This is a genomic window from Runella salmonicolor (assembly GCF_024158025.1).
Classification (GTDB): Bacteria; Bacteroidota; Bacteroidia; order Cytophagales; family Spirosomataceae; genus Runella; species Runella salmonicolor.
On record NZ_JAMZEL010000007.1, the window covers coordinates 1 to 57,671 of the forward strand.

Consider the following 57,671-nt stretch of genomic DNA (forward strand, 5'->3'; position numbering starts at 1 on the left):
TCGCAAGGAAAGAGTTTGGCGCTTTTTTACACGTTCCACTAAATTCATCAATACTTTTGTCAGACGTTTATCGGGTAAGTTCATTCCCCTAAGATAATCAATACTTGTGTATATACTTTAGGTACTATACACATCTGACTTTAGCTCCCAATTGTTAAAGTTCGTATTGTTGATAAGCACCAACCCTGTATTATTAGCAGCCTGTTTTATTTCTAACGTATATTGGGGGTTACCTGAATTTATACCGAATTTTCCGTTTCCAGCCCCCATAACAACATTGCCCCCAGGGATGTCATTCAGCACGACCCGACTGTTGTTTTTGCCCGCCCGTATGTAGGTATCTTCAGCTACATCAAAATGAAAATGTGAATTGTGGGTAGTGCCCGATACCACCAATGAGCCAGTTGTGTTGGCAGCACCGCGTGTTATCCACATACCAGTGGTGGAACTACCCCCGTTTCGCACTCCGATATTGCCATTGCTGAGTAATGTAAAAACCCCAGTAGGAATACTAAAAGAAGACGTGGAGTTGGATGAACCATAATTAAATGTATTGATAAACATCGCTCCGGTGGTGGGGTCAAAAAACTGCGTAGCGGCATAGCCTTCTCCAATACGTCGTTGTATATTGCTGCCATCACGGTATTGATTGAAGCCAATCGTGGGCCAATTGCGTTGCAAAGAGAGCCCTGTCCCGTCGGAGCCAAATACGGCCGACGTAGGGCCGTTGCCCAATGCACCAAACACCTCAAATTTTCCGCGCGTAGGTACTGAAATGCCCACGCCCACGTTGCCAGTGTTGGTGGTACTCAAATCATTTCCTATCAATTGCCAGCCCGTTCCCGAAGCGGCGGTGCTGCCAAAGTTAGCCCAAAGCGTACCCGTCCAGTAGCTGAATTGCTTCAAGTCTGAATCATACACCATCATGCCTTCCGTTTTGTTGGGCAAAGCATTTTTAGTAACGGTGCTCATTTTGGGTATCGTCACTCGATCAGGGAAAATACCCTGCGCAAAAGTGGAAGTATATACCAATACCACCAGCCATAAACTTGCAAAATTTTTCATAAGACAGAGTGCGTTTTTATCAAATTTAGTGTAAACCCATCAATAAAAATCCCACGACTCCCTAAACTTAGTATTCGGCAACGCCACAACCAGTAAAGCACTGATTATCTGAATCCTGAAGCACTTTTCTCTCCAATAAAACTCGAAAATATAAATGATAAAAGACCCAAGCGACTGTATTAAAAAAGGGCAGACTCTTTTTCGTCTGCCCTTCCGATTTTTTATTTCGTTCGGCTATAGATTGCACGGAAGTTTTTTACACTTTCGGCAATTTCGGGGCCGTTGTTTTCCCAGTGATATTCGTATTCAACCGAGATAGGGCCTTTGAAGTTTTGGCGTTTCATTTCAGCAATCACGGCTTCTACTTTACAGTCGCCCATGCCCCACACTACGTCGTGATAACGACCTTCGGGTGTGTCTTTTTTCACGTCTTTAAAGTGCATTCCCAATACGTGCCCGTTCAGTTTTTTAAGACATTCGACTGGGTCAAGACCTGAGCGCACCCAGTGGCCAATGTCGGAGCAGGAGCCTACATATTTACTGCCGCCAATCGCCGCCAAGACGGTATCAGGATGCCAATAACGTGAAGGCTTGGGGTGGTTGTGCAAGGCCACATTTATCTTGTATTGGTCGGCCAATTTCCGCACCAACGGCATTTGGGCAGGCGAAGGCTCGGTGTTGATGTTCAAAACACCCATGTCTTTGGCAAATTCAAACAAAGTAGTCCATTCGGCATCGGTTTTGGGGTTGACCACCCCGTACGCTACAATCGTCAGGCCTTTGTCTTTTACCAGTTTCTTCACCGCCGTACGCGTAGCAGCATCCATGCTGAAATCCATTTTTCCTTCCAGCCCACCGCCGATGGTTTGCCCTGGGAATGCTTCTACGTATTTGAGACCGCAGCTGTCTATTTTGCGGATGGCTTCGGCAAACGTAAACAACCGAAACGAGTAGGCCTGAGAACCGAGTTTCCAACCTGCCTTGTCTTCGGGCGTTTTCTGAGCCTGTACAGATAAAGCCCCCATAGAAAGCAGCAATCCGCATAGGAGGTATTGTGTGATTTGTTTCATAGAATCAATGATTTGTTTTTTTAAAAAGGGTTTGGTTATCTGCCTTTACCTATACGTCGAATTTTTTAACCACAAAGAACACTAAGAATTCATAAAGCGCACAAAGTCTCTTTGTCCCAAAGCGTACAAAGTTGTCCGATTATGGACAATCAGTACAATCGTTTCTTTTTTGTAAGACTCTAATAATCAATTATTTAATAACTAAATTTTTCAATGGCAAACTATTTGCTCAGCAAAAGTAGAAATAATACAAACCGATGAAACGGACGTATCTAGGAGAATTTGAAGAAATCGTTTTACTGACCGTTGCCGTGCTAGATGGCCAAGCCTACGGCGTAGTGCTCATGCACGAAATCATTGAACAAACGGGCCGGAGTGTTCGACTGAATCAGGTGCATTCGGCCTTGCAACGTCTGGAATAAAAAGGGATGGTCAGCTCAGAGATGGGCGAACCTACCAACGAGCGCGGCGGACGCCGCAAACGCCTGTTTTCAGTTACGGCCTACGGGCACCGCACCTTGCAAGAAATTCAGGAAGTGCGGGTCAGTTTTTGGAGCAGATTAACGAGCCCCTTGAAATTATCTGTTTAACGCAGCCTTTACCGATGAAAACCCAACCGCCCATCTTAGCCGATAAGTTACTCAAATGGTTTTGCGCCCCGCATTTGTTGGAAGACATTCAACCGGGCCGCTGGAGCGGGCGACCTCCACGAAGAGTTTGCTTTCCAAGTCAAACGCATCGGCTTACGGGGTGCGCAGTGGCTTTACTGGCGGGAAGTGCTGGGATTTATGAAGCCCAGATACATTAAACGACTCCCTCAACAATATCCGACAACCTATTCATACAGCCCCGATATGTTACAAAACTATTTCAAAATTGCGGTTCGAAATCTCCTTAAAAACCGTACGTTTTCAATCATCAATATTTCTGGATTGGCCATTGGGCTGGTCTGCTGTCTGGCCATTGGACTGTACGTATGGGACGAATACCAATACGACCGCGCCGTGCCGCAATTTGAACAGATATATCGGGTGACGGAAAGGCAAAAACAAGCCACTGGGCTTTATGACATTGCCGTAACTCCCGGCCCGCTGGCTCCGGCGCTCAAAAATGATTTTCCCGAAATCACCGAGACAGTCCGTATCGGGGCTTGGTCGGGATTGCTTCAATACCAACAAACTGCGGTGGAACCCGAAGCCATGCGGGTAGTTGACCCTTCTTTTTTATCGTTTTTTGGGTTCAAACTCTTAAAAGGGAATCCGCAAACGGTTTTATCCTCGCCCGACGAAATCGTTATCAGCGAAGCCGTGGCCGAGCGTTTTTTTGGCAAAGACTGGCGAGCTCAATCCGTTTTAGGAAAAACCATCCATTATAATCAAGAACGTCCGCTTCGGTTGTCGGGCATTGTTGAAAACGCTCCTGCGCGTTCGCATCTTCAATTTGATGTATTGTTGCCCTTTAAATATTTTGAATTAAATGATAAATGGAGCTACAATTGGGACAGCAATAATTACCATACCTACCTCAAAATCAGACCAGATGCCAACATTGCCACTTTCAGTCAGAAGCTGGTAGGCCAACTAAAAAAATACAATAAAGGCAACGAAACACCGCTTTTGCTGCAACCCCTGCGTGATATTCATTTGTATTCGGACTTCGATTTCGGCACCGATTGGGGCAAGCACGGCGACATCCGCTACGTCCGAATCTTCATCATTGTGGGGTTGATTGTACTGCTCATTGCTCTATTCAATTTCATCAATTTATCTACCGCACGGGCCACGCAACGGGCACGGGAAGTAGGAGTTCGCAAAAGCGTGGGGGCGTTACGCTCCAGCCTGATTGCGCAGTTTTGGGGCGAGTCTTTGTTAATGACCTCGTTGGCGTTGGGCATTGGATTGGTACTGCTTCACTCATTAATTCCTTTTTTCAACGAGTTATCTGGTAAGGTAATGACGGTACCTTTCCAACAACCGCTGTTTTGGGTTTCCATGGTGGGCGTGTTACTATTTATCAGCTTTTTGACTGGACTGTATCCCGCTTTTTATCTTTCTTCTTTTCGTCCGGTCAGTGTGTTGAAAGGCGTTTTCGATAAAAAATCAGGTGTCGGCTTTCGGAAAACATTGGTCGTGACCCAATTTGTGATGTCCATCGTGTTGATTATCGGCACTATGGGGCTATACCAGCAATTGCAATTCATGCAAAACAAAAAATTAGGTTTTGATAAAGAACAGTTACTCTATGTACGCCTCAAAGGTGATACTCGCCAAAAAGCCATGACGCTGAAAGAGTTACTGACAAAACAGAGCAGTATTGCATCGGTTTCGGCTACCACGAGTACGTTGGTTAATATGCAAAACACTTCGTATATCGAATGGGACGGAAAGACCCCCAAAAATGAATTTTTGATCACCCAAATGAACGTGGACGCTGATTTTCTAAAAACAACTGGCATGACGCTGGCCGCGGGGCGCAACTTCTCTGCCTCCATAGCAAGCGACAGAAGTAACAAGTTCGGCACCTATCTCATCAACGAAACCGCCGCTCGCCGCATGGGGTGGACACCGCAAAAAGCACTGGGTAAAAAAGTAAATTTTTGGGGCTTGGACGGAGAAATTGTAGGGGTATTACGCGACTTCCATTTCCGCCCGATGAATGTTAAAATCGAACCATTCATCGTCCGCTTTCGCCCTAAAGAAGCCTATTTCAATCTATTAATCAAAACTCGCCCCAAAACTGCGCAACAAGCCTTGGCCGACATTGCCCGAATCTATAAAAAAATTGAACCAAATCAACCGTTCAGTTACGGGTTTGTCAATGATGATTTGGAACGCCAATATGCCCTTGAGCAACGCACTGGACAGCTGCTTTTATGCTTTTCTCTTCTCACGATTTTGATTGCCTGCTTGGGTTTGTTTGGTTTGGCCACTTTTACCGCCGAGCAACGCATCAAAGAAATCGGTATTCGAAAAGTAATGGGAGCCTCCATTGCGAGCATTACTACCTTGCTGTCCAAAGATTTTATCAAATTGGTGTTGATTGCCAACGGCATTGCATTTCCGTTGGCCCACTACGGCCTAAACCACTGGCTACACGATTTTGAGTATCGTATCGGTATTGAATGGTGGATTTTTGGCGTGGCTGGTATCTCGGCCATTGGAATTTCCTTGCTAACGGTGAGTTTTCAGGCGATTAAAGCCGCGCTGATGAATCCAGTGAAAAGTTTAAAAACGGAATAAAGTTTGAAAAAAGAAAAACGGAACCCGGAGAAAAGAGAAGAAGCGACGCTTGCCGATAAAATTGGTAGAAGGAATTTCACGTCATGAAAAATCCTAAACTCATTGTACAACAAGGCTATGACCGCCTAGGCAGTCGCTACCGCGAACACTATGAAAATGCGAACCCAGAACGGTATGTTGATTGGCTAACAAAATTAGCTCAACTATTGCCATCCAATGCCAACCTCCTTGAGCTAGGCTGTGCCGATGGGATTCCAACGGCCCGTTTTCTAAGCCAAGGTTTCAAGTACTTAGGAATAGACATTTCTCCTGTACAAATCGAACTGGCTCGCACAAACGTTCCTAATGCTCACTTTGAGGTCGCCGATATGTCTATCTTAAGCTTTCCTGCCTCTTCGTTTGAGGGGATTATTGCCCTGTATTCGATTATTCATGTTCCTCTGGCTGAGCAACCTGCGCTAATCAAAGCGGTCTATCAATGGCTTAAGCCCAACGGCTATTTTCTCTGTGTGGTGGGGGCTGATGAGTGGACAGGTACAGAAGCAAACTGGATTGAATCTGGTACGCTTATGTACTGGAGTCAAGCGGATGCGGCCACGTATCAATCATGGTTTATTGAAAGTGGATTTAAGATTGTTGAACATTGCTTTGTGCCCGAAGGTACCAGCGGCCACGCCTTCTTTTTCGTACAAAAGATAGCATAGATTTAACAAAAATTGCCTAATGGCTCACCCCCTTTATGATTTCGTGTTTTTTTAGGTCATTAGAGCTTTGCCAATCATGCCAAAATTTGTATTTTTACCATAACATTCTCTATTTTGATTCGGTGTGCAAACAATAATTACCGACGATTCTCAACGTGCTAAACCCAACGACAAATGGTTTCGACTCATCGGAGTTCCCGTGTCGGTTTTGCCATTTGTATTCTTTTACATACGAGAATATGGTTTTGAGTGGTCATTGGTGTGGCTGACCTTTGGTTGGGGATTGATAACAACAGGCCTAAGTTGGGAATTGCTACGCTGGTGGGTATTTCAGGCGAGGGCCAAGTATTTCCAAATTGATAATACTGGTCGGCGCGTTCTACTTACGTTTATCGGTTACGCGGTATTAACCTCCTTGATACAGCCCATCGAAACTTGGGGGCTCAGCCAGATTGACCCTACGGGTCTAATTGCTGATCCAACTCCCCGCGTGTATCTTACCCATATTGCGATGGCCATTTCGTTTGCTTTCATTGTGGGGGGCGTCTATGAGGTCATTTACTACCTAAAATTGTACCGATTAGCCCTGACGGACGCCGAAGCCCTCAAGAAGGCAAAGATGCAAACCGAGTTAGATGCGCTACGCCAGCAAGTTAATCCACACTTTTTGTTCAATAGCCTGAATTCGTTAACGGCCCTAATCGGCGAAGACCCGCAGAAAGCCGAAACCTTTAGTGAGGAGCTGAGTTCGGTATATCGATATCTACTCCGCTGCAACGACGCAACATTGGTGCCGCTGTCGGCAGAACTAGACTTTCTTAACTCCTACTACCACTTACTCAAAACTCGTCATGGAGATTCACTTATATTAACCGCAAATGTTTTGCCCAACGGTGAGGAGCGGCAACTCCCCCCCTTAACGCTGCAACTATTGATTGAGAACGCCGTTAAGCACAACATCATATTGCCCGAACAGCCACTAAACATCAATTTGTATCTTGACGAATCAAACTGGCTTGTGGTCAGCAACAACATACAGCGTAAATCTACTCGGGTGTTGAGCAACGGCGTGGGCTTGAGTAATATATTGACCAAGTATCGAATGCTAGGACAACCCGCGCCCATCATTGAGGATGACGGGCGCGAATTTCGCGTTACCCTACCACTGGTGTGATTTTCTATGCCATGCCCCTTAATAGATTTTAGTTTTGAGCAAGTTGTGGGGTTGTTTTAGAGGTGTTTTACTGGTTCGGGGGCATCTTTAAAATGCTCGTATTTGTTAAGTAGTTTACCGATTCGATACACGACGGGCAGAATAACTTTCCTGACAAAAACGGGCATTTCGTTCATCTCATATTCGCTTGCATAACGGATGATGAGATAAGCTGCATCAAAAACTTCAGGTTGGGCTTTGCCTGATTTTTTTTGAGCGGCAAAAATACTGCTCAGAAAAAAAATACTGGTGTTGGCAGGCTTCAACCACCCTTCACAGTGCAACACATCTGGGCCAGCGTTCCAAAAACGGTGCGGGGTACCTCGTTTGAACACAATCGACTCTCCCGCATTGGCGTACTGCTCTGGCTGTCCAGCCAACTGATACCCAATTCGCCCTTTCAAGACTGTAAAACCTTCATCTTGTAGCCAATGTGTGTGCATGGGTGGGCCACTACCGGGTTGCACAAAATTCTCGGCGACCAAAACGTCCCCGTCTGGTTCGTGTAATAAACGCTTGAAAATCAACTTTTCACCAAGGAAATTATCGATGGTATGTGGCAATAAATAGTTCATAGCTGTAATAAAGTTTATTGTTTATTTGAAATTTATCATTGATGCATCTTACACATGAATACACCGTTAAGGACTGTTTATAATAAAAACTTTCAATGGCATACTTGACTACTGTACCATGAAGTATGGGTGCAAAGATGGACCTTGGGTTAAGCGTGGCCAATAGTGAATGAAATAGAACGGAAAAAGTTGTCATTAAAGCGACTTAATAGGGACATAAAACAACTCCTATTAATAATCAACAAATGATATGCAGCGCTTGAAACGGCCCGATGAAGCCCAAAAAAATAGGTATCTGTTGTAGGTATTCTAATGAGAGACAGAACTTTATTGAGTAAGTCCGACTAAGTCATGAAAAATCAGTTTAAGCTACTTTATCTATCCATTCTGTCGTTGGCGCTGTATTTACTGTATAGTTGTGTTCAACCCTATATGCCTCCAGAAATAACGCAGGCGGCCAACTTTCTGGTAGTGGATGGCTCGTTGAATGTCAGTCCTTTGGCTACTAGCCAAATCAAGCTGAGCCGTACTCAAAATATAAATGAGAAGGAGCCACCCAAGGTGGAGCGCGAGGCCACGGTCAGTGTAGAAGGTGACAAAGGCAGCAATTTTAGATTTGCAGAAGTGCAACCGGGAACTTATACATTGGGGGCCGTTGCTTATGTAGATAACGAAAAATTCCGACTCCATATCCGCACAAAAAATGGCAAAGAATACATCTCTCAGTATGTACCAGCCATGCAAACGCCTCCCATTGATAGTGTCACTTATCAGGTAAGTCCAGACAAAACAGGCGTACAAATTAATGTTAATACGCACGACCCATTAAATAAGACGCGCTTCTATCGGTGGAATTTTGAGGAAACTTGGGAGTATCAAATGCCGCTGTATACAGGCTATGAAGTAATCGGTAAACAAATTAAGGGGCGAACAGAAGATGTTAATAGGTGTTGGGATAATCGTAAATCATCGCTGATTACGGTTGCCTCTTCCATTAAACTCAGTGAGGATGTTATTCGAGATATGCCGATTACGTTTGTCCCTGTCCTTGGCGACAAGTTGCGGATTAAATACAGTATTCTGGTAAGGCAGTATGGAATTTCGCAGCAGGAATTTGAGTACTGGAACGCACTATCCCGAACCAACGAAGTGACGGGTGGGCTGTTTGATTCTCAGCCATCGCAGGTAACGGGCAATATTTTGTGCATTAACGACCCAAATGAAATTGTTTTTGGTTTTTTTAGTGCCTCCTCATTAGAAGAAAAGCGGCTGTTTATTACAGAAAATCTGGGCGGACTTACTTTCTTGGACAAATCCTGCGAGCCCCTTGATACGTTGCCCGCATCTGAGGCTATAAGAATGTTTGAGATGTTGTCTCATCTGATATTGGTAGAATTCCCCGTTCCTGGTTCCCAAGAACTTTGGTATACCACTGGCAGTGCGGCCTGTAGTGATTGCCGAGAACTGGGAGGAACAAACAAAAAACCAACTTTTTGGAAATAGTCGGTCAATGGTACGACCCTGTTACGAATGAGTTTTCTGAGGCTAAATTGCTAATCAAACAAGGAATCATTAAAGCCTCTTCTCCCCAAAATGGCGATACAGTATTGGGGCTGAAGAAAAAATACATTTCCATTCATCGGTGTGTTTTTTGAGCCCATCTACTAGAACAGTCGATTAGTAGATTAGACTAAAAGTGCGTTAAACGTTGGGTTTCCGTTTCGTTCTAACCTTCGTAAACCAACAAAAAACAAGCAATTAAAATAACAGCAACCATGAAAAAGACCATCTTAGCCATCGCCGCTTTCGCTCTTTTGAGCATCGCAACTGTCAATGCCCAACGCGGCCAATATCCAAGCCAACGTCCTAATCAGGCACCCCAATTCGACAATCCTCGGATTGATAATGCCTACGAAGAACTAAAAATCAACCGATTGGATAACATCGTCAAACTGACGCGCAAGCAGGAGAATGAGTTGAAAAGAATTGAGAACCATTATGACCGCATCCTGAGAGGAAGACGCCTGAGCGGCCGAGATATTCAGCGTTTGGAAAACGAAAAACAACGCGAAATTTGGTCCGTTTTGACACCCGTACAGCGTCAACGTTTAGCGGCCCACCAACACAATCAAAAGTTTGACCGGCCCTATCGCAGAGGTTAGTCGTAAGAGAGTAAGCCATGAAAATAACCTGTTGAATAACCCGTAAATGCACAAAGCCGCCCCTTTCGGAGCGGCTTTGTGTTCAACACTTCTCTTCTTACTTCGTTGGCTTCTTAAAAATAGCTTCGTCTACCTTGGCATTGACCGTCACTTTGTTGGTGATAAAAGTCAAAGCACCCATCTGACTGGTCATATCCATGGTATTGGCCATCTTGATGCCTTCTACCTCTTTATAATCTGAAAACATAATTTCGCCGTCTTGACCATTTATCGTTGTTTTCAGCTTGGTCAACATAAAGGTGTTAGCATCAATGTATTGCTCCATCACCTGACCGTCTTTCGTCGTAACTTTGAGGTGATAAGCATCGTCTTTTTCTACTTTTTCTTTGCCTACTAGCTCTACTTTGCTACCTTTTTCTTTGTAATTATACAACTCGCCAAATGGGTCTAATTGGCCCGCTTGCTGCTTCACCATTTCAGCAGGCATATCTTCTGGGTCGCCCGTTCCACCCATCATGGCTGGGCGTATCATCCAACCCGTAGCACCCTCCACCACCTGCACCATAGAATTACCCATTACCGACGATTCTGTACGTAAGGCCTTGCCGACCACTACCGTCGTTTTGTTAGGAATTTCCATGTTTTGAACCGCGAGTGTGCGCTCAATCACTATTGTACTTACCCCTTTTAATTTATCCGCACCGCCCATTGCTGCAATATGCTTATCCACGATTTCATCCACCGTTTGGGCGTACGAACTGATTGAAACGAAGGCGGCCAAGGTCGCAACCAAAAGTTTGTTTGTTTTCATTTTGTTCGGATTTTTAAGTTATAATGCGTTAATTATGAATAGGTTAAAGATATTCTACTAAGGTCTTGAGGCACCGCCTGCGGGGGCTGCACTGGGAGCCGCTTGGCCGTTGCCTTCCGTCTTTACATCGTCATTGTTGACCGAGCGGGCTTTCTTTTTGGGCGCCTCCATAGTCATTTTTCCAATTTTGTAGGTGAATGTCATACGCACCCCTCGGTTGTAAAGGTACACATCACTTACCTGATTGAATTGAGCAGAATTGAGCTCGGTATGGATGTTGAAACGACGGCTCAGGAAGTTTTCTCCCGCCAACCCGATGCTACCTTTTTTGTTTTTAAACTCTTTCTTGATTCCTACGGTATAAAAACCGAACCCTCCCTGCATTCCCTGCAACTGCACCTGCGAACCTTGCAAAAATCCAAATGCCTGTGCCCCCCAACCATTCTTAAATTGCGCCTGTGAAAACATCCCCCCACTTACGTTAAAACCATCGTTGGTTAGATTTTGCGAGACCCCGTTTTCTCCCATTGCTTGTCCGCTCAGGGTAGTGTAGAATACATTGGAGAAAATGCCCACGTTGATTTTGGAGGTAACGGCAATGTTGGCAAAAATGTTGGTCCCGTAAGCGTGTTGACGGCCAATGTTTTCAAACGTAGTCACAATCGCACCTGCAAGGGTATCAGAAGGGCGTCGTACCTGCGATATGGCGTTATTGGTCACGCGCCCGAAAAAGGTAGCATTTACAAATACTTTTTTGATGGTTTTGCTCAATCCTAATTCAAAATTATTGGTCAATTCAGGCCGTAAACTTGGGTTACCAATCGTGATATTTTGGGGGTTGGCGGCGTTGAAGTTAGGGTTCAACTGCTGCAATCCTGGGCGCTGAATCCGTCGGTTGTAGCCCAATTTTAAGGTCGTACCTTTAATGGTTTTAGAAGCATTGACGCTCGGCACCAAGACGCCATAATCACCGATTCCGATAGGACCTCCTTCGCGGGTGCTAGCGTCGATGAATGTGTGCTCATAGCGCAAGCCTCCTTTGAAGGTGTAGCGCTTTTTAGTGGTGTAGGTGTAAGATGTGTAGCCCGCCGCTATGTTTTGGTGATAAATCAGCTCGCCAGAGGGTTGATTGATTTCTTTGGTAAATTCACCCGTTGGGCCCGCCAATAAATAGCGGTAATCGCTGGTTACTTCCCGAAAAATCCCTTTCGCGCCAAACTCAAGCAACTGGTTTTTCTTAATCGGTGTTTGATAATCCGTTTGCAACGTAAATTCCTGATTTACGTTAGCGTTAAGGTTCCGTTGGCGGCTCGTCAAACTACCTTCGCCGTTCAATAAATTGGCGTCAAAATCATTGGTCAAGCCATTGCGGCTGTAGAGCGTCGAAATGCTCCATTCTTGCTGAGGTTTTTTGTAAGTATGCAGGTAATCCACGTTGATATCAACCGTTCCTGACAGGTTTTTAGCATCTACATTGCGGCTAGAAGCCAATCCTCCCACACCGTTGGTAAACAGTCTTGTTACCAAATCTTGTTGGTTCACCATGTTTCGAACCCCATAACGTACCCCAGCGGTGATGCTTTGGTTTTTGGCCAAGTCGTAGTCAAAACCAAGGTTGTATTGCCCAAACAACATGTTGCTGCTACCATCGCCCGTTTGTCGGGTCAGCGTGGTGATACCATTGACGATGCCCGTTTGTTCCAAGCTCGTTTTGGTAATTATGTTGTAATTGGCGCGGCCAAATCCACCGAGGGTAAATCCTGCTTTCCCCTTACGGTAACTTCCGTTGAGCGCCAGCGAAGAGCCTCGGTTGCCCACGCCACCGTCTATGTTCAGGTTCATTCCTTGAAGGCTGTTTTTCTTGGTAATGATGTTGATAATACCTGCCGAGCCTTCAGCATCGTATTTTGCCGACGGGCTGGTAATCACTTCTACGGTTTTGATTTGGTCGGCGGGAATTTGTTTCAACGCGTCAGAAACACTGCTGGCAATAATGGTGCTGGGTTTATTGTTAATCAACACCCGAATATTTTGACTACCCCGCAGCGATACGTTGCCGTCTAAATCTACCGTGAGCAAGGGCACTTTACGCAATACATCGGCCGCATCTCCCCCTTTGGCGGAGATGTCTTTGTCGGCATTGTACACCAAGCGGTCTACTTTTTCTTCAATCAAAGCGGCCTGCCCAGTCACGACTACTTCACTGAGGGTCTGCACATTAGCCCCAAGTTTTATCACCCCAATATCCAGCTCTTGGCCTTTGGCGAGCGTTATGTTTTCAATCGTTTTGTTCTTAAACCCCAGAAAAGAAATGAGCAAACGATACTCTCCTTCCACGATTTTGTTCAAAACAAATTTCCCTTTTTCGTCAGCAACAGTCCCATCTACTGCTTTGCCAGTGCTTTTGTTGTAGAGCGCAATATTGGCAAATTCGACAGCTTTGGTAACCGATGAATCCACCACAAAACCCGTGATTTTAGAGCTACCTTTCGGCGTTTGGTCACCCGCCGTTCCGGGTAGAGCTTTGGTCGGAGCGGCTCCCCCCATCGGAAACTGCGCCATTGCGGGCGTCAGGAGGGCAGAGGCAAGAAGTGTAATAGCGAGAAGAAAATAAATTTTTTTCATGGTTGCGTGATTGATGCAACAAAGGTGAGTCGGAATTAATCACGCAGAAAGCAAAATAGGATAAAGCCCGGAATCGAAAGGATAGACAGGCCTTATTGACTGATGGAAAGCAAACCCGATTATTATATCTACCCCCAAGACTCGGGCTTCTGCAAAGCAAAAAAAGGAGACCTGAACAAACGTTCAAATCTCCTTAATACTGATAACAATTAACGGATAACCGACAACTCCTTAGTTCACGTCCTTCATCAACCCCCGACGGCGCAGGAGCGGTTTAATGTCTGGCTCGGCACCACGGAAGTTGAGGTAAAGTGCCATCGGCTCGTCGGTTCCGCCTTTTTCGAGTACATTTTTACGGAAAGATTGAGCCGATTTGGGGTCAAAAAGGCCTTTTTGCTTAAAAACTTCAAACGCATCGGCATCCAACACCGCCGACCAAATGTAGCTGTAATAGCCTGCCGAATACCCGCCCGAGAAAATATGCTGGAAATAAGTGGTGCGATAGCGCGGCGGAATTTGAGAAATCAGGCCGATTTTGTCCATCGCTTCTTTTTCAAACGTCAGCACATCCGTTGGCGTTTGACCAGGTTTTAGGGTGTGGTAACTCATGTCGAGTAACGATGCCGCCAAGTATTCCGACGTTTCAAAGCCCTGATTGAACAAACTACTTTTTTTCATTTTTTCAATAAGTGCCTCAGGTATCACCGCGCCTGTTTGGTAATGTTTGGCGTACAATTTCAACATTTCTGGCTCGGTGGCCCAGTTTTCCATGATTTGTGAAGGCAACTCCACAAAATCACGCGGCACCGACGTACCCGACAGGCTTCCGTAATTGACGTTGGAAAGTAGGCCGTGCAATGCGTGCCCAAACTCATGAAAGAACGTCTGCACTTCATCCATGCTGAGCAAGGCGGGGGCATTGCCTGAAGGGCGGGAAAAATTACAAACGATGGAAACTACGGGCGCTACGCGCTTGCCGTTTTCCATTTCTTGCTTGCGGTAACTCGTCATCCAAGCACCGCCGCGCTTGCTCGCGCGCGGATGAAAATCCATGTATATGACGCCCAAGTGTTGCCCATTGGCCTCTTTTACTTCATAGGCTGTGGCCTCTTCGTGGTACACGGGAATATCGGCACGCGGCTCAAATTTCAGGCCGTAGAGTCGTTGGCAAAGCGTAAAAATACCCTTGCGCACGTTGTCCAACGAAAAATAAGGACGTAATTCCTCTTCGTTGAGGTCATATTTTTGCTTGCGCAATTTTTCGGCATAGTAGCGCCAATCCCAACTTTCTAGTTTTTCGTTTTTGCCGTCTTTGTCCATCAAGGTCTGCAACTCAGTCGCTTCCTGTTTGGTCACGGGCACGGTGGCAGTCCACAATTGGTTCAACAACTCGCTCACTTTAGCGGGGGTTTTCGACATGCTCTCTTCCAACACGTAGGCCGCATGGTTTTCGTAACCAAGCAAGGCCGCTTTTTCGGCCCGCAACGCCACGATGTTTGTCATGATGGCTTTGTTGTCGTAAGCGTCGTTGTGGTTTCCGCGTTCGAGGTAGGCTTTCAAAATCTTTTCCCGTAATGAACGATTATCGGCATATTGCAAAAAAGGCATAATGCTGGGGTTTTGTAACGTAAACACCCATTTACCTTCCATTTTTCGCTTTTTGGCATCATCGGCAGCGGCGGCAACCAGCGACTCGGGCAAGCCACTCAAGTCTTCTTTTTTATCAATGACCAACGTATAATTGTTGTTTTCGGCCAACAGATTCTGACCGAATTTTAAAGTTAGCAGCGACATTTCGGCGTTGATTTTACGCATCCGTTCTTGCTTCTCGGCCGAGAGGGCCGCACCGCTACGCACAAAGCTTTTGTAGGTTTTTTCGAGCAACATCAGCTGTTCTCGCGTTAATTTTGCGGTACTACGTTGGTCATAAACGGTTTTTACCCGCTTAAACAATTCTGTATTCAGTTGAATATCGTCGCGGTGCTTAGACATTTTTGGCGATAGCGTCTGGGCAATTTTCTGAATACCTTCGTTGGTATTGGCGCTGTTAAAATTAAAAAACACGCTTCCGACGCGGTCTAGCAAATCCCCGCTGTTTTCCAGCGCCAAAATCGTATTGGTAAAGGTTGGCGCTTCTTTTTGGGCGGTAATGGCCGCAATCTCCGCCGCCTGTTGTTTCATGCCTTCGATAAAAGCGGGTTCAAAATGCTCATTTTTGATTTGAGCAAAGGGCGGCACGCCAAAAGGCGTGTTGTAGTTACTAAAAAAAGGGTTTTGAGAAGCAACATCCATCGATACAAGCGCAGTCAAGTAAATTACTGATAATAAAATGGTTACGGTCTTTTTCATCGCAGTACGTTAATGAAGTTTAAAACAAAAGGCCAAAGGTAGAGGCAGATTGGCAAATATCAAACGATGGTTATTTTTAAAAAACTCATAAAAAAACTCGTCGGATAATATCCGACGAGTAAAGCAATATTGACAGTGGTGGTTTCTAATAACGATATTCATACAAAACATCTGACAATGCATCTCGTTTAATCAGCATTCTAGAAACACGGCCTTTAATGTCAAAAGTATATTCAAAATCAAGCACAAAAGTACTGCCACTTAAGGAAGGGACACTAATCACTGCCTTTTTCAACAATTTACTGCTGTATTTCCCTAAAAAATCACCTCTGAAAGTTAAATGGGTAGTCGTCCAATAGGTAACTTCCTGACGAATGGTATTGGGATAATTAGTGTATTCATATGAGATATTCACTCTTTCCCCTTGATGGGTTGTACCTTTCCACTCCAATAAATCTCCGTTTCCACTGTATTTTAAGGTTGTCAGGTAAAGTTTATCCGTCATGGCCACCAAATAGCCATTTTTATAAAAATATTGATTATTGGCCTCCTTCCCACTTGGAAAAAAACCTACGGCACTTTCAGCCAAGCCGTTCTGATTGAGTTGAAAATTGAGTTCCTGCTTACCAAATTTACCAGTAGCTTTCCGAGCCGTTTGGTCAAGGGTAATATCAAGTACCGGACCTCTATCCGTAGAGATTTGCACTAATTGCTCCTGTGCATTGTAACCAAACTTAAAAGTATCAATGAATACAGTACCCAGCGCAACATTTACCGATTTAGGAAGGGCATTAACTATCAAGGGAGACTGAATATCTGGATGTTCATCGGTATATTTTTTCGCTTTTTCGGCAAGCGTCAGTTCTGGTACAGTGGGGATTGGCGGTTCTTCGGAATCTATTTTTTCACAAGCCGACAATCCCATTGCTAATACAAGGCCAAAAAGTAGAACGTTGGATTTCATGGAAATAAAATAGAAGTTTGTGATTTATAACGCATTACACCTAAGAATGTAACGTTCGTCACCCTTTTTTAGTACGTTTTTCAAACATTTTCGACGGCTAACTGCCTCGGTACATCATCGTTTTCTTTAACAACATAATCCAATGAGTATGGCAAATAAAAAAACACCCCTCCGGCATCGCCAAAGGGGTGTAAGACTATTATCTATCTACTTAAATAAATTAAGCAACTTTAAAACTACTATTCTGCGTCAATAACCACAATAAAAATCAGCCAGAGAGGATGAATTTATCGACATACGCACGCTCTAACCGTGGAAATAAGCTCGGGCAAACAAGCCCCCTTTGTCTCCTGTATAAACCTAAATTCTCCTATACGCCCATTAATTCCTTAAAAGCATCCTTGTACAAATCGCCCACCGAAAGCGTTGTTTTTCCGATAGAAACGGCATTTCTACTAATAGAATCCACTTTATGAATAGCGACAATAAATGAGCGGTGTATCCGGAGAAACCTTGAGGGAGGTAGCTTATCTTCGATGGCTTTCAGGCGGCTCAGCGTAATGATGGGGGCGGCAGGCGCGGTGAGATGAATCTTGACGTAATCCTTGAACGATTCGATGTACAAAATAGAATCAAAATCTACCCGAATCAGTTTGTAGTCAGATTTCACAAACATGCAGTTGTCTTGAAGATTATTTTCAGCCAACTCAAAATGGTTTTTGCCCTTGGTGGCGGCCCTTAAAAACTCTTCGTAACTGAATGGTTTCATCAGATAATCTAGCGCATCTACTTTGTAGCCTTCGACCGCAAACTGGTTGTAGGCCGTGGTGAATACAATGCGGGTCTGCACCAATGAATTTGTTTGGCTGATAATCCGCGCCAGCTCCATTCCGTTTAAATCTGGCATCTGAATATCCAAAAAAACAAGGTGTATTGGCTGATTATGAATGGCTTGTAGCGCTTCTACCCCGTTGGCATACTGGCCCGTTAAGTTCAAAAAAGGAGTTTGCTCCACAAAAGTATTGAGCAGCCCGAGTGCAGGTGGTTCGTCATCTACGGTAATGCAATTTAATTTCATGGCTTTTTTGATTGGAATGGTGGTATCTACAATTCTACTTTCAACTCAACTTGGTAGGTTTTGTTTTCAAAGTCTTCATCAATCATGAGCGAATGTCGACCAGGATAAAGTAAATCAAGCCTTCGTTTGGTATTCACCAGCCCAATGCCTCCGTTGGTATCCCCAACGGCATCTTTATTGGCATGTATTTGATTCTTTACTTTTAGGGTTAGGATGCCATTTTGGGCGTTGAGTGCAATCAAAATGGCGGTTTTGTTCAGAGAACTGGTTCCGTGTTTGAAGGCATTTTCAATGAATGGCAGCAGAAGCATGGGCGCTACCGAATATTCATGATCCGACTTAAACTCCTGAACCTCCAAGGTTGTACAGGCATGAAGGCGTAATTTCATCAATTCAATATAGTCATTCATGAAAGAAATCTCCTGACTTAACAACGCCCTCTCCAACGGGGTTTCGTACAATAGATAACGCATCATGCGGGAAAGTTTCAGAATAGCCTCTCTCGACACTGGAATATCTGAATAGGTCAGGGCATAAATATTGTTGAGGGTATTGAAAAAAAAATGAGGATTTATCTGCGCTTTCAACAACGCCAATTCAGAAGCAATGTGCTGTTTCTCAATCATTTCATGCTTTTTGGCTTCTGCCTGCCACCGTTGAGCGGCGGCCAAACCTGTACTGACCACCATGACCAAAATAGCAACCATAAACAGGTGCACATCAAGTGTATATTTACTCTTAACGCTTTTACTGCCTTTTAAGGCCGCCATTTGCTCGTTTACATGAAGATTAATTTCTATGATTCGGGCCACTATTAAAAAACAAACGATGGCCCCCACAAACCACCCAATAAACACCGTTTTTTTTTCATTGACTAAAAACGCGGGGACCATGTAAAGTGCGTTGAAATAAAACATCCCTGCCAACATAAAAAAATTCAGTATCTGCTTGACCCAGAAGGCCGTAGGGACGGTCATATCCCAAGTAAGAGGTGGATAAAAAAGGACAATAAATCCAAGCAGCAACCACACCATTAGGTGCACAAAAACGGTTAAACTGCTGATTGATTTTCCTAATTCCATTGCATTAAGTTTGCTACAAGATTAGAACGAATTAGGGGAAACCTCAAACTTAATCGACAGAAAGACCATTTTTACGGGCGTATCTTAAAACTTTATCGGGCAAAATATAGAGGGAAACCCGCTTCAATGCAGTTTAGCAGTATTAAATCAGACAAAAAATCAATCGTTGGCATGTCCGCAAACGAAGCTAAACCTGTCCGTTTGCGGACATTTTTTTTAGAAACCAAAAACACAAATCTTTATTTATCAACCACTTACTCTTCTGGTACATCATTTGAACAATTCTCAACGGGCCTTTTCTTCTTCTTTTGTTATGATACGGAATTATCTCAAAACCACATTGCGCAACTTGTGGAAACACAAGGCATTTACATTCATCAATGTATTTGGTTTGGCGGCGGGCCTGACGGCCTGTCTGCTGATTGGCTTGTATATCCAACACGAACTGAGTTTTGACCAATTTCACCAAAACGGTTTCCGCATTGCACGGGCGGTGATGCATTACAGCATTGAAGGAACCTCCAACAAAACCGTTATGACGGGCACCAAAGTCGGGCCAGCGTTTCGGCGCGACTTTCCCGAGGTAGAAGGCTTCGTTCGGGTCTCCGACCCCGCCCACTCTCAAAGTACCGTCGTGGTCAAACAAGGTGATTTGTTGTTTAACGAGCCTCGCTTTTGCTGGGCCGACTCGTCTTTCTTCGATTTCTTTTCGTTCAAATTATTGAAAGGAAACCCCAAAACAGTACTCAACGCTCCAAATCAGGTGGTTTTGACGGCCTCAACCGCCCGAAAATACTTTGGAACAGAAGAACCCGTGGGCAAAATCATTCGGTTAGAAGACAAAGTGGACTATTTAGTGACAGGCATTGCCGAAGATGCTCCCTCCAATTCTCAATTACAATTTGATTTTGTGGCGTCTTTCCACTCACTTTCGGCCGCTAAAACCGAGACGTGGTGGAACGCCAATTACGTCACTTATTTACTGCTACGCCCTTCTACTTCGATAGCTGCGCTTCAGTCAAAAATCGCCTCGTACATGCGCCAGCAATCGGCCGAAACCGAAATGACCGGCAACAATTTTGTCACTTATCTGCTCGAACCGCTCACCGATGTTCACCTCTATTCTGAAGCCCAAGGTGGCATGAGCGCCGCTGGCGACATCACCTATGTCTATATTTTTCTGGTTATTGCCTTGCTTATTTTGGTCATTGCCGCCACCAACTACATGAACCTCACCACCGCCCGCGCCACCGAGCGCGCCAAGGAAGTAGGCATGAGAAAAGTACTGGGAGCCTTGCGCGGGCAGTTATTTTGGCAGTTTTTGAGCGAGTCGTTGGTGCTTACCTTGGTTGCCTTGGCGCTGAGTTTAGCGGCGGCAGCGGCGTTTTTGCCGTTGTTTAATCAACTTTCTCAACGCCAACTTTCATTCAACGTTCTCTTTCAACCCGTTGGAATCTTGTCATTGACGGGCATTTGGTTGTTGGTCAGTTTTGTAGCGGGAAGTTATCCTGCTTTGGCGCTGTCGTACTTCCAACCCATCAAAGTACTGAAAGGCGCGTTTAAAAATACGGCTTCGGGGTTATTGTTGCGTAAATCCTTGATTGTGTTACAGTTCATCATTTCCGTTTTTCTGATTGTGAGTACACTCGTGGTCAACAATCAGATGAATTATATCCAAAACAAAAAACTGGGCTACGATAAACAGCACATTATTGCTCTACCCACGGATGGACGCATCAACAAAAATCTGAAGGCGTTGAAAAATGAATTTACGCAAAACCCCAACGTCAAAAATGTAGCACTGGCGTACGAAACGCCCACGTTTATTCAATGGGGCGACGGTGTGGAAACCGTAGGCACGTCCAATCCCGTTCAGAAGATGATAACAGCATTTCCGGGAGATGAAGATTTGGCCAAAACCTTAGATATAAAGATTATTGCGGGCAGCGACCTTACCGAGGCCGACATGCAACTGCTCAACGCCGAAGATGATTCCAAGAGCGATTATCGCTTTTTAATCAACGAAACACTGGCCAAACAACTAGGCTGGAAGCCGCAGGAAGCCGTTGCAAAAAAAATCAAATTAGGCGGTCGTTTGGGAGAAATCAAGGGCGTTTTTCGCGATTTTCACTTTGCTTCGATGAAACAACCCATCGGTTCTTTGGGTATTTTTCCAGTCACTTGGGGCAACGTATTGTTGGTTAAAATGACGGGAAATAATATTCCGCAAACGCTGTCTTTTTTGGAAAGCAAATGGAAAACGCTCGCGCCTCATCGTCCATTCAGCTACACCTTCCTTGACGAAGAATACCGCCAAATGTACGCCAACGAAAACCGCATCAGCCGCGTGTTTACGGTGTTTGCGGGCTTGGCTATTTTATTGGCCTGTTTGGGCTTATTCGGCTTGGTGGCTTACACTACCGCCCAACGCACCAAAGAAATCGGCATTCGTAAAGTGCTGGGGGCTTCGGTGCTAGGAATCACGGCGTTGTTGTCAAAAGATTTCTTAAAACTCGTGTTGATTGCCATTGTCATTGCCTCACCTATCGCGTGGTATGCCATGAACGAGTGGCTCAAAGACTTTGTCTACCGCATGGACATCCAATGGTGGGTATTTGGGTTGGCGGGAGTTGTTGCCGTCGGTATTGCTTTATTAACGGTCAGTGCGCAATCCATCCGAGCCGCTCTGATGAATCCCGTAAAATCATTGAAATCGGAGTAAAAACGGACAACGGAACAACGGAGAACGGGCTTCTTTCTTCTTACTCCGTTTTCCATGTTTCAAACAAAAAAACCATGTTACGCAATTACATTCGCATTGCTTTTCGGCAAATCCGCAAAAATAAACTCTTTTCCTTCGTCAATTTTGCGGGATTGACACTGGGACTGACGTTTTGCTTCCTGACGTTCATCTGGTACCGTTTTGAACACTCCTACGACCGTCACTATCCTACCACCGACCGTCTGTATCGCCTAAATTATGAGCTTAATTTTACGGGAAGTGCTTTTACCATCACGCGCTCACCAGCGCCTTTTGCGCCAATGCTCACTAATTATTTCCCCGAAATTGAGCAAACTACGCGGTTTTATCCCCGTAGCATCAGCGTACGAACCCCCGGCCAAGACCAGGGCTTTGAGGTAGAAAATGCTTTTTTTGCCGATTCAACTACCATGCAGGTCTTTGGTTTTGAAACCCTCCAAGGCGACCCTGACCGCGCACTACACACTCCATTTTCGATTGTATTGACCGACAAAACGGCTCTGCGCTTTTTTGGCAAAGAAGATTGTATGGGCAAACAGTTAATGCTCGCCAATCAGGGGCCTTTCACGGTGGGCGGCGTGATACGCGCCCTGCCCGAAAACGCTCACTTTACCTTTGATTTTCTGGCTCCTTTCCGCAATATCGCCGATGTGGAGCCAGATTTTGCCCGTGAAGGCATCCTTGACGTTATCCAAAACAACAAATTGGCCTCTTATGCCACTACCTACGTATTGCTAAAAAAAGGGGCAAAAGCCTCCTCTGTCAACGCGCGCTTCAAGGATTTTGTCCTTAAAAACGGCATGAAAGAAGTACGGGACAAACAAAACTTCGCCCTCTTTCCCGTACGCGACATCCACTTGCAATCAACAGCGGAGGGCGAAGTTGTTCCTACCGCCAACCCCGATTTCTTACAAATATTCTCCCTGATTGGAGTACTCATTCTAGCCATTGCGGTGGTTAATTTCGTCAATCTCAGTACCGCCGCCCAGCTGAGTCGCGCCAAAGAAGTGGGCGTCCGGAAAGTACTTGGCTCCCAGTCGTGGCAAATCGTCCGACAATTGTTGACGGAAACTTTTTTATTGGGTCTTCCCGCTTTTTTGCTGGCCTTACTACTCACCAAACAGTTTTTGGGCCAGATGGAAACCTTTTTTGGGCGAAAACCTGACTTTTCTTTCGTCCAAAATGCAGAAATGCTTTTGCTGTTTTTTGGCGTATTTACAATGGCTTGTTTATTGGCGGGAGTATACCCAGCCGTTTTTGCTTCGCGCTTCAAAGCCACCGACATTTTTCGTGGCAAAGCCAGCGGCAAAGGCCAAGGGGGCAATTGGCTGACCCAAGGTCTCATTACCCTGCAATTCACGGTAGCGGTGGCCCTGCTTGCAGGTGCCGGAATAGTCTTGCGGCAGATTGACTATTTGAAAACCCGCCCCTTGGGATTCAACCGCGACATGACACTGGCGGTGCCGCTCTTCAGTCAAAATATGAACAACCTGTTTTCGCCTGGTGACCAACAACTGCGCAATCGGACCAATGCGTTTGAGGAAAAATTACTGCAAAACCCTTCCATTAAAGCCGTTACCTTGGCTTCAAACCTACCGGGAATGGGCGGTGCGCGTCACCCCATCGCAACCGAAAAAATCAGAATTGAAGACGGTGTGGTTCTTCCGGGCATCTCGGTAGACTATGACTTCATTAAAACCTTCGACCTGAAAATAATGGCAGGTCGCGATTTTGACAAAACCTACGGCACTGATCATTTAGAGGGTTTTATTATCAACAACGAAGCGGTAAAAGCCCTTCATTTTGGGTCACCGCAGGCGGCTATTGGGCAGAATATCCAACGCGGCGGCAAAAAAGGCCGAGTGGTAGGAGTGGTCAATGATTTTCACTCCGAAAACCTTCGTACGGGCCTAAGCCCCTTATTCATGGAGGTAAGTCCGGGAACATTTTCTCAATTTGGCATTAAAATTTCATCGACCAACATACCCGCGACATTGGCTTATGTGGAAAAAACGTGGAAAGAATTTTTCCCAGAAAAAGTTTTTGAACACCGCTTTTTGGATGAGTCGCTCGCTGATAGCTATCGGGAAGAAAGTCGATTTGCGTCGCTCATTGGGTTGTTTGCAGGGGTGGCTATTTTCTTGTCCTGTTTTGGTTTGTTTGGTATGATTGCGTTTGTGGTACGGCAGCGTACCAAAGAAATCGGCATCCGAAAAGTGTTGGGCGCAAGCGTAGGGAGTGTCGTAACGCTCTTGTCGGCCGATTTTATCAAACTCATCTTCGTCGCCATTTTGATTGCTAGTCCGATTGCTTATTTTTTCTTGAATAAATGGCTGGCCAATTTTGCGTATCGCATCACTATTCAATGGTGGATTTTTGCGGTGGCTGGACTGGTCGCGATAATCGTTGCCCTATTTACCATCAGTTTTCACAGTATCAAAGCCGCATTGGCCAATCCCGTGAAGTCATTAAAAACGGAGTGAAAAATGGAGAACGGTAAAAGGGGAGAACGAAGAACGTATTTCCGTGCTCCTTTTCCAAAATTCCGTTCTCCAGAACTCCGTGTTCCCTTTTTCCTATAAAAACTATGTTACGCAACTACCTCAAAATCGCTTTTCGTAGCCTTTTAAAACACAAAGGTTTTACGTTTATCAACATTGCAGGTCTCAGTTTGGGCCTGACGAGTTTTTTGGTCATTGCACTCTACGTGCAGGATGAGTTGGGTTACGACCGTTTTCACCAAAAAGCCGACCGTATTTACCGGGTTTCGCGGTATTTCAAGTCGACCGATGGCCAAATCAGTCTGCGACTGGGGACGGTAGCACCCGCTTTTTTTCCGCACTTCAAGAATGATTTTCCCGAAGTAGAACAAATAACACGCCTGTTGGAATACGAGGGAACTATGCGATTGCCCGATAATTTGGAGAAAAAATACACCGAAGACAAACTGTTTTTTGCCGAAGACAATGTCTTTAAAGTCTTTGATTTCAAGTTGTTGGAAGGAAATCCTGACAAAGCACTTTCAGACCCATTTACGGTAGTTTTGTCAAAACCGATGGCTGAAAAATACTTTGGGAACGTCAGCCCCGTTGGAAAACTCATCAAGTTTGATAGCCAATATGACTTTCGAATTACGGGGATTTTTGAACCACTTCCTGCACAGTCGCACATTCACCCCAACGTTTTGTTTTCGGCGGCTTCACTCAACGACGAACGCCTGTACGGTGCCGAAGGTTTACGCAGCGACTGGGGTGGCAACAACTTTGCTACCTATTTTTTACTCCCTGCCAACTACGACCCCGCCAAACTAGAAAAAGCCTTTCCAGCGTTTCAGGACAAGCACCTGCCCGAGCACAACGGTACCAAGGGCTCCAAATACTCTGAACTTCATTTGACCAAAGTCCCTGATATTCACCTTTATTCACACTTAGACTACGAAATTGAGCCAGGCGGCGACATCAAATACGTCTACATTTTCTCGGCAATTGCGTTGTTCATTTTGCTGATTGCTTGCATCAATTACATGAATCTGGCCACGGCCCGCTCGGCCAGTCGCGCCAAAGAAGTAGGAATGCGGAAAGCAGTGGGGGCATTGCGTCAACAGCTCATCGGGCAGTTTTTGAGCGAATCTGTTTTGGTGACGTTTTTTGCGTTGCTATTGGCATTGATTGCCACGGCGGTGTTGCTTCCTACGCTCAATGATTTTACCAACAAAAGCCTCTCTTTCACGCAATTATTCAGCGGACAGTTTCTATTGACGGCCACCTTAGCGGTGTTACTCACGGGTTTGGCCGCGGGAAGTTACCCCGCTTTTTTCCTGACGGCCTACCAGCCTATTCAAGTACTGAAAGGCAGTATTGTGAATGCCCTCAAAAACGGAAAACTGCGCCAAGTACTCGTGATTACGCAGTTTGCCATTGCCTGTGCCTTAATTATTTGCACGAGCGTAGTTTACAATCAACTTGATTTTATGATGAACCAAAAGACGGGCTATAAAAAAGAGCAGATTTTGGTCATGTCGGGCGTGGGAAGTTCGGCGGCTGATTTTGAAACACTTAAACAACAACTCAAACAACATTCAGGCATCACCAACGTGACGCATTCTTCGCGCGTACCCACGATTCGGCTGTTGGATTCCATGGGCGCGTCCGTTGCCAAAGGTGATACCACCACGCCCGTCAGCACTGAAATCAAGGGACTTTCGACCGATTATGATTTTATCAACACTTACGAAATACAACTCGCCGCGGGCCGTGATTTTTCACGGACTTTTGGAGCCGATACCACCAATTTTATTCTCAACGAAGCGGCCATAAAAGCAATCGGATGGAAAAACAACGAAGCAGCCATTGGGCAACGCTTCAAGTATGGTAACCTCGACGGACAAGTCGTGGGCGTAGTCAAAGATTTTCATTTTGAATCCCTGCACCAGAAAATTGCCCCGATGGTGATGTTTATGCGTCCAAGCTGGCGCAGTCGGCTGTCGGTGAGTGCCAAAACGGGCGATTTGCCCGCGGCCATTGCGCACGTTGAAAAGGTATGGAAGCAGTTTTTCCCAAACAATCCGTTTGAATACACCTTCTTAGATGAACGCTTCAACGACCAGTACCAAGCCGAACAAAAGCAGCGCACGCTCTTTCTGATTTTTGCAGCTATTTCGATTTTCATTTCCTGTTTGGGCCTGTTTGCTTTGGCCACCTACACTGCCGAGCAACGTGCCAAAGAAATCGGCATCCGGAAAGTGCTGGGAGCCAGCGTGGGCAGCGTCGTAACGCTCCTTTCAACTGACTTTATCAAACTCGTTGTTATCGCTCTCCTCATCGCTTCGCCAGTTGCTTGGTATGCCATGCACCTGTGGCTCAAGGACTTTGCATACCGGATTGACTTTCCGTGGTGGGTTTTGGGTGTTACTGCCTTTCTGGCGGTTGGCATCGCATTTCTGACGGTCAGTTTTCAGAGTATCAAAGCTGCATTAATGAATCCTGTAAAATCTTTAAAATCGGAGTGAAATTTGGAATATGGAGAAAAGGGAACACGGAGAGCGTATTTGTTCCGTAACTCCATGTTCCATAACTCCATGTTCCGTAACTCCGTTTTTCCGTATTCCCTCATTTAACCCAAAAAGCCATGTTAAAAAATTATGTCACAACTGCCCTCCGCGCCCTCAAGCGCGACTGGAACTACTCGCTCATCAACATTGCCGGACTCACCTTCGCGCTGGCCTGCTGCCTCATGTTGTTTTTGGCCATTCGCTACGAATTAAGCTACGACCGACACAACGCCAATGCCGACCGCACGTACCGGCTCATTACCTACAACAAAATCTCCGAAGGCGATGGCCGCAACACTGGCCTTCCGTTGCCTGCTTTGGCAGCACTGCGCAATGATTTTCCCGAGCTGAAAAACCAATTGACGATGGTTTATGACCTCTACGGCGCATTGGTAAGGGTCAATGACCAAAAAGCGAATAAGTTTCAGGAAGAAGGCAGCGTTATCGCTTTTATAGAGCCTGAGTACTTTCAATTATTTGATTATCAATGGAAAGCGGGAAATGAAAAAGCCGCCTTGAAGAATCCAAATACAGTTGTATTGACGGAGCGCATTGCAAAGAAATATTTCGGCGATGTAGACCCTATGGGCAAATCCATCAAAATTGAAAATAAAATGGATTTCGTCGTCACTGGCATTGTAAAAGACCCGCCAGCTACGACCAGTTTGCCATTTGAGGTTCTGCTATCGTTTGCTTCGCTCAAACAATACGGTGCCAATGGAGACTGGGATTCTTGGGGCTCTACCTACAGTGGGGCTCAAATTTATCTGGCTTTACCCGAAAAAGTAGCCGCCGCCCAAATGCAGCAGCGGTTGGTGCCGTTTGTCAACAAATACCTCGAACCCGACGATGCCAAAGAGATTCAATACGAATTACAGCCCCTGACTGACCTCCATTTTGACACCCGTACCGAGAACTCTGCGGGCCGTACCGTCAGCAAACAGATGATTTGGGCCATGGCGCTGATTGGGTTGTTTATCCTGATTACGGCCTGCGTCAATTTTATCAATTTGGCTACGGCCCAAGCCCTGCGCCGCGCCAAAGAAGTGGGAGTACGTAAAGTATTGGGCAGCTCCAGATTTCAGTTGGTGCGTCAATTTTTGAGCGAAACGGGCCTGATGACGGGCTTCGCCATTGTATTGGCCTTCTTGGTGGCGTATTTATCCATGTCCCACGTAGCCGAATTGCTTGACATCAAAGCCGCTGCGCTCGTGCTGTTTGACCCCATCGTTATTGGTTTTGTATTGTTGTTGGCTTTGGTCACCACCGTGCTGGCGGGTTTTTATCCCGCATTGGTTTTGTCTGGTTATCAACCTATTCTGGCACTAAAAGGCAAAATGCGCATGACTGGGGGCAACCAGTTATCGCTCCGCCGAGGGCTGATTATATTTCAGTTTGCCATTTCACAGATGCTCGTTATCGGTACCATCATCGCCTACAACCAAATGACTCACCTTCGGTCGGCGGATTTAGGCTACAACAAAGAAGCAGTGCTGACAATCAATATCCCCGAACGCAAGCCGGGCCAACTCGAAACACTACGAGCCCAATTGGCCGCCTTGCCCAACGTTAAGTCGCTGAGTTATGGTATTTCGGTTCCCTCTTCAGACGGCAACTGGTGGTCAAGCTTCCGATTTGAAAACGCTGAAAAGCCCGCCGATTTCAGCATCGTGATGCGCATGGCAGACACCTCCTATATCAATACCTACGGCCTGCACTTGATTGCGGGGCGAATGTACCTACCCGCCGATACCATTCGAGAAATCATTGTTAATGAATCATTTGTAAAAAAAATGGGCTTTCAAAACCCGAACGACATTATCGGCAAGCACCTAATTGTCGGCGGACGCAGCAGAGTCAAAAAACCGATTGTTGGGGTGGTCAGAGATTTCAATACTTTTTCGCTCCACCAAGAGACCAATCCGTGTATACTAACCACCCGGCGCGATTCGTACCAATCGCTCGGCATTAAACTTTCGACACAAAAGGGCGGCACTGAGGCCATCAGTCAATTAATCGGTCAAGTAGAAACTACTTGGAATGCCACTTTCCCTGATTTTGCGTTTAAGTACGAGTTTTTGGACGAAAAACTCAATAACTTCTATAAAAACGAAGAACGCATGTATGCGCTCTTCCGATTGTTGGCAAGTATTGCCATTTTTATTGGCTGCTTGGGGCTATACGGCGTAGTGGCCTTCATGGCCGAATCGAGAACCAAAGAGGTGGGAATCCGCAAAGTATTGGGCGCTTCTACGGGTCAAATTGTGAGCCTATTTTCCGTCGAGTTCATCGGTCTTGTATTAATTGCGTTGATTGTTGCGTCGCCCGTTGCTTGGTACGTGATGAACAAGTGGCTGGCTGATTTTCCGTATAAAATCGACATTGAGTGGTGGGTTTTTGCGGCTACGGCGCTCATTGCGGTAAGTGTTGCCTTTCTCACGGTCAGTTTTCAGAGTATCAAAGCTGCATTAATGAACCCCGTGACGAGTTTGAAGTCGGAGTAAGTATTCGGAACACGAAACAACGGAAGTAGTACGTTTTCCGTTCTCCTCTCATTCCGTGTTCCGTTCTTTAGGTTTACGGAATATCCTAAATTTTCTTTGTCCATAAACGAACTGAAAATGTCCGTTTATGGACATTTTTTTACACTGACGATTTTTTTATTCATTGATTACCAAGTACTTATATTTTTGGTACGGATTTGGAAATAAGATTAGAAAGCATTTAAAAGAGGTTACTAACAGCCATTTACCACCTCTCACTCGTTATAAAGCATTTTCCGTTTCATACAGCCATGAACGAATTTTGTATTTTAATCAACCCATGCACGCCATCGTGTAATCTGTAAACAAAAGCCTGTGAAGGAAAGAATGAATCTTTGTTCTTTCCTTCTTTTTTTCTCGCCCAAACTCCCGAAACCATGCTCCAAAACTACCTCAAAATAGCATTTCGTAACCTGCTTCGCCACAAGGTGTACAGCTTCATCAACATCGCTGGGTTGGCCATGGGCATTTCGGCTTTTTTGTTGATACTCCAATACGTCAGCCACGAAAAAAGCTTCAATCAGTTTCATACCAATCTGCCAGATATGTACCGGCTGCTCAATGAAGACCCCAAAGGAGTTACTTGGGGCGAAGTGGAGCCCGGTTGGGCTTCGCGGGCCAAGCAGCGCTTTCCCGATATTCAATCCTACTGCCGTTTTGCCGACGGCATGGCGCAAGGAATTGTCAAAAAAGAAGGCCCCGCCAACGAATCATTTCGTGAAACAAACATTTCTTACGCCGAGGGCAATTTCTTCTCCTTTTTTAGCTTTCCGCTTAAATCTGGGTTGCCTGCTGCACTGGCCAAACCCAACGTAGTTTTTGTGTCGGAAACAAGCGCAAAAAAATACTTTGGAACTGAAAACCCAATGGGCAAAGTGTTGATGTTGTCTAATCAATTTGGGACGATGCCCTTTACTGTCGAGGGCATTTACGCCGATATGCCTACCAACTCCGACATTCGGTACGACTTGGTATTCTCCTTAGAAACCTTAAAAATTCCCGCCAACTTGATGGGCAACGACTGGGCCGACACCGAAAACATTGATTCTCAATACATAAATATGTTTTTTTTGCTCAATAAAGGTATAAACCCTAGCGCGTTTGAAGCCAAATTGACGGCCATGCGTAACGAATTGAGCAAAGAAAACGACGGGGTTCGTTTTCGGCTACAAGCCTTCAAAAACACCCATTTATCGGCATCGCTCAATGATACCCTTCAAACCTTGGGCAATCTCAAATACGTATACATGCTCGGCGGAATCGCCTTTTTGATTTTAATCATCGGGTGGTTCAATTACGTTAATCTTTCGACCGCCAATTCGCTCAAACGCGCCAATGAAGTAGGTGTGCGGAAAGTTATCGGAGCCACCCAGTGGCATTTGGTAAAGCAGTTTTTGGGCGAGTCCATGTTGGTGAATCTATTGGGTTTTGTCTTGGCGCTTGTGCTGGTATCGGCACTACAACCTTTCTTCAATGAGCTACTTGACAAACCACTGTCTCTCAAAACATTAGGCTATACTCCCGTGTGGATATGGGGATTGGCCGTTGTATTGTTTGGGTCATTGGCATCGGGTGCATATACCGCCTTTGCACTCTCCAATTTCAATCCCATCAAAACAATGAAAGGACAGTTGAACAAAACCTCCAAAGGGGTTTTTCTCCGCAAATCGCTGGTGGTGGTACAGTTTTCTATTTCAATTACGCTGGTGTTGGCAACGATAGTGATTTACAACCAGTTGCACTTTATGCAAAGTCAGAATCTGGGCATGAACACGCAGCAGTTATTGGTTATTCGCGGGCCCGAAATCGGCAAAGACAGCACCTACGCCGCGCGTAAAAACGCTTTTTGGAACGAATTGACGCAGCTGAGCTTCATAAAAGACTATTGCACATCGGGAACGATTCCCAGTGGTTGGTACAATTTTTCTACGGCGGGCTTTACGCAGCCCAATTCAAAATCGGGCGATGAGTTCAAAACTTATTCGTTTGCCATCATCGGCGAGCGTTTTCTAAAAACCTACGAAATTGGCCTCAAAGCGGGTCGGAATTTTACCGCCGAAGAATGTAAAGTGGAGTGGAATCAAAACAGTAAGGTTCTGATGAACGAGCGCGCCATTCAGCAACTAGGATTCACCTCTGCCGAGCAGGCAATTCGCACCAAAATCAAATGGGATGAGCGCTACCTCGAAATCATCGGCGTGGTCAAAGACTATCACCACACGAGCTTGCAAAAAGCCATTGACCCCATTATTTTTTATCCCCAAAACAACAACGCCTACTTCACCATTCGCTTAACTGCCGACCGGATGCCCGAAAAAATAGCGTCGTTGAATAAACTCTATAAAACGTACTTTACAGGTAATCCGTTTGACTACTTTTTTGTCGATGAGAATTTCAACAAACTCTACGTTTCGGAGCAGCAATACAGCCATATTTTCACCACAGCTTCTTTGTGGGCCATATTCATTGCCTGCTTAGGCCTGTTTGGCTTGGCTACGTTTACGGTAGAGTCGCGCACCAAAGAAATCGGTATCCGCAAAGTACTGGGCGCTTCGGTGGCAAGCATTACGGCGTTACTATCCAAAGACTTTCTGTTGTTGGTACTGTTGGCCATTTTCATTGCCTCGCCCGTTGCGTATTATTTCATGGACAAATGGTTGCAAGATTTTGCATACCGCATTTCTATTTCGTGGTGGGTATTTGCTGCTGCGGGCGGCCTGGCCGTACTGATTGCATTTTTAACGGTTGGTTTTCAAAGCATTAAAGCGGCTTTGATGAATCCAGTAAAATCATTGAAATCGGAGTAAAATTGGAACAAGGAGTACGTACGTTTTCCGTGTTCCGCTACTCTGGCTTTCCTTTTTCTGTGTTTCCTCTTTTCCTACATAAAAATTATGCTACGAAATTACCTTAAAATCGCCTATCGTACCCTTGTCAAAAATAAGGTCTATTCGTTTATTAACATCTTCGGCCTAGCCATCGGGATAGCTACGTGCTTGGTCATCAGCCTGTTTGTGCAGGATGAGCTGAGTTACGACCGCTTCAACGAAAATGCTGACCGAATTGTACGGGTTGTTTTTAAGGCCAACATCAACGGCGGAAAAATCAACGAATCGTGTGTGATGCCTCCCACAGCGCAAGCATTAAAAAATGATTATTCGGAGGTACAAGAGTCCACTCGACTGCGTAATTTCGGCACACCGAGGGTAGTTATAGGCGAAAAACTATACAACGACGCCCCCATGGCCTACGTTGACGCCAATTTTTTTGACGTATTTACCATTCCTTTCTTGCAAGGAGACCCCAAAACGGCCTTGATTCAACCCAATTGCGTAGTGCTTTCCAAGGCGGCGGCTCAAAGGTATTTTGGCAACGAAAACCCCATTGGCAAAGTCATTTATTTTAGAAAAGGCGCCGATGCGCCAGCGTTTAGAGTGACGGGGATGTTTGATAAAATTCCGTCCAACTCCCATTTTCATTTCGATTTATTGGGTTCAATGGCCTCAGATGACGAGGCAAAATCAACCTCTTGGCTGACTTCCAATTACTTCACCTACCTGCTGTTGGCCGAAGGGACCGACTACAAAAAACTGGAAGCCAAACTACCCTCTACCGTCGAAAAATACATGGGACCGCAAATCCTTCAAGCCATGGGCATGAGCTTGTCGCAGTTTCGCACCAAAGGCAATGAACTTGGTTTGCACTTGCAGAAATTGACCGATATTCATTTCTATTCAGAGGGCACCAATGAGTTGGAGGCAAGTGGGGATATAAAATACGTGTATATTTTTGGGGCCATTGCTCTGTTTATGTTGCTCATTGCCTGCATTAACTTCATGAATTTGGCCACGGCGGGGGCTTCCAAACGCGCTCGCGAAGTGGGGGTCCGGAAGGTACTAGGCTCCGTTAAACTTGAATTAGTACGCCAATTCTTGCTCGAATCTATTCTGCTGACGTCGTTTGCGGTGGTACTCTCAATGCTTTTGGTTCAAGTGGCGTTGCCTGTTTTCAACGATTTGTCTGGTAAAAACCTGCACCTTAACTTCATGGCTAATCCGCTCACGTTGGCAGGACTGCTGGCCTTTGGTCTGGTGGTCGGCGTTTTGGCGGGGAGCTACCCAGCCTTTTTTCTTTCTTCTTTTAAGCCCGTTGCGGTGTTAAAAGGCCAGTTTACTGGTAGCAAAAAAACCATTGGCCTACGGAGCAGCTTGGTGGTGTTTCAGTTCTGCATTTCGATTTGCCTTATTGTGGGCACAACGGTGGTTTACCAACAGCTTTCGTACATTCAAAACAAAAAGCTCGGCTACGATAAAGACCAATTGTTAGTGTTGCAAAACTCGTGGGCGTTGGGTAAAAACGAAGCCATTTTCCGAGAAGAACTCTTAAAAGATTCGCGGGTGGTAAACGTAACAGCTTCGCCATATCGGCCCGCTGGCCCCACCAACTCCAACAATTCGCTGGCGTATCCCGAAAACAACGAAGCGCAAATCATGCGTACGTTGCAATACGGCATTGACGACCAGTACATTCCCACATTGGGCATGAAAATCGTTGAAGGTCGTAACTTCTCGAAAGCGTTTGCTTCCGACTCCGCGGGAATCATCATCAATGAGGCCGCTGCAAAAGCCTTTGGTTGGGGCAACAACGCCGTAGGCCATCATATCACACGTAACAACAGCTTCAAGAAAGTATATAAAGTGATTGGCGTCGTGCAAGACTTTCACTTTAAATCGCTCCACGAGTCAATTTCACCGCTGTTGATGGTCTATGAAAACAACTGGGGGCTTATCGTAAAAGTGAAAACCCGCGACGTGTCTGGACTGCTGACCTCTATGAAAACCCGTTGGGCAGCGTTTCGGGTGGATGAGCCGTTTGAGTACGCGTTTATGGATGAGCTTTTCTCGAAAACCTACGTCGCCGAACAAAAAACAGGTACTATCCTGAGTCTTTTTTCGGGGCTAACCATTTTCATTGCTTGTTTGGGATTGTTTGGCTTAGCCACTTTTACCGCCGAACAACGCACGAAAGAAATCGGCGTACGCAAGGTGTTGGGGGCCAACGTGGGACAAATCATCGGTTTATTGTCCAAAGATTTTCTGAAACTGATTGTCATTGCTTGCGTCGTGGCGTTTCCATTGGGCTACTGGGGCATGAATCAATGGTTGCAGGATTTTGCTTACCGCATCGAAATCAGCGCGTGGGTATTTGTATGGGCAGGAATCGCGGCAATTGCCATTGCCTTGCTGACAGTAAGTTTTCAAAGTATCAAAGCCGCATTGATGAATCCCGTGAAATCATTAAAATCGGAATAACCGTAAGGGGTGCCTTACAACATAAAGCAGGAAACATAAGAGTACAAACGCAAGGCGGCAAAATTAAGAAGACACAAGGCATCAGAATTAAAAGGGCAGACGCAAGGCCTGCCCCTACATTTTTAATCACCTAAAATCATGCTGACAAACTATTTCAAAATCGCTTGGCGAAACCTGTTAAAAAACAAGATTTTCTCCTTCATTAACGTGGCAGGTTTGGCCATTGGGCTATGCTGCTTTATCATGATCGCCCTGTACGTGACCGATGAATTGAGCTATGACCGTTTTCACGAAAAGGCTGATCGCATTTACCGTGTTCATGCCGATATTCGCTTTGGCGGCACCGATTTGAAACTTGCCGTGAGTTCTGACCCGATGGGCGCTACACTCAAAAAAGACTACCCTCAAGTGGAGCAATTCGTACGTTTATATACATCCGACGGTTCCAAATCCATTAAAAAGGGCAAAGAATACATTGTTGAAAATCGGGTAGGATATGCCGATTCGACGTTGTTTGACGTGTTTACCCTGCCAGCCATTGCGGGAGATACCAAGACGGCTTTGGATGACCCCAATACGGTGGTAATCAGTGAAAGCGCCGCCCGAAAGTATTTTGGTACGACCGATGCGGTGGGCAAAACGCTGGAGGTGGGCGTAATCGACAAAACCCTGTATAAGGTAACGGCTGTCATACAAGACATTCCGACCAATTCGCACTTCAACTTTGATTTTATCTTTTCGATGGACAACGTTCGGTATGACTTTGGAAGTTACCTCAGCAACAATTTCTACACGTACATCCTTCTCCGTGAAGGAACTGATTACAAAGTATTTGAGAAAAAAATGGACGAGGTTTTGGTACGCTATGTTCTCCCACAGGCCAAACAGTACATGCAGATCAACTCCATGGATGAGTTCAAAAAAGCGGGTAATAAACTCGAATACAGCCTGATGCCGCTGACCGATATTCACCTGCGATCCGATCGTTATCCTGAAATAGGCGTCAATGGCAGTATCCAGTATGTCTATATTTTTTCGGCGGTGGCGTTGTTTTTGTTGCTGATTGCCTGCATTAATTTCATGAATCTAAGTACGGCGCGTTCGTCCAATCGCGCCAAAGAAGTGGGAATTCGGAAGGTAATGGGTACCGAGCGCCAAACCTTGATTGCGCAGTTCATTGCCGAATCGACCCTGACGAGCTACATGGCTTTCCTGTTTGCGCTGTTATTGACCATCATTTTGATTCCTTATTTCAATGATATTTCGGCGAAGACCTTCTCGATCTCGTCGCTTTTTCAACCTCAGCTTTTGATTTTCCTGTTGATTTTACCCTTTGTCGTAGGGATTTTGGCTGGTTATTATCCCGCCTTTTTTCTTTCTTCGTTTCGGCCCATTGAGGTCTTGAAAGGGAAATTTAACGCCGGGTTTAAGCGCAGCAATCTCCGCAACATGCTGGTTACGTTTCAGTTTGTTACTTCGTTGGTGTTGGTCATCGGGACGATTATCGTATACCAACAACTCAACTATATCCAAACCAAAAAACTGGGTTTCGACAAAGACCAAGTACTGATCATCAATGGTACCGGTGCTCTGACTGCCAACAGAGACGCCTTCAAGAATGAGGTGGGTCAAATGGCGGGCGTAAAAAGTGCGTCGTATGCGGGATATTTGCCCGTTGCCAATTCTTCCCGCAGTGACAATACTTTTTCCAAGGAAGCTGTCATGGACATGAAAAACGGCTTCAATATGCAGGTTTGGAACGTTGACTATGACTACGTTCCGACGCTAGGCATGGAAGTCATTAAAGGGCGAAATTTCTCAAAATCATACGGTTCGGATTCTTCGGCGGTACTTATCAATGAAACCACCGCCAAAGTGTTGGGCTACGATAATCCGATCGGCAAAAAAATCTATACGTCTACCGGTTCTACGGCGGGCATTAACACCGCCTATGAAATCGTGGGAGTCGTTAAAAACTTCCACTACGAATCGCTGCGCCAGCAGGTAGGGCCTTTGTGTATGCGATTGGGAAACAACAGTTGGACCGCCGCCTTCAAGATCAACACCAAGGATGTGCCGGGGTTGGTGAGTCAAATAGAAGCGAAATGGAAATCAATGGCTCCCGAAATGCCCTTTAGCTACCAATTTTTGGATGAATCGTTTGACCAAATGTACCGCGCCGAGCAGCGTGTCGGAAAAGTGGCATTGACCTTTGCCATTCTCACCATTTTGATCGCCTGTTTGGGGCTATTCGGTTTGGTGACCTACATGGCGGAACAACGCACCAAAGAGATCGGTATACGGAAAGTATTGGGAGCGAGTGTTCCTAATATCGTGAGTTTACTCTCCGGCGAATTTCTTGTTCTGGTAGTTATTTCGGTATTAATCGCCTCTCCTATTGCCTATTACGCCATGAGTCAATGGCTCACGGAATTTGCGTACCGCATCGAAATCTCGTGGTGGATGTTTTTGACAGCGGGCATTTTAGCGATATGCATCGCCTTACTGACCGTCAGTTTTCAGGCCATCCGAGCGGCATTGATGAATCCGGTCAATTCACTGAAATCTGAATGAAATTTGGAGAAAGGAATAAAATTGAAACACGGAGAACGTACGTTTTCCTTACTCCGTGTTCCGTTTTTTTCCCTATTCCAATAGACAAAACCTAAAACCCATGCTGCAAAACTATTTCAAGATCGCCCTTCGTAATTTGTTGAAAAACAAGACGAATACGTTTATTAACGTTACGGGTCTTTCCATCGGCATGACCTGCTGTATGCTGATTGTGCTGTACGTGGCCGACGAACTGAATTTTGACCGTTTTTGGCCGCAGGGCGAGCGCATTTATCGCATGGCGTTGGAGCGTAAATACCCCGACCGCAGCACCAAATACGCCATCATACCCGCGTCTTATGCGCAGTCGGTTCGCAAGGAAATCCCCGAAATAGAGCAATCGATTCGAGTCTTCAATTTTAACGGAGAAGGCGCCACGCTCCTACGTCATAACAACAAAACCCTCGAAGAGCGCGCTTTTCTTTTTGCTGATTCGGCCTTTTTTCAAGTATTTCAGATTCCCCTCCTCGAAGGCGCACCGACCAAAGTATTATCTCGGCCCAATACGGTCGTGTTAACCCAACGCACCGCACGGCGTTTATTCGGTACAGTGAGTCCCATCGGAAAATTCGTCGAACTCGTGCAGGGACCGAAACTGGAAATCTCTGGGGTTTGCGAAGATGTGCCCACCAATGCGCATTTTACCTTTGATTTTCTGGCTTCTACAGTCAACTTACGGCCAGCCGACCAAATTAACCACATTGGTTTTTCAGCCTATACGTATCTGTTATTGAAACCGCATACGCAGGCCGCCGCCGTGGAAGCGAAGTTTCCGAAGGTGGTCGAAAAATACGCTGCCGGGGAAGTTGAGCGCAATTTCGGGGTTTCGTACAAAGATTACGTAAAAGCAGGAAACGGCTATTTCTATTTCTTACAACCCATCCGCAACATTCATCTTGATTCCAACATAGAAGCGGAACTACAACCCAACGGTAGCCGCACGCTGGTTTATTTATTTTCGGTCATAGCGCTGTTTATTTTGCTGATTGCGTGCATCAATTTCATGAATTTGGCCACGGCGCGGTCATCCGAGCGCGCCCGCGAAGTAGGCATTCGCAAAGCCATGGGCTCCACGAAAGGGCAATTGGCGGCGCAGTTTTTGACCGAATCGGTTTTGCTGAGTCTGTTCAGCTTTTTGGTTTCCGTTGGTTTGGTATCGTTGTTTCTTCCTTCTTTCAACAATCTAGCAGGCAAGCAATTGGCTCTCGGCTATTTTCTCAATTGGTCTTTACTACCGTTCTTACCAGCATTGGCCGTTTTTGTGGGGTTGCTGGCGGGAAGTTATCCAGCGGGAGTGCTGTCGGCGTTTGAGCCGATTAAGGTTCTAAAAGGCAAATTTTTATCTACTCGTCAAGGCTATTGGCTGCGCAATGGTCTGGTGGTTTTTCAATTTTCCATCTCCATCATTCTCATTATCGGCACCATCATCGTGTACAGTCAGTTGAACTATTTGCAGGAGAAAGAACTCGGTTTTACCAAAGAATCCATCATCAAACTACAAGGCGTTGGTTTTCTAGGGAACAAAACCGAGACTTTTAAGCGGGAAGTGGAGCAGATTTCGGGGGTAGAAAGCGTAGGAGGAACCTCGTCAACGCCTGGCGAAAAACAAGGATTTTTTGGAATCACCTTCCGCAAAAATGGCGATAACGAGAGCGTGACAGGACGAGGTACGCTCGTGGATGAACAATATCTACAAACCATGCGCATGACCATGCTGGCTGGCAGAGCGTTTGAGCGCACCTTCAACGACTCCGTATCGGTCATTCTCAACGAAGAAGCCGTCACCAAACTAGGCCTAACCAACCCCATAGGCAAGCAAATCATCAGCCCCGACAATTTTGCGCAACAGGACGGCCCACCCGTTTTTTATACGATAGTGGGGGTGGTTAAAAACTTCCATTTCAGTTCATTGCACGAAAAAATCGTCCCTTTATTTATCCTTAACGACCGCTTAATCAGGCGATTTAACAATGAAATTGTGGTGCGGGTCAAGTCGCAAGACCCCAAGCCATTGGTCAGTCAAATGGAAAACATTTGGAAACGCTACCAACCTGAGCAGCCGTTTCATTATTCCTTTTTAGATTCTGATTGGAATGCCCTGTACCAATCGGAGCAGGTGTCGCAACGTATTTTTGGAGTATTTTCGTTATTGGCCATTTTCATTGCCTGCATGGGTTTACTGGGCTTGGCTATCTACGTGATTCAGCAGCGCACCAAAGAAATCGGTATTCGAAAAGTGCTGGGGGCTTCGGTGTTGAGTATCACAACGCTGCTCTCCAAAGATTTCATCAAGTTGGTACTGATTGCGATAGTCATCGCATCTCCCATTGCGTGGTATGCCGTGGATAGATGGCTGCAAAACTTTGCCTATCGCATCGACATCGAATGGTGGGTATTTCTGACGGCGGGTGTGTTGTCGATGGGAATCGCCGTTTTGACCGTGAGTTTTCAGAGTATCAAAGCCGCTTTGATGAATCCCGTGAAGTCATTAAAATCAGAATAGCCGCCTAAAACCTCCCCCAAATCATGGGATTTTAGCGCAACTTAAACACGCTGGTTCGCTAGGTGTGAGGGTTTATGATTAAATTGCCTTTAGCAGACGCCCTTTAATCATAAACCTTTTTACACTTCATGAAAAGAATTGATTTTTTACAGAAAATAGCCTTTGGAACGGGCCTTGCCGCCGCTCCACAACTGATTCTGGCCCAACAAGAAAAGCCTGCTGCCTACGCTCCAGACTTGGTGCGCGATTTTGTGGGAGCAGGACACAAAGATTTGACAAAAATTCAGACCATGCACAAGGAGCACCCCAATTTACTCTTTGCGGCATGGGATTGGGGCGGCGGTGATTTTGAAACAGCACTCGAAGCGGCTGGGCACGTGGGCAACAAAGAAATTGCGAATTATCTGCTCGCCCAAGGCGCACGTCCCAATATTTTCGTCTTGACCATGCTGGGCAAAACTGCTTTGGTCAAGCCGCAACTGGAAGCTATGCCTCAACTTATTACCTCCAAAGGAGCGCACGGATTTTCGTTGCTTCATCACGCCCAACGCGGCGGCGAAGATGCTAAAGAATTACTCGATTATCTGCAATCAAAAGGATTAAAGGAGGTCAGATTTAAACTTTGGTAAGTGAGTCCAATGCATAAAATCTTCTTTTTTCTTCTTCTGGCGTGTGGCGGGAATACCTTTTCGCAATCCCCTGATTTTGATAAGCTTCCTTCACTGGCTTGGCAATTCAAAGCTGGACCCATTGTTTCTTCCCCCGTCATGGATGGAGATTTGGTCTACTTTGGCAGCCTCGACCGCAGCCTGTACGCTCTTGAAACAAAGACGGGTATCCTAAAATGGAAATACCCAACCTCGGGCGTGATTCGCTCCACCGTTTGCCTCGAAAATGACAATTTATTTTTATACAGCGGCAACGGCGTTTTGTATTGTTTAAACAAAAAGTCGGGCAAGCAAAACTGGAAGTTTCAAACGGCAACGGGCTACTTGGGTGACCGCCACAACGACTTTGCCGACTATTACCATTCCTCGCCCATCGTTCAAAATGGAATCGTCTATTTTGGCTCGGGCGATGGCTATGTCTACGCCCTCAAAAGCAGCAATGGTGAATTGGTTTGGAATTACAAAACCGATGACGTTGTGCATACCAAACCATTCCTGCACCATAACCGACTTTTTATTGGCTCTTTTGATGGCTATTTATACGCTCTAAATGCTCAAACTGGGGCACTGCACTGGAAGTTCAAATCAACGGGGCAACGTTATTTTCCTAAGGGGGAAATCATGGGAAATCCTGTGGTGGCGAAGGGCTTGGTATTGGTTGGCTCGCGCGATTTTAACTTTTATGCCATTGACGAAAACAGCGGGTATTGTCATTGGATAAAAACCTTCCCGCGTGGCTGGGCACTGCCAGTTACGCCCAATGATTCAGTGATTTACCTCGGCACTTCCGATGACCGACAACTGTTTTCCGTTGACATTGCTTCGGGCAAAGTTCATTGGAAAGCCGATGCAAATTTTAATGTTTTTGGAGGAACGGCTTTGGGGAAAACAATGGGTTATTTCGGTACACTGAAAGGCCAATTGGTTGGGATAGAGCTGAAAACGGGGGCCGTTAAATGGCAATTTACCAACGACGCCTCGCGCACCCACCAAGCCAAGTATTTCAAAGAAAACGGCGATTACCGCGACGACATCGGGCAACTGTTGCCCTTTCCCGAAGACCAATTAAAAATGTACCAACAACTAGGCGCGATTTTTTCCACTCCTGCACTGTCCAACGATTTATTGGTCATTACCTGCTTTGACGGGACCGTTTATGCGCTAAAAAAATAGCGCTACCCTCATTTCCCAAAACTCACAGCCACCGCTCATCATTTCTCGTTTCGTCATTTCTGAAAGTTGTGTTATTTTCGTTTAGTCAGAACGACACGCAGCCTTTAAGAAAACAGCATGAAAACGATATTATTTTTAAGCATTGCCTTGCTGGCAATGCAATTACGAGCGCAGCATGGCTTGCAAGGAGAGTACTTCAATGGCCAAAATTTTGAACGCAAGGTATTTACCCGCGTCGATCCTCAAATCAATTTTTCGTGGCGTGGCCGCAATCCAGGCCCCAACATGGACAACAGCTATTATTCCGTACGGTGGACGGGTAAATTACATCCTCCCACGACGGGCGTGTATCAGTTTTCGGCCAAAGTAGACGATGGCGTTCGAATATGGGTCGGCGGAAAGCTAATCATGGACGCGTGGGGCTTGCATGATTCGGGCAATTTTCGGGGAAATGTAAAACTTGAAGGAGGGAAATTCTATGATTTAAAAATCGAGTACTTCAATGCGATGCTGGAAGGCGAAGTGCAGATTTATTGGCAAATGCCCAATGCGTCGGAACCTCAACCTATCCAAACCAATTTTCTGTACAAAGCCGGAGCAGCGATTCCAAAACCTGTTGTCGTCCCCGATAAACCAGAAACAGATTTACCCCCTATTGTGGTTAAATCAACCCTGAAACCAGGCCCCAAAACCTCTAAATCACCCACTTCTTTGCCCCTAAAAAGAGAGGTCAATACGCCACCCATCAAAACCCCTGAGCTACCCAAAGCCGCTGTTGAGAAAGTGGGTTTCCCACCCGAAAAAGGGCAGCCAATGGTTTTGAACCACGTTACATTTGAGCAAAGTAGCTACAATCTCCTTCCAAGTTCTTATCCAGAATTGGATAAATTGGCCGATTATTTGAGAAAGAATCCTAACCTGACGGTAGAAATTGTCGGCCACACCGACAACGTCGGCGACCCACGCCTCAACCTAGCGCTGTCGGAAAATCGCGCCAAGGTAGTTCGTCATTATATTATTGAAAAAGGAATTGCAGAAGACCGAATTACGGCTCAAGGTTACGGTGGCACGCGGCCGCTCACGTCCAATGCCAACGAAACGGAACGTGCCCAAAACCGCCGCGTCGAATTGATTCTTCGATAGCCTTACAACTTCAAGTTATCGCTGTCCGTAACCGCACAAGCATGTCCAAAATCGGACAAACAAACGTTTTTTCTATTCAATAAACCACTAACAATCAACACATTAATTTCTTGGTACGAGGTTTGAGCGAATAAAAGTAGTAATCAAAAAAAGTTCTTTTAGCAATTATCCGATATGCTCTACAACTACTTCAAAATCGCCTTTCGTAATCTTCGAAAATACAAGCTGTTTTCTTTTATCAACATCTTTGGGCTGGCGTCGGGAATGATGATTTGCCTATTGGCGCTGATTGACATCAAAGGCTCCTTTGATTATGACAATTTCCATCCGCATCCTGAGCGCACGTATCGGCTACTGACAGATGTAGTCAGCAAAAACAACGACCGCATGGCTTTTGCCACAACACCACTGCCGCTGGCCGATGTACTAAAAAAAGACTATGACTTCGTGGAAGGTGCTACGCATTTTATTCGGGCTTATGGCGAGTTTGACGACGGCCGCAAACGCCTCCAACCCATGACCTTTTGGGTAGATGCAGATTTTTTTAGGTTATTTGGTTACCCGATTATTTCAGGAACCGCCGCGACTGCACCTCAAACGGCGGTTCTTACCAAGAGTATGGCCGAGAAGTTTTTCGGAAAAGCCAACCCAATCGGGAAAGTGATTCAATATGATGGAGCTGGGGCATTTACCGTGACTGGCATCATTGACAATACCACCCTGGGAAGGTCGCACCAAAAGTTTGACATGCTGCTATCGGCCCAAAGCCTGAAAAGCGAAGCCCTCACAGACTGGAAAAATCATCAGGAAGGCTACACTTATATTCTGCTCAAGCCAGGTATAACGCAGGAGACATTCGAGAAAAGTCTAGCATCGGTGGCGGCCCGTACAACCAAAATTATTCAAAATACTAAAATTAATTCCTACCACTTTCGCGCTCAGGCGCTATCGGCCATTGCGCCCTCACATGAAGAGTTGATGCGCGGCACCTACGAACCGACCTACGGCAAATTGGCCACGGAAATGGGCGTCGGTTTACTGACCCTTTTACTGGCCGTTTTCAATTACATCAACCTTACACTGGCCCGTTCGCTGAGCCGGGCGCGGGAGGTGGGCATTCGCAAAGTAGTCGGCGGGCTGCGCTGGCAAGTGATGGCACAGTTTATGGCTGAGTCGGTGATTTTGTCTTTACTAGGATTAGCGTTGGCTTTTGTAGGGCTGAAAATGGTAGAACCCATGGTATTTGTGCAGCGTTGGCTCATCGGCGGCGTGAAATGGGGTTGGGAAACGGGTCTGTTGTTTGTGGTTTTCAGCATTGTAGCGGGCCTGTTGGCAGGATGGGTTCCTGCCCGTATTCTTTCCAATTTTGAACCCGCTCAAGTACTCCGCAGCCACACTGGCCTGAAGGTTATTCGGGGAATTTCGTTGCGAAAATCGCTGATTGTGGTGCAATTTGCGGTGTCTTTGTTAGCCATGATTACGCTGTATGTACTAGATCGTCAGCAAACCTACATGGCAGAAGGAGATTATGGTTTTGTGCGCCAACAAGTTTTGACGATTCCGCTCCTGCCCGACCAACCCTACGAAAAACTCGCCAGCGCCATCGACCAACAGGCAGGCGTAGCACACGTGGCGGCCACTTCTGCTCTTTTTGGCTCCCATCCCGATAACCAATGGGCGTATCGCCAACGCGACAAAAACGATTCAACCCTGATTTATTATTTCTCTATCAACCATGAGTTGATACCTGCTTTGGGGTTAAAGCTGTTGGCAGGAGAGAATTTAAAGCCTACTGACGCCTCTAAAAACCAGGTCATTATCAACGAAGAAGCGCTCAAAGGCTTCGGGTTGGGAACGGCCAAAGAGGCCATTGGAAAAACAATTTTACTGACCGATAACCGCGAAGTCAGTGTTGCGGGTGTAGTGAAAAATTTCAATTATGCCAGTTTTGTGTGGGCCCTAAAACCATTGATGCTTCAGTATCAACCCGCGCAATTTCGATTTCTGAACGTAACCATAACGGCTGGTTCCACTACTACCGTTGCCGCCATTGAGAAAGTCTGGAAACAGCTGTATCCTTACGAACCCTTTGCTGGGCAGTGGTACAACGACTACCTTCTGGAGCGTCATTCTCACGACGATGATAATAATTTTCTGGGCGTTCTGACGGCCATTGCGTTTTCCATTGCCTGCATGGGTTTACTGGGGATGGTGACCTATAACACCGAAACCCGCACCAAAGAAGTGGGTATCCGGAAAGTAATGGGGGCCGCTGTTCACCAAATTATTTGGAGCCTATCCTGGGATTTTGTGCGTTTGCTGCTCATTGCGTCGGCCATTGCTATTCCGTTGGGGTATCTCGCGGGCATGGCTATTTTACTCAATTTTTCGTACCATGTTTCCATTGGTATTGAGACCTTTGGGCCTTGTCTTGCGCTGTTGTTTCTCATCGGCGGCCTGACCATCGGCCTTCAAACGTACCGCTCGGCCATTGCCAATCCCGTCAAAGCACTCCGTTCAGAATAATAAAACGATTATATTCTCCGCCCTATTGAATTTACACCCTTTGTCCGCTGTCCATCAACGAACAAAGGGTGTCCATATTCGGACAATTATTCATTTTTTGTCCACACACAAAACACTGTTAATCAGCCACATTTAGGGTTTGGTACAAGGTTTGAGCTATTGTAAAAACAGCCATTTTAAAATCATTATTATATTCAAACGTATGGCACACATTGCGATTCCAATTCCTTCTCAGCTCGGAAAACAGGATATTGAAGTGGAGGTTTCCATCAATGGTCAACGGCAGGCGCTGCACTACCGCGTTGAGTTATTTTATTGGAATGAGTGCGGTATGCCAACCGTCGACCGGGCGGAATGCTTGCGCCATATTCTTTCTGAGTATGACAAAGACTGGACGCTTTATTATATGGGTTCGCCCACTGAGCAGTTCATTCCGATTACGTTTGTTCGAAAAAAAGAGACTTTGCTGTTATCTCCTTTTTTATACTCCTTATTAAACCTTTAAACACATGGCACATATTGCAATTCCAATTCCGACCCAATTGGGGAAGCAGGACATCGAAATCGAAGTCACCATCAATGGCCAAAAACAGGCCCTGCACTACCGTGTAGAGCTTTTCTACTGGGAGGATTGCGGTATTCCGACCGTTGACAGAGCCGACTGCCTTCGTCATATTCTTTCCAAGTACGACCAAGACTGGACGCTCTATTACATCGGCGCACCGACGGATGAATTCGTACCTATTACGTTCGTAAAAAAAGAAGATTTAATCAAACAACGACAAATTTTGACGGGCGCAAATTAACCCTCGTAGGGGCATTACGTCTGCCCCGAACGCCAACAAACATACAAATGGGCAGGCTTTACTTCTGCCCCTACATTTTTTTTGTTTTTATCTAACAACCATGATACGCAATTACCTCAAAATCGCCTTCCGCAACTTGTGGAAAAACAAGACCTACCTTTTTATCAATTTGATAGGTCTTTCGGTTGCCTTCGGCATCAGCACCTTATTGCTTTTGACGGCATTCGGATTATTGACTTTTGACCAATTTCACGAAGAACAAGGCGCTGTATACCGCGTTTACCAAAAAGTAATCGAGCCGCAGGGTGAACAATACGGCAACAACATGCCTCTACCCATGCGCGCCGCCCTGAAAGCAGAATACCCAGAAGTGAAACTAGCGGCACGTATTCTGACCGGAAATGCGCAATTGTTGAAAAGCGACAAGCTCATCAACGAAGTGATTATCTTCACCGACCCCGAATACTTTCAGGTTTTTGGGTATAAACTGCTAAAAGGCGATCCCAATAACGCACTGAAGGATTTAAGCAATGTAGTGTTGCGCGAAGACATCGCCAAGAATATTTTTGGGGACCAAGACCCGATGGGCAAAACCCTCACCATTAATCACGGCAACAAAGAGCAATCATTTTTGGTGACGGGCATTCTGGAAAAAGGCCCAGAAAATACCAGTATTGACAATGAAATTCTGGTTCGTATCGAAAATGTCAGTGATTATGGTCTCAATAAAGACCGGTGGGACAACGTTCAACACGCACTTTATCTTAAACTTGACGAAAAGACATCGTTGGCCGCTTTTGAAAATAGCCTGAAACCTTTCACGGCCAAATATTACAAAGGCAACATCGAGCAACTGAAAAAAGAAGGAGCCAAACCCGATGCCCGAGGCGAAATCATTAGCACCAGAATTATGGGATTGGCCGACAGCCATTTTGACACCAAAGTAGGCGGGCGCGGGCAGGCCATCAACAAAATATATCCCTATACGCTGCTCATTGTCGGTATCGTAATTTTGCTGATTGCGGCCATCAACTTCATCAATTTGTCAATCGCTAAGTCGTTTACCCGGGCCAAAGAAGTTGGAATGCGCAAAGCACTCGGGGCCTTTAAGTCTCAGATTGTAGGGCAGTTTTGGGGCGAAGCTTTTCTGATTTGCGTGGCCGCTTTTGGGGCAGGAATCGTCTTGGCCTATCTGTTTATCCCCCAATATAACGCCATTTTCCGCACGACCCTCTCGCTCGAAATGCTCAAAACTCCCGCCTTGATTGGCATTGTTTTGTTGTGCTTTGTCCTCATTACGCTGATTGCGGGTGGTTATCCCGCTTGGGCCGTAACACGGTTCAATACGGTGGAGGTATTGAAAGGAAAAATTAAAGTAAGCGGCAGCTCGGGGGGGATTCGTAACATGCTCATTATCTTCCAGTTTACGATGTCAGTCTTGCTGATTGCTTGTACGATGATTGTCTGGACCCAAATCAAGTACCTGCGTTCCAAACCGTTAGGATTTAACACTACCCAAGTATACAGCATTCCGATTGGCCACGAAATCTCGGGCAAGCGTCTTTTGCAACATTTCCGCACTCGATTGGCCAATCAGCCGCGCATCTTGAGCATGACCGGCTCCGATGTCAATCTGGGACGCGGACAAGACGGCTCTTTTTCTAAGTCGGTCTTGAGTTTTGAACAAAATGGCAAAAGCATTAAAACCAACATGCGGACGGCAGATTATGAATACGTAAAAACCCTCGATCTGAAGCTGATTGATGGACGGGATTTTTCGGAAACATTTGCCACCGATACCGCAGGCGCCGCCGTCATCAATGAAACAATGGCCAAACAATTGGGCGTAAAAAATCCGATTGGGGTGACGCTCAATACCGAAGAAAAACACAAAGTCATCGGCGTGGTCAGAGACTTTCATTTTGAATCGCTACACCGAGAAATTGAAGCCGTTTCCTTTTTTATGAATGGTTTTCCCATCAATTATATTTTCGTCAAAATTGCCCCCGACCACGTGGATGAGACGATTGGCTTATTGCGAAAAACCTACAACGAAGTGGCCCCCAAATCTGAATTTTTGGGTTCATTCTTGGACGAAAACACCAATAAACAATACCAAAAGGAAGAGCGCATTTCCCAGATATTTTTTAGCGCCGCCACCTTGGCCATTATTTTATCCTGCTTGGGGCTGTTTGCCATTGCCATCATGGTTATCTCGCAGCGCACCAAAGAAATCGGCGTGCGCAAAGTGTTGGGGGCGTCGGTCATGAGCATTATGACGCTGTTGTCGTTCGATTTTCTCAAAATGGTGGGCGTTGCCATTCTCATTGCGTCGCCGGCGGCGTGGTGGCTCATGAGTCAGTGGTTGTCCGATTTTGCTTACCGCACCCCAATTCAGTGGTGGGTATTTGCCCTCACGGCGCTTATCGCCATCGCCATTGCATTTTTGACCGTTAGCTTTCAAGCCATTCGCGCGGCCCTGACCAATCCGACCACTTCTTTGCGCTCCGAATAAGGCTCAAAGAGAAATTCTACCCATTCCATTCCAAGTCTTGATTTCTCAGAAGTCAGGCTTGGAATTTTTTTTATAGAAATTACCCATCGATTGGCTTTCTTTCTTCGGATTACAACTTTTTATTCTCCAATTTCGTCTTAGCTAAAAAACGACTAAGATGAAACCGATTACATTTCTCAACCTATTGCTGTTGGCGGTTACTTTTGGCTGTTCCTCCAAAGTTCAGCCTCAGGAAACGACGATTGCCAAGGCTAAACTGGTCAATGCACTAGCCGTTGATGGCTGCGATTGGCACTTTACCGTTGACTTGAAGGATGAAATGGTCTCTTACTTACCGAGCGACTCGTCGAAGGAAAAAGTAAATTCTATCATTCAGGCCGCCACTGCCCAGTACGGAGTGTATTCGGTGGAGGTAGAAATGAAATACACGCTTACGGGCAAAAAACAAACCGTCAAATGCGGCTGGGGAAAAACCAATGAAATGGACGAAATTGAGATTTCAGAAATACGCATAACACGCTGATGACATAGATTCAAATAATTCCAAAATCCCATGAAAAAAGTATTTGCTACCGTTTTGATTGCGGCCTTGGCGGGTTGTCAGAAAGAAGAAGTAGCCAACGAATGTGTGGAAAAACCAGACAACGGAATGGCATGTTATACCCTGTATGACCCAGTTTGTGGGTGCAACGGCAAAACTTACGGAAACTCCTGCGAGGCAGGCCGGGTAGGTATTGCCATTGTTTCAAAGGGAGAATGTAAAAAGTAATTGCTCCCCTCAATGTAGGGGGCATTACGTCTGCCCAATTTTACGCAGGAAGAAGGCAGAAGCAACCAGACGCCGTGCGGCCCTGCCCCTACATTCCCTTTAAGGTTTTTTAACAAACCCCAAAAACGTTTTGTACGTACCTTGCAAGGCCATTTTAAACGTACAAAACTATGCTTCAAAACTACTTCAAAATCGGTTGGCGCAATCTGCGTAAAAACGGGATATTTACGTTTATCAATATTTTCGGCCTGTCGGTCGGGCTGACCTTTACGCTACTGATTGGCAGTTACGTATGGGACGAATGGCAGGTCAATGCCGACTTACGGAATATTGAGAACCAGTATATTATTCAAAGCAAGTGGAAGCAGCCCAACATGGGCATAGAGATTACGTCTTTGGCGCCGTTGGCCAAAACGCTGAAAGAGCAATATCCCAATCTGATTGAAAATTATTACCGCTTTGACGGGGTTTCCACCACGGTTTCCAAAGGCGACAAACATTTCAGGGAAGATATTCAAATCGGGGATTCTACACTGCTGACCATGTACGGGATTCCGCTCCTGCACGGAGATGCCCGCACGGCTTTGAATCAGCCCAACTCGGTCGTTCTGTCAGAAAAAATGGCCCTCAAGTACTTTGGAAAAACAGATATTGTTGGCCAAACCATTCAAATAGAGTCGTTTTCGAGAGAACGAAAAGATTTTATGGTTACGGCGGTATTGGCCCCGATTTCCTTCAACTCCATCACCCATTATGTTAGTACCGAAATTCCAGTGTTGCTGCCGATGAGCAGTCTGGCATTTTTTGGCCGCGATGCCGCCATGACGGTTTGGGACAACGCCTACGTCGTCAATTATATAGAACTAAAAAAAGGCATACGCCCCGTTGATTTACAAAAGCCCATTAGGCAACTCATCTCAACCCACGCTTCGGCCCAAATCAGAGACAACCTTGAAGTAATGCTCAAACCCTTGAGCACACTGCACCGTGAAAGCAATAATGGCTTAATCAACAAAACACTTCTTACGCTCGGCTTAGTGGCTCTATTTATTGTGTTTATGGCGGTGGTTAACTTTGTCAACATTTCCATCGGCAGTTCTTCAGGACGTTTAAAAGAAATCGGCGTCCGGAAAGTATTGGGCAGCAAAAAAGGGCAAATGATTGGGCAATTTTTGACCGAATCAATCCTGATTGCGTCTTTTAGCACGCTTTTTTCATTGGTTTTATACGAAGTTTCGCGAACTTATTTTGCCGAAATTCTTGGCAAAGAACTACGCTCTATCTTTAGCGCTCTTCCGTTTTTTGTGGTCAGCGCGGCATTTTTGGGCGTTTTGGTTGGGCTGGTGGCTGGAGCCTATCCAGCATTTGTGCTGTCGGCGTTGCCCTCCATTGATTCCATGAAGGGGAAATTAAAAACCGTCAACCAAAAAAGCAGTTTGCGCTATTCGTTAATGACGGGGCAGTTTGCCATCGCGTTGTTTGTGTTTGGGGCGGCCGTGGTCATTGCCCGCCAAGTCAACTATTTCTTCGAAAAAGACTTGGGTTATTCCAAAGAATCCATCGTTTGGGCACCCGTTCCGCGCGACTGGTCGGTGAAGGGCGTTGAAAAAATGGAAACCATTCGCAAAGAAATGACGCGCCTGCCCGACGTGCGCGAAGTCAGCCTTTCGTTTGAAATTCCAAACGGAAAAACGGGATTTCAAACGGGCCTTTTCAGCACAGGTCAGGACTCCACGCAAGCGTTCTTTGTCCCTGTTTTACAAACGGACGAACATTACGCACGTACTTACCAAATCCCCGTACGCAATGGCGTATTTTTTCAGAAAGCCCAACAGGCTGTAGCCCCCAACCTCATTGTGCTAAACGCCAAAGCGGCCAAGATGCTCAACTTTGCCACAGCGGCGGCGGCAATCGGACAGCAAGTGAGGTTGCAGAGTTTCCCACAAACTTTTACCGTAGCGGGAGTAACCGATGATTTTCATTTTGACTCCATGCGTCAAAGCATTGGTCCTCTGGCATTTATTCACCTCAACACGCTCAACAACTACCGTTTTCTTTCCTTCAAAATTCAATCAACATCCTTAAATAAATCGGTTGCAACACTCGAAAAAAAGTGGAATGAGCTCCTACCGGGAGCGCCGTTTGAGTTTACTTTTTTGGATGAAATGCTTCAGAATTTATACCAATCAGAAGTAAGACTCAAAAAAGCGGCACAATTGGCCACCGTTTTGGCAATGATTATTGTCTTATTGGGGGTTATCGGTATGGTGTCGTTGAGCGTAGCGCGGCGTACCAAAGAATTGGGTATTCGCAAGGTATTGGGCGCTTCGGGCGCGGGGTTGGTGATGCTGTTTTTGAAGGAATTTTTGATTGTCATCGGCATTGCAACTTGCATTTCTTTTCCGTTGCTACTAATGGCCATGAATCAATGGCTCCAAAACTACGCTTACCGCATTGAGGTAAGTGGGTTTTCGTTTGCCGCTGTCGTTCTGAGTTTTGGAATTATCATCATTTTTTTGGTTGGTTTTCAGACGTTTAAAGCCGCTTTAATGAACCCAACCCAGTCGTTACGCTCCGAATAACAAACTTTTACATTTCGTTTACATTCTTTTACGGGCGTTTTTCTTTTTGTTGGTTTTGGTCTCCTACTTTTGCTTACATCAAAGTAAAGCCAAAAACAACCAACAAAAATGAAAACAGTTAAAACACTAATGGGGGGTCTCTTGCTTTGTGGCCTCGCACTCGTAAGCCACGGTCAGCAAGTTTGTTCCGCCGCTTTTTTAGACAATAAAATGGTCGTGGATGAATACACCCCTAAGGGCAAATGCAGTTTATCCTTAACCGCCAGAGGCGAGCTGACGGTAGCAACAGCAGAGCTATCTTCTAATGAAAGCAAAGCCGTTGATATAGTTCCCTTCAAAATTGCCATCCGTGATGAAAACACGCGAACGCTGACGATGTATTCTGGCGACGATTTCCGCAAAATTGAAATTCAAAAGGTATTGGCAAAATGCAAGAAAGGTGATTCTATTGTGCTGCTTACCTTAGAAAAACAATATGCGTTGCCGCACAATGAGATTCTAATCAAGTAATTATTTAAACTACCAAAATAATGAGATACACTAACACCTACCGACTAGCCATTGTCCTGATTTTATTCATGGTTGGCACCACTACCTTCTCCAAAGGCGGAGAAAACTACTTTTATGGTAACCCGTTGGTGCTGAACGGCAAAGCATTGGATTATCAAACTTTTTGGAAAGGAAGTAAAGGCCTATTGGCGTTGGTCAAAGGAAATCCCAATTCGGCAGACGCTACCAGAGTTCCATTTAAAATTTATCTCAAACACGAAGGCCAGGTGGTCAACAAGGGTTTATCTTCTGATTCACGAGAATTGTACGAAGTAGAGGTCGCCCACGTTTTGGCATTGGCGCGTTTTGGCGATGAGCTGGTCATCGAACCCGCTCTAAAAAGTGATGTAAAGGCCAAACGGGTTATTAAACTGGCAAAAATTGACCTAATGTACATGATTTTGGGCCCGTTGTTGGCAAAACAAAAAGGCGGAGACGGGTGCTAAATTCCGATTTATCGTTTTGGAAGAAATGAACAGCCATGAAATTTAAACCTATAAAAACATGAAAAAAATCATTTATGCGCTGCTATTACCGCTGGTTGTGGTAAGCGGAGCGGTATTTGCTAATCGCGAAATCAAAAATGAAACTTCTAAAAAATCAATCCCAAAGCCTTCGGGCGGCGTTCCGTCGGGCGGCGTTCCTCTCTCTACTGCTGAAAGGAACGCCGCATTGAAAAAATGGGAGACTACCCCTGATGGTGTAATGTTCAAAAAATGGGAAGCGTCTCCCGCAGGTAAAAAAGTGTATGCCGGTGAAACTAAAATAAGGAAGCATATAAGTGCTTTTACCAATATGGAGGCTGTTGTAACCTCTCGTTCTCTTCCGCCAGGCTCAAGATTAGGTTTCGGAGTGATGATAAGGATTAATGGTGACGATTATATTCTCAGTTTTGGGTTGGAAAACAACAATGAATTTGAGCAATTACACAGGCTGAAAGTTAACGACAAAATAATTATAAGAAGTCATAGCGTATCGCACGCGCCCAAGTATGCCTATCCAATAGTATCGGGCGAATATGTAGAGCGAGATGGTAAAATAATTTTTAAACGTGCACCTCGCAAAGGCGGTTGCTGAGAAAATAAATTATGAAATACGCACACGTATATGCTTTGTTGTTGATGCTTGTTTTTCACACATCCTGTGGACAAGACCAAACAAACACATCAAAAGATAATATCAAGTCTGAAATCACAGACACACTCACTTCTAACATTTGGGATATCGAGCAAGATAGAAATGGGAATATTTGGTTTGCAGCGAGCGATGGTGTTTTTCGATATGATCCCAGACGGGCAGTTGGAAAATCGTTTACCAAAATCACAGGCCAACTAATCTCAGAGCCTTTTTTTTCTGTTTTTGAAGATAGAAAGGGAAATTTTTGGTTCGGCACGTATGGCTCAGGTGTTTTTTATTACGATCCCAGACGGGCAGATGGAAAATCCTTTCAAAATTTTACAACAAAAGACGGACTTGCCAATAATTCTGTTATGCCTATTTATGAAGATAAAGCCGGCATTATTTGGCTTGGCACTGCAGGTGGTGTAAGCCGCTATGATGGTAAATCGTTTCGAAATTTTACAACTGCCGATGGACTGTCCAATAATGATGTTCACGCTATTGTTGAAGACAAAACAGGCAAAATTTGGTTTGGATCACGGGGTGATATTTCCATTTATGATGGAAAATCATTTACCACTCTCACCGATAAAGACGGCAAAACTTTCAGTAACGTATGGTCTATGATTAAAGACAAAAAAGACAATATCTGGTTCGGCGCCGATGGTCTTTGGCGCTATGACGGCAGTTCCTTTACCCAAATCGATGAGATTGGTGCGGGTGTTATAATCGAAGATAAAAAGGGAAACGTTTTGACTAGTATAGGTGGGCCTATTCTCCGTTATGATGAACAGTCATTGTCTGATAAAAAGCCACATGTAACAGTAATAAAGACAAAATATGAAGGGCGTAGGAATCTGCCTTTTGGGATGTTATGGGCTAATGATGAAAGTATTTGGATTGGAGCTGACCGTTACCGTTATGATGGAAAGACCCTCACGGACTTTAAAAGTGGAGCCGGTCAGAAATAAGTGCTTTTTACGAAGATTTTTACAGCAAAAAACAAAGGGAAATGGCAAAATATGCGTTTCGCAACCTGATTTATAACTGGCTTTTGGTGGGGATATTTCTAAACTCTTGCAATGGTCAGCCGAGGAAGACGACTGATGCGTCAAAACCAAGCCCAACAGTAATAAAAAACTTTAAGTCCGCCGCTTTAGCCCCCGATTTTGACACTACCTTAGTCAGTCAATATATCCGAAGTATTTTTCAGGATTCGAAAGGGAATTTATGGTTTGGCACCATAGCAGAAGGCGTAGTGAGGTATGACCAAAAAACGCTGACCTACTTTTCCACTCCAGATGGTTTTATCAACAACACTGTTTATGCCATTAATGAAGATAAAGAGGGTAATCTTTGGTTTGGCACTGACCAAGGCGTTTATAAATATGACCCCAGACGGGCAGTCGGAAAAAAGTTTAGAAATTATAATCAAAAAGATGGACTAAACCATTTAGACATAACTCGAAAAGGCATTCTTGTTGACAAATCAGGCACTATTTGGGTAGGCACCCATAGCGGCGTTTACCAATATGACCTGGCTGCCGATAGCACAGGTGGTCAACCTTTTTCATTATTTAAGGAACTTCCTCCTATAAACGTTGCTGGCATCATGGAAGACAGAAGTGGAAACATTTGGTTTGCGTCTTCGAATAAAGGAGTTTTTCGCTACGATGGAAAAACGATTGTAAACTTCAATGAAAAGGAAGGTTTGGGAGAGAACTATGCCGGAGGCATAGCGCAGGATAAAGCCGGAAATATGTGGTTTACCATGAAAAACGGTATTTGTAAGTACGACCCCAAACGGGCAGTTGGGAAAACGTTTACCGAGTACACCGCCAAAGGCGGATTGGTCGGAACTGAATTTTGGGGACTCATTATAGAGCAGTCGGGTATCATTTGGATTACAACCCGAGGCAGTACTACACGGTTTGACCCTTCCGTTCCTTTACCAAATCCCAAAGCATTTACCACGTTTACAGTAGCCGACGGACTTAATTGTTGTGTTCAAAGTATGTATCAAGACAGGTCAGGAAATATGTGGTGGGGTACCGGACAAGGACTTTATCGATTTGATGGAAAACGCTTTTATCAAGTTAAGCAGAAGGGCCCTTGGTAGTATTTTACGAAATTATAAGCTATTTCTGCTAAATTTGATAAAGAACTTATGGAAATCATGGTAGGGAAATTGGCAATCGTGGCTTCGTTTTTAGCAATCAGCTTACTGTTTGGGCAGTTTGCCTGGATATCTCCTGACACTGATGCCACCAACTCGCAACGATTTGAAGAAAAGACGAACCTCGCGCTTCGCCGCACAGGCCACCGCCTGTTGTTGGCAAGCGGCGATTCCACTTCCCGCATCCCTGCGGTCAGAAAATTGGATGATGGAACGTATGTGCTACAATTGAGCAAATCGTTCGATTACAATCAGTTACCTTCATTATTGCAGGAGTCATTCGACCTTCATGGCATCAAAAACAATTATGATGTAGCAGTCATGGACTGCAAAACCAACGAGTTACAATTGGGCTACAATTTTCTGGATTATTCCAAAAGTAAGGAAGTTGCCTGCATCGGGCGCGACCAAGTCATAGATTGTTATAATGTAAAAGTAACTTTCTTGACTACTGCAAACAACCCTAAATCCAACCCTGTTTGGTGGACGTTGGGGTTGGGTATTGCCTTTATTGGCGTTTCGTATGTGGTACTTTCTCGAAGAAAAACGCCCCTCGCTCCGCTTATTGAAACACCTGATGAAAAGCCCATTGAAAAATCTACCCGAATTCGTTTCGGCGAATCAAGCATGGACTTGGACAATCAAATGTTGTATACTTCCCATACACAACACAATCTTACTTTCCGAGAAGCCAAATTGCTGCACTTGTTCATCAAGCACCAGAATCAAGTCTTAGAACGAGATTTTATTCTTAAATCGGTTTGGGAAGATGAAGGCGTTACGGTAGGACGCAGCATTGATGTTTTTGTGTCGCGCCTGCGGAAGTTGCTTCAGGAAGATACTTCGCTAAAAATCGCGGCGGTACACGGCGTCGGGTATCGATTGGAAGTCAACAACGGCAATCCCGCCCCCAAAAAAACGTAATTCTATTTTTTCTATGAAATAAATAAGGCCGCCCCAATTGGGGCGGCCTCGTGGTATGACAATTATGCCTAAGCTGAAATTAAGCAGCTGGCGTAGTGTTCATTACTTCTGTTTGCTTACGGATAGAAGCCATGTGAATCAATTCAAACAACTCTTCCACAAAATCAGGGTACAAATTCATTTGTTTACCCAAATCGGCGCGGTTTTTACGAAGTTGTCTCCAACGATCCATTTGTAAAACGGCCACGTTGTTATCACGCTTGTATTCACCCAATTGTTCCACCAACGACATACGCGTGCCCAAAATCTCTAACAATTCACGGTCAAGATTATCGAGTTTACTGCGCAGTTGTTCCAACTGATTGATATAATCTGTGCCGTACTCAGGCTTACGAACGTGCAGTTCGTGCAACATTTCGCCCAAAGCAGCTGGCGTCAATTGTTGAGCCGCATCCGACCACGCTTTGTCTGGGTTGCAGTGTGACTCAATGATGAGACCATCGTAGTTTAAATCTAACGCCCGTTGGGCGATTTCGAACAAATACGCACGTTTTCCGGCCATGTGGCTAGGGTCACCGATCATCGGCAACTCCGGAAACATCGTTTTGAGTTCGATGGCAATATTCCACATGGGAGAGTTGCGGTATTTTGTTTCCTGCGCATTCGAAAAACCACGGTGAATGGCCCCGAGTTTTTTGATGCCTGCACGGTTAATACGCTCAAATGCTCCAATCCACAATGCCAAATCTGGATTGACTGGGTTTTTGATCAACACAGGCACATCTACCCCTTGCAACGCATCCGCCAAATCTTGCACATTGAACGGGTTAACGGTGGTACGGGCTCCAATCCATAAAATATCGATTCCGTATTTAAGGGCCAGTTCAACGTGCTGAGGAGTAGCTACTTCAACGGCAATCGGCAAACCAGTTTCTTTTTTTACGGCAGCAAGCCAAGGCAACGCAGCCTCGCCCATTCCTTCAAAGCTTCCTGGACGGGTAC

The 57,671-nt window shown here is 45.6% G+C and carries 40 protein-coding genes and 1 pseudogene (1 of these 41 running past the window's edge); 31 read left to right on the plus strand and 10 right to left on the minus strand.

Annotation, left to right across the window (positions count from 1 at the left end; genetic code table 11):
- Positions 1-117: 117 nt before the first annotated feature.
- Together NCI00_RS16805 and NCI00_RS16810 are read right to left on the minus strand one after the other, a co-directional pair.
- Positions 118-1,065 carry a phage tail-like protein gene (locus NCI00_RS16805; RefSeq protein WP_253529408.1) on the minus strand — a complete coding sequence of 316 codons (948 nt, stop codon included), beginning with the start codon at positions 1,063-1,065 and terminating at the stop codon, positions 118-120.
- 221 nt (positions 1,066-1,286) lie between these two features.
- Positions 1,287-2,135, minus strand: a complete 849-nt coding sequence (locus NCI00_RS16810) for a sugar phosphate isomerase/epimerase family protein (RefSeq protein ID WP_253529410.1) — start codon at positions 2,133-2,135, stop codon at positions 1,287-1,289.
- A 257-nt stretch (positions 2,136-2,392) separates the two neighbouring features.
- On the opposite strand from NCI00_RS16810, the pseudogene NCI00_RS16815 reads away from it, so the two are divergent.
- From NCI00_RS16815 to NCI00_RS16830, 5 genes and pseudogenes are all read left to right on the plus strand, one after another.
- A pseudogene (locus NCI00_RS16815) lies at positions 2,393-2,725 on the plus strand (PadR family transcriptional regulator).
- Between the two features lie 14 nt (positions 2,726-2,739).
- Positions 2,740-2,943: a hypothetical protein gene (locus NCI00_RS29625; protein ID WP_445508843.1), complete on the plus strand. Its 204-nt coding sequence runs from the start codon at positions 2,740-2,742 to the stop codon at positions 2,941-2,943.
- Positions 2,873-5,374: an ABC transporter permease gene (locus NCI00_RS16820; RefSeq protein WP_445508844.1), complete on the plus strand. Its 2,502-nt coding sequence runs from the start codon at positions 2,873-2,875 to the stop codon at positions 5,372-5,374. The genes NCI00_RS29625 and NCI00_RS16820 overlap by 71 nt, the downstream gene beginning before the upstream one ends.
- Positions 5,375-5,457: 83 nt before the next feature.
- Positions 5,458-6,078, plus strand: a complete 621-nt coding sequence (locus NCI00_RS16825) for a class I SAM-dependent methyltransferase (RefSeq protein ID WP_253529414.1) — start codon at positions 5,458-5,460, stop codon at positions 6,076-6,078.
- 124 nt (positions 6,079-6,202) lie between these two features.
- Positions 6,203-7,252, plus strand: a complete 1,050-nt coding sequence (locus NCI00_RS16830) for a sensor histidine kinase (RefSeq protein ID WP_253529416.1) — start codon at positions 6,203-6,205, stop codon at positions 7,250-7,252.
- Between the two features lie 56 nt (positions 7,253-7,308).
- Here the strand turns inward: NCI00_RS16830 and NCI00_RS16835 are convergent, their stop codons facing one another.
- Positions 7,309-7,866 (minus strand): cupin domain-containing protein, encoded by a 558-nt coding sequence (locus NCI00_RS16835; RefSeq protein WP_253529418.1) that lies wholly within the window; start codon positions 7,864-7,866, stop codon positions 7,309-7,311.
- Between the two features lie 351 nt (positions 7,867-8,217).
- Between NCI00_RS16835 and NCI00_RS16840 the strand changes: the two genes are divergently transcribed.
- Complete coding sequence (locus tag NCI00_RS16840; protein ID WP_253529420.1) at positions 8,218-9,369, plus strand: DUF4249 domain-containing protein; 1,152 nt, start codon at positions 8,218-8,220, stop codon at positions 9,367-9,369.
- A gap of 272 nt (positions 9,370-9,641) precedes the next feature.
- On the plus strand, positions 9,642-10,028 hold the full coding sequence (locus tag NCI00_RS16845) for a hypothetical protein (protein WP_253529422.1): 387 nt from the start codon (positions 9,642-9,644) through the stop codon (positions 10,026-10,028).
- A gap of 97 nt (positions 10,029-10,125) precedes the next feature.
- On the opposite strand, the gene NCI00_RS16850 is transcribed toward NCI00_RS16845, so the two are convergent.
- The 6 genes from NCI00_RS16850 to NCI00_RS16875 form a co-directional block, all read right to left on the minus strand.
- Complete coding sequence (locus NCI00_RS16850; RefSeq protein WP_253529424.1) at positions 10,126-10,839, minus strand: LolA-like protein; 714 nt, start codon at positions 10,837-10,839, stop codon at positions 10,126-10,128.
- Positions 10,840-10,896: 57 nt separating this feature from the next.
- Positions 10,897-13,464: a TonB-dependent receptor gene (locus NCI00_RS16855; RefSeq protein ID WP_253529427.1), complete on the minus strand. Its 2,568-nt coding sequence runs from the start codon at positions 13,462-13,464 to the stop codon at positions 10,897-10,899.
- A gap of 231 nt (positions 13,465-13,695) precedes the next feature.
- On the minus strand, positions 13,696-15,813 hold the full coding sequence (locus NCI00_RS16860) for a M3 family metallopeptidase (RefSeq protein ID WP_253529430.1): 2,118 nt from the start codon (positions 15,811-15,813) through the stop codon (positions 13,696-13,698).
- A 145-nt stretch (positions 15,814-15,958) separates the two neighbouring features.
- Positions 15,959-16,777: a hypothetical protein gene (locus tag NCI00_RS16865; protein WP_253529431.1), complete on the minus strand. Its 819-nt coding sequence runs from the start codon at positions 16,775-16,777 to the stop codon at positions 15,959-15,961.
- 370 nt (positions 16,778-17,147) lie between these two features.
- Positions 17,148-17,855, minus strand: coding sequence for a LytR/AlgR family response regulator transcription factor (locus tag NCI00_RS16870; protein WP_253529432.1), 708 nt, complete (start codon positions 17,853-17,855; stop codon positions 17,148-17,150).
- 26 nt (positions 17,856-17,881) lie between these two features.
- A complete protein-coding gene (locus tag NCI00_RS16875; protein ID WP_253529433.1) occupies positions 17,882-18,937 on the minus strand; it encodes a sensor histidine kinase in 1,056 nt (351 codons plus the stop codon).
- 313 nt (positions 18,938-19,250) lie between these two features.
- On the opposite strand from NCI00_RS16875, the gene NCI00_RS16880 reads away from it, so the two are divergent.
- The 24 genes from NCI00_RS16880 to NCI00_RS16995 all read left to right on the plus strand — a co-directional run bounded on the left by NCI00_RS16880 (position 19,251) and on the right by NCI00_RS16995 (position 56,669).
- Entirely contained in the window at positions 19,251-21,659 is a 2,409-nt protein-coding gene (locus NCI00_RS16880; RefSeq protein WP_253529434.1) for an ABC transporter permease, read from the plus strand.
- Between the two features lie 74 nt (positions 21,660-21,733).
- Positions 21,734-24,181: an FtsX-like permease family protein gene (locus NCI00_RS16885; protein ID WP_253529435.1), complete on the plus strand. Its 2,448-nt coding sequence runs from the start codon at positions 21,734-21,736 to the stop codon at positions 24,179-24,181.
- A 104-nt stretch (positions 24,182-24,285) separates the two neighbouring features.
- The gene (locus tag NCI00_RS16890) at positions 24,286-26,706 is read left to right on the plus strand and encodes an ABC transporter permease (RefSeq protein WP_253529436.1); all 2,421 of its coding nucleotides are present in this window, start codon (positions 24,286-24,288) and stop codon (positions 26,704-26,706) included.
- A 119-nt stretch (positions 26,707-26,825) separates the two neighbouring features.
- A complete protein-coding gene (locus NCI00_RS16895; protein WP_253529438.1) occupies positions 26,826-29,252 on the plus strand; it encodes an ABC transporter permease in 2,427 nt (808 codons plus the stop codon).
- Between the two features lie 416 nt (positions 29,253-29,668).
- The gene (locus NCI00_RS16900; RefSeq protein ID WP_253529440.1) at positions 29,669-32,098 is read left to right on the plus strand and encodes an ABC transporter permease; all 2,430 of its coding nucleotides are present in this window, start codon (positions 29,669-29,671) and stop codon (positions 32,096-32,098) included.
- Between the two features lie 87 nt (positions 32,099-32,185).
- Entirely contained in the window at positions 32,186-34,603 is a 2,418-nt protein-coding gene (locus NCI00_RS16905) for an ABC transporter permease (RefSeq protein WP_253529441.1), read from the plus strand.
- Between the two features lie 138 nt (positions 34,604-34,741).
- Positions 34,742-37,177 carry an ABC transporter permease gene (locus tag NCI00_RS16910; RefSeq protein WP_253529443.1) on the plus strand — a complete coding sequence of 812 codons (2,436 nt, stop codon included), beginning with the start codon at positions 34,742-34,744 and terminating at the stop codon, positions 37,175-37,177.
- 100 nt (positions 37,178-37,277) lie between these two features.
- Positions 37,278-39,719: an ABC transporter permease gene (locus NCI00_RS16915; protein WP_253529444.1), complete on the plus strand. Its 2,442-nt coding sequence runs from the start codon at positions 37,278-37,280 to the stop codon at positions 39,717-39,719.
- A 128-nt stretch (positions 39,720-39,847) separates the two neighbouring features.
- Positions 39,848-40,348 (plus strand): ankyrin repeat domain-containing protein, encoded by a 501-nt coding sequence (locus NCI00_RS16920; RefSeq protein ID WP_253529445.1) that lies wholly within the window; start codon positions 39,848-39,850, stop codon positions 40,346-40,348.
- 9 nt (positions 40,349-40,357) lie between these two features.
- Positions 40,358-41,560 (plus strand): outer membrane protein assembly factor BamB family protein, encoded by a 1,203-nt coding sequence (locus NCI00_RS16925; RefSeq protein WP_253529446.1) that lies wholly within the window; start codon positions 40,358-40,360, stop codon positions 41,558-41,560.
- Between the two features lie 117 nt (positions 41,561-41,677).
- On the plus strand, positions 41,678-42,703 hold the full coding sequence (locus NCI00_RS16930) for an OmpA family protein (protein WP_253529447.1): 1,026 nt from the start codon (positions 41,678-41,680) through the stop codon (positions 42,701-42,703).
- A 174-nt stretch (positions 42,704-42,877) separates the two neighbouring features.
- Positions 42,878-45,229 (plus strand): ABC transporter permease, encoded by a 2,352-nt coding sequence (locus NCI00_RS16935; RefSeq protein WP_253529448.1) that lies wholly within the window; start codon positions 42,878-42,880, stop codon positions 45,227-45,229.
- 202 nt (positions 45,230-45,431) lie between these two features.
- The gene (locus tag NCI00_RS16940; protein WP_114461789.1) at positions 45,432-45,734 is read left to right on the plus strand and encodes a hypothetical protein; all 303 of its coding nucleotides are present in this window, start codon (positions 45,432-45,434) and stop codon (positions 45,732-45,734) included.
- A gap of 4 nt (positions 45,735-45,738) precedes the next feature.
- Positions 45,739-46,035 (plus strand): hypothetical protein, encoded by a 297-nt coding sequence (locus NCI00_RS16945; protein WP_114068368.1) that lies wholly within the window; start codon positions 45,739-45,741, stop codon positions 46,033-46,035.
- A 100-nt stretch (positions 46,036-46,135) separates the two neighbouring features.
- A complete protein-coding gene (locus tag NCI00_RS16950) occupies positions 46,136-48,550 on the plus strand; it encodes an ABC transporter permease (protein ID WP_253529450.1) in 2,415 nt (804 codons plus the stop codon).
- Between the two features lie 157 nt (positions 48,551-48,707).
- A complete protein-coding gene (locus tag NCI00_RS16955; protein ID WP_166558388.1) occupies positions 48,708-49,073 on the plus strand; it encodes a hypothetical protein in 366 nt (121 codons plus the stop codon).
- A gap of 30 nt (positions 49,074-49,103) precedes the next feature.
- Positions 49,104-49,319 carry a Kazal-type serine protease inhibitor family protein gene (locus NCI00_RS16960; protein WP_166558387.1) on the plus strand — a complete coding sequence of 72 codons (216 nt, stop codon included), beginning with the start codon at positions 49,104-49,106 and terminating at the stop codon, positions 49,317-49,319.
- A 170-nt stretch (positions 49,320-49,489) separates the two neighbouring features.
- Positions 49,490-51,901: an ABC transporter permease gene (locus tag NCI00_RS16965; protein ID WP_253529452.1), complete on the plus strand. Its 2,412-nt coding sequence runs from the start codon at positions 49,490-49,492 to the stop codon at positions 51,899-51,901.
- A 108-nt stretch (positions 51,902-52,009) separates the two neighbouring features.
- Positions 52,010-52,411: a hypothetical protein gene (locus tag NCI00_RS16970; protein WP_253529454.1), complete on the plus strand. Its 402-nt coding sequence runs from the start codon at positions 52,010-52,012 to the stop codon at positions 52,409-52,411.
- 20 nt (positions 52,412-52,431) lie between these two features.
- Entirely contained in the window at positions 52,432-52,896 is a 465-nt protein-coding gene (locus NCI00_RS16975; RefSeq protein WP_253529457.1) for a hypothetical protein, read from the plus strand.
- Positions 52,897-52,954: 58 nt separating this feature from the next.
- On the plus strand, positions 52,955-53,527 hold the full coding sequence (locus NCI00_RS16980; RefSeq protein WP_253529459.1) for a hypothetical protein: 573 nt from the start codon (positions 52,955-52,957) through the stop codon (positions 53,525-53,527).
- An 11-nt stretch (positions 53,528-53,538) separates the two neighbouring features.
- The gene (locus NCI00_RS16985; protein ID WP_253529461.1) at positions 53,539-54,540 is read left to right on the plus strand and encodes a ligand-binding sensor domain-containing protein; all 1,002 of its coding nucleotides are present in this window, start codon (positions 53,539-53,541) and stop codon (positions 54,538-54,540) included.
- 41 nt (positions 54,541-54,581) lie between these two features.
- The gene (locus tag NCI00_RS16990; protein WP_253529464.1) at positions 54,582-55,688 is read left to right on the plus strand and encodes a ligand-binding sensor domain-containing protein; all 1,107 of its coding nucleotides are present in this window, start codon (positions 54,582-54,584) and stop codon (positions 55,686-55,688) included.
- A gap of 48 nt (positions 55,689-55,736) precedes the next feature.
- Positions 55,737-56,669, plus strand: coding sequence for a helix-turn-helix domain-containing protein (locus tag NCI00_RS16995; RefSeq protein WP_253529466.1), 933 nt, complete (start codon positions 55,737-55,739; stop codon positions 56,667-56,669).
- A gap of 79 nt (positions 56,670-56,748) precedes the next feature.
- Here the strand turns inward: NCI00_RS16995 and NCI00_RS17000 are convergent, their stop codons facing one another.
- Positions 56,749-57,671, minus strand: the 3' portion of a protein-coding gene (locus NCI00_RS17000) for a chorismate mutase (RefSeq protein ID WP_114461747.1). The gene runs 175 nt beyond the window's last position; 923 of the gene's 1,098 nt are visible here — the last part of the coding sequence; its start codon lies beyond the right edge, outside the window; the stop codon is at positions 56,749-56,751.

What these genes read in the sequence shown, in the direction of transcription:
- NCI00_RS16805 (WP_253529408.1), bottom strand. Translation starts at nt 1,065, where the DNA reads ATGAAAAATTTTGCAAGTTTATGGCTGGTGGTATTGGTATATACTTCC.
- NCI00_RS16810 (WP_253529410.1), bottom strand. Translation starts at nt 2,135, where the DNA reads ATGAAACAAATCACACAATACCTCCTATGCGGATTGCTGCTTTCTATG.
- NCI00_RS29625 (WP_445508843.1), top strand. Translation starts at nt 2,740, where the DNA reads ATGAAAACCCAACCGCCCATCTTAGCCGATAAGTTACTCAAATGGTTT.
- NCI00_RS16825 (WP_253529414.1), top strand. Translation starts at nt 5,458, where the DNA reads ATGAAAAATCCTAAACTCATTGTACAACAAGGCTATGACCGCCTAGGC.
- NCI00_RS16835 (WP_253529418.1), bottom strand. Translation starts at nt 7,866, where the DNA reads ATGAACTATTTATTGCCACATACCATCGATAATTTCCTTGGTGAAAAG.
- NCI00_RS16840 (WP_253529420.1), top strand. Translation starts at nt 8,218, where the DNA reads ATGAAAAATCAGTTTAAGCTACTTTATCTATCCATTCTGTCGTTGGCG.
- NCI00_RS16845 (WP_253529422.1), top strand. Translation starts at nt 9,642, where the DNA reads ATGAAAAAGACCATCTTAGCCATCGCCGCTTTCGCTCTTTTGAGCATC.
- NCI00_RS16850 (WP_253529424.1), bottom strand. Translation starts at nt 10,839, where the DNA reads ATGAAAACAAACAAACTTTTGGTTGCGACCTTGGCCGCCTTCGTTTCA.
- NCI00_RS16855 (WP_253529427.1), bottom strand. Translation starts at nt 13,464, where the DNA reads ATGAAAAAAATTTATTTTCTTCTCGCTATTACACTTCTTGCCTCTGCC.
- NCI00_RS16860 (WP_253529430.1), bottom strand. Translation starts at nt 15,813, where the DNA reads ATGAAAAAGACCGTAACCATTTTATTATCAGTAATTTACTTGACTGCG.
- NCI00_RS16865 (WP_253529431.1), bottom strand. Translation starts at nt 16,777, where the DNA reads ATGAAATCCAACGTTCTACTTTTTGGCCTTGTATTAGCAATGGGATTG.
- NCI00_RS16870 (WP_253529432.1), bottom strand. Translation starts at nt 17,855, where the DNA reads ATGAAATTAAATTGCATTACCGTAGATGACGAACCACCTGCACTCGGG.
- NCI00_RS16875 (WP_253529433.1), bottom strand. Translation starts at nt 18,937, where the DNA reads ATGGAATTAGGAAAATCAATCAGCAGTTTAACCGTTTTTGTGCACCTA.
- NCI00_RS16880 (WP_253529434.1), top strand. Translation starts at nt 19,251, where the DNA reads ATGATACGGAATTATCTCAAAACCACATTGCGCAACTTGTGGAAACAC.
- NCI00_RS16885 (WP_253529435.1), top strand. Translation starts at nt 21,734, where the DNA reads ATGTTACGCAATTACATTCGCATTGCTTTTCGGCAAATCCGCAAAAAT.
- NCI00_RS16890 (WP_253529436.1), top strand. Translation starts at nt 24,286, where the DNA reads ATGTTACGCAACTACCTCAAAATCGCTTTTCGTAGCCTTTTAAAACAC.
- NCI00_RS16895 (WP_253529438.1), top strand. Translation starts at nt 26,826, where the DNA reads ATGTTAAAAAATTATGTCACAACTGCCCTCCGCGCCCTCAAGCGCGAC.
- NCI00_RS16900 (WP_253529440.1), top strand. Translation starts at nt 29,669, where the DNA reads ATGCTCCAAAACTACCTCAAAATAGCATTTCGTAACCTGCTTCGCCAC.
- NCI00_RS16905 (WP_253529441.1), top strand. Translation starts at nt 32,186, where the DNA reads ATGCTACGAAATTACCTTAAAATCGCCTATCGTACCCTTGTCAAAAAT.
- NCI00_RS16910 (WP_253529443.1), top strand. Translation starts at nt 34,742, where the DNA reads ATGCTGACAAACTATTTCAAAATCGCTTGGCGAAACCTGTTAAAAAAC.
- NCI00_RS16915 (WP_253529444.1), top strand. Translation starts at nt 37,278, where the DNA reads ATGCTGCAAAACTATTTCAAGATCGCCCTTCGTAATTTGTTGAAAAAC.
- NCI00_RS16920 (WP_253529445.1), top strand. Translation starts at nt 39,848, where the DNA reads ATGAAAAGAATTGATTTTTTACAGAAAATAGCCTTTGGAACGGGCCTT.
- NCI00_RS16925 (WP_253529446.1), top strand. Translation starts at nt 40,358, where the DNA reads ATGCATAAAATCTTCTTTTTTCTTCTTCTGGCGTGTGGCGGGAATACC.
- NCI00_RS16930 (WP_253529447.1), top strand. Translation starts at nt 41,678, where the DNA reads ATGAAAACGATATTATTTTTAAGCATTGCCTTGCTGGCAATGCAATTA.
- NCI00_RS16935 (WP_253529448.1), top strand. Translation starts at nt 42,878, where the DNA reads ATGCTCTACAACTACTTCAAAATCGCCTTTCGTAATCTTCGAAAATAC.
- NCI00_RS16940 (WP_114461789.1), top strand. Translation starts at nt 45,432, where the DNA reads ATGGCACACATTGCGATTCCAATTCCTTCTCAGCTCGGAAAACAGGAT.
- NCI00_RS16945 (WP_114068368.1), top strand. Translation starts at nt 45,739, where the DNA reads ATGGCACATATTGCAATTCCAATTCCGACCCAATTGGGGAAGCAGGAC.
- NCI00_RS16950 (WP_253529450.1), top strand. Translation starts at nt 46,136, where the DNA reads ATGATACGCAATTACCTCAAAATCGCCTTCCGCAACTTGTGGAAAAAC.
- NCI00_RS16955 (WP_166558388.1), top strand. Translation starts at nt 48,708, where the DNA reads ATGAAACCGATTACATTTCTCAACCTATTGCTGTTGGCGGTTACTTTT.
- NCI00_RS16960 (WP_166558387.1), top strand. Translation starts at nt 49,104, where the DNA reads ATGAAAAAAGTATTTGCTACCGTTTTGATTGCGGCCTTGGCGGGTTGT.
- NCI00_RS16965 (WP_253529452.1), top strand. Translation starts at nt 49,490, where the DNA reads ATGCTTCAAAACTACTTCAAAATCGGTTGGCGCAATCTGCGTAAAAAC.
- NCI00_RS16970 (WP_253529454.1), top strand. Translation starts at nt 52,010, where the DNA reads ATGAAAACAGTTAAAACACTAATGGGGGGTCTCTTGCTTTGTGGCCTC.
- NCI00_RS16975 (WP_253529457.1), top strand. Translation starts at nt 52,432, where the DNA reads ATGAGATACACTAACACCTACCGACTAGCCATTGTCCTGATTTTATTC.
- NCI00_RS16980 (WP_253529459.1), top strand. Translation starts at nt 52,955, where the DNA reads ATGAAAAAAATCATTTATGCGCTGCTATTACCGCTGGTTGTGGTAAGC.
- NCI00_RS16985 (WP_253529461.1), top strand. Translation starts at nt 53,539, where the DNA reads ATGAAATACGCACACGTATATGCTTTGTTGTTGATGCTTGTTTTTCAC.
- NCI00_RS16990 (WP_253529464.1), top strand. Translation starts at nt 54,582, where the DNA reads ATGGCAAAATATGCGTTTCGCAACCTGATTTATAACTGGCTTTTGGTG.
- NCI00_RS16995 (WP_253529466.1), top strand. Translation starts at nt 55,737, where the DNA reads ATGGAAATCATGGTAGGGAAATTGGCAATCGTGGCTTCGTTTTTAGCA.